This is a genomic window from Micromonospora sp. NPDC002411 (assembly GCF_053592955.1).
Genome location: NZ_JBSFBM010000004.1, coordinates 1 through 55,995 on the forward strand (window position 1 = coordinate 1; position 55,995 = coordinate 55,995).

Here is a 55,995-nt window from a genome sequence, read left to right on the forward strand (position 1 = left end):
GATGTCCGGGGTGGCCGTTGGGCGGGGACTCGTCCTCTGCGTGAGAGGGATGGCCTCGTTACTGGCGGCCGTTTGTGGCGTCGTCGGTGGCGTCGTCATCCGGGTCGTTGAGGACAGACCGTGCGTTGACGGGTGCCGTCACCGTGCCGGCGATCCCGGGCGTCGGCGTGCCGGAGGCCCGGTTGCTCGACGTTGCGGTGCCGGACGTCGGCGCGCCGGCCGGCGTTCCGCCTGGCGCCTCGTCGACTGATGCCGGCTCATCGGATCCACTCGTCGGATCGCTGAGAGGTGCGGCGGAGCCGGCTTCGGCGTCCCCGTCGAGCGCTACCGCGTCAGGTGCGGATGCGGTATCGCCCTGGGCCGCATCGACGTCGGCGGCGGCATCCGGTGCTGGCTCGGGAATCTCCTCTGCTGCCTCGATGACAGAGACAGCGGCTGCCTCGGCGGCGGCGGCATCCGCCGCGGCCGACTGAGCCAGAAGGCTGGACGGCGCCTGCCACTGGATGCGGGGTGGCTCGGCGAGCGGGCGGCCACCGAACTCGGCGAGCCAGGCGGCGACGAGCGCCAGGTTCTCCCGCCACTGGGCCTCGGAGATCGGCGGCAGGATCGAGTCCCAGAGGGACAGGAAGGTGCCCCGCAGTTGAAGGCGGCCGTAGGGCCGGGCGAGGAACCACATGTGCAGGTGGGCCGAGCCGTCACCCCACCGGTTGACGTGCACCCGGGCCACGCCGTCGAGGGACCGGATGGCCCGCTCCAGACGTACGGTCATGACGCCCAGCTCGGCAGCCAACAGGTTCGGCAGGTCACCGAGGTCGAGGTGCGTCCGCGATTCGAGGATGAGCACCATGGGCAGCCCGGTCGGCCGGTCCATGGCGCGTACCCGCCACCGCTCCCCGACCCAGATGTAGGCGTCGTCGGGCGCGTTACAGGCGGTGCATTCCCGGAGACCCTCGCCCTTCCGGGGCGGTTCGACCGGGACCGGATCATCGAGTTGCTTCACGTGGAGGTCACCCTCGAAGGGGAACGACGGCCACTGGGTGAAGTCCGGCACTGAGGGAGGGGTGTCGTGCACGACGCTGACCCTAACCGAGTCTGGCACCGGTGTCCCTATCTGAACGATCGATCTCGACAGAGCAAATCGGCACCCGTTGCCGACCCGGCACGTCGGGTCACGGGCCTCTGGTCGACCGGTATCCACAGCCTGCCGAGATCCTGAACACGGGCCGTCATCCACAGGCATGCACCCGCTCCCACGCGCTGTTTCACGTGAAACAGAGGGTGCCTGTGGAAAACCGGTGTGGATAACTTTTCCGCCTGTCGGTCGTTGTCCGCAGACCGCCGAAGAGGGCTGCTGCGACTGTTCGCCGACACCCCCTTTTTGGTGCTGTGCTGCGCGTCTCTCGTTCTCGCGGCGATCCCTGGACGCGTACGGCCACCCTTGAATCGATCATCAGCCGAACGTCCGCCTCAGGTCCGTGGAGGTCTCGCGGGCGCAGTCCGGGGGCACGTTATCCACAGGGTTGGGATAGCTGTGCGCACGCCCGACTCGCCGACGCGCTCAGTGCCGGCGGCCACAGGTCTATATACCGTCGCGCGGGGGGGACGGCTCGTGCACGGCAGCACGCGTCCCATCGGCGTTCCGGCCAGGCCCCCTTCGGTGGCCCGGATCGTCAATTCGGCCGTGATCGACTCGGGTTCGGCGAAGTCGGGTATCCCGCTGCCTCCGATACCCCGACTTCGGTGATCTCGAGTCGATCACGGCCGCTCCGAGATCGATAGCTCCGGGCCACCGCACGATCCGCGGCAGGCACCGACGGCGCCCCCGACGATCGCGGACCGAGCGGGCGAGCGGGCGCGGGGACCGAGCGGACCGAGCGGGCGCGGGGACCGCGGCCGAGGCGAGCGCGCAAAGTCTCAGACGACCGACATGGCACGCGGCCGGATCGCTCAGCGGGGCTGAGAGGCGCACCGAACAGCTCGGTCGACCGCAACCACCCCCACGGCCCTCCGGGACCGCAGCGGGCCGCTCAGCGGTGCGCAGGACGCCCCAAGAGCATCCGCTGGGATCGCCCCGCCTGGCAGCCCTCGCCGGTCGCCGTTTCACGTGAAACAGCGCATCCGACGAACCTGGCCGCGTCGAGGCTCGGACTGCTCACGATCGACTCGTCCGTCGAGCGCCCCCATCAGTGCGGAGCAAGCACACAGCCGGCGAACCAGCGAGCCACAACGACCGCCCAGCGCTCTCCGCAGGAACAGTGAAGGCCTAACCTCGCTCGACTGCTGGCTGCTGCTCCTGCCGGCAACTGATGACCTGCCGGGCGAACGCGAACGCGCCTCGTCGGGGACCCGGACGAGACCGAGCAGGCGGGCACCGTCCGCCAGCCGCCTAGTCGCCAGCCGGGGTCCACTCGCCGTTTCACGTGAAACGGCGAGTGGATACAGAACGGCCGCGCACCCCGGTGGGTAGCGCGGCCGTCAGCGAGAGGAGAGGTCAGCCCTCACCCTCCTCCTGTTGCACTCCGATGATCCCGACGATCCGCTCCAGGTCGTCCACCGTCGCGAACTCAATCGTGATCTTGCCCTTGCTCCGACCGATGTCCACCTTCACCCGGGTGTCGAAGCGGTCCGAGAGCCGGTCGGCGAGATCGTTCAAGGCTGGCGCGTGTGCCTTCGGGCGGCGCTTCGCGGCTTGGCTCTTGGCAGACCCGTCGTTGAGCGTCAGCGCCACGATTTCCTCGGTCGCCCGAACCGACAGGCCTTCGGCCACGATGCGCAACGCCAACTGTTCCTGCGCCTCTGCCTCGTCCAGGCTCAGCAGTGCACGGGCATGCCCAGCCGACAGAATCCCCGCTGCCACCCGGCGCTGCACCTGAGCCGGCAGGTTCAGCAGCCGGATCGTGTTCGAGATCTGTGGGCGACTCCGGCCGATCCGGCGGGCCAGCTCCTCGTGGGTGGCCCCGAATTCCTCCAGCAGTTGCTGGTAGGCAGCGGCCTCTTCGAGAGGGTTGAGGTTGGCCCGGTGGATGTTCTCGAGCAGCGCGTCGCGGAGCATGGCGTCGTCACGGGTGTCCCGGACGATCGCCGGGATGTTCTCCCGCCCCACCGCCTGGGCGGCACGCCAACGCCGCTCACCCATGACGAGTTCGTACTTCTCGTCGTCGAGCTGGCGGACGACGATGGGCTGGAGGAAGCCGACCTCCTGGATCGAGGTCTTGAGTTCTTCCAGTGCCTCCTCGTCGAAGACCTGACGGGGCTGCTTCGGGTTGGGCAGGATCGCGTCGACCGGGATCTCGGCGAAGCGTGCTCCCGGTACCGGGCTGAGAGTGGGCTCCGGTTCGTGGATCGGCACCCCGACGGACACCGCAGGAGCGGCGGCGGTGGCGGCTGCCCCCTCCTGCTCGTTGTCCGGTTCAGCAGCCGTCGCGGTGCCGGCGGCATCCGGCGCCGGTCCGGTCGGGATCAGCGCCCCAAGGCCCCTACCCAGACCGCCCCGAGGACGGTTCTTCATGCCACGCCTCCCAGCGACTCATCCGCACTACGCATTCCGGCCCACCGGCTCCTTGACGCCTCGCTCGGCGATCTCCTGGGCGGCCTCGAAGTAGCTCGTTGCTCCCCGCGAACCGGGATCGTAGGTCATCACCGACTGGCCGTAGCTCGGTGCCTCGGAGACCCGGACGTTGCGGGGGATGACCGCCTGGAGGACCTTGTCACCAAAGTGGTTCCGGACATCCTGCTCGACGGCGTCGGCCAGCCTCGTACGGCGGTCGTACATGGTCAGCAGGATCGTGGAGACGTCGAGCTTCGGATTGAGGTGCTGGCGTACCAGGTTGATGTTGTTGATCAGCTGGTTGAGTCCTTCCAGTGCGTAGTACTCGCACTGGATCGGAATCAGCACCTCCTGCGCGGCCACCAGGGCGTTGACCGTGAGCAGGCCGAGCGAGGGTGGGCAGTCGATGAAGACGTAGTCGAACTGGCCGGGGTAGGCGGCGATGGCGCGGTCCAGCCGCGACTCACGCGCCACCACCGAGACCAGCTCGATCTCCGCACCGGCCAGGTCGATGGTCGCGGGTACGCACCAGAGGTTGGGGATTCCCTCGACCGCCTGCGCCACCTCCACCAGCGGGACGCTGTTGATCAGGCAGTCGTAGACGTCCGGGATGCCGGTGTGGTGCGGGACGTTGAGCCCGGTCGAGGCGTTGCCCTGCGGATCAAGGTCGACCACGAGCACCCGGTTGCCGTGCAGGGCGAGCGCCACCGCAAGGTTGACGGTGGTGGTGGTCTTACCCACGCCGCCCTTCTGGTTGGCGACGCACATGACCCGGGTCCGGTCCGGTCGAGGCATGGTCACCTCGCCACTGGGATTCAGGATCTGCACGGCGCGCATCGCCTCCATAGCCAACGGTGGGTCATCCTCTTCGCGCGTCGACGTTTCACGTGAAACGTACGTGGGGTCAGCGGCCACGGCGGCCAACGACTCGGTCGAAGCGACCGGCGCTTCGGTGACCATCGACGCCGTGTCCGGAACAGCCGCCGCGGTGGGCTGGTGCGGAACCGCCGACTCGAACCGAACCGCCGCGGCGGTGTTGCGACGCCCCGAGCTCGACCGCACCTCGGCGGCGTTGACCGGTCGGCTCAGCCCCTCCGAGGTCCGACGAACGCTCGCAGGCTCCGGGGACGAGCTCTCCGGCCCCGGGCGGTGGTCACGTGAAGCCGGCGGATCGCCTTCTCCTGGCCCGGTCGCGCCGGGAGACCAGCTCGGGTAGTCGGTTTCACGTGAAACGGGATCGTTGGTCGCCCCGGTCACGTGTGGATCGTCGTACCTGCCGTCGTCATGCACCTGTCATCCCTGCCCGCTTCGGATGGTCGGTCCGCGCCCCGGTCAACTTGGCCACACCACGCTCGCAACCCGGAGCGTGTGACCCTCGGGAGCGGTCGGAACCCACGACGTCCACCGACCGCTCCACACTATCGACGCGCGGTCAGCCTACGGCGGACGGGCGCGGCCGGTCCACGTCGGGTTCTCATCTCCTCGTCCATCCGTACCGGTACAACGAGGCAACCCACCGGCCGGAAGCCCGATGGCGCAAAGTGTCAGCGTCGGCGGGAGCGACTGCCCCGGTCGCGTTTGCTCGCCACTGGACGCGGGCCGACCATCCGCTCGCGCACGATCTCCACGACGGTGGTGGGTGGATCGATCACGTCGACGCCACACAGGTGCACGGTCGGCTCACCACCACCCAGCCGCGTCACCACCTCGGCGTGCTGCTCGATCTCCGCAACGGCGGATGACCCTTTCAGTGCCAGCAGACGGCCGCCCCGCACAGCGAGGGGAAGACTCCACGCCGCCAGCCGATCGAGTGGGGCCACGGCGCGGGCGGTCACCACGTCCCCGCTGATCGGATTCCGGCCGCTCGACCCGGTGGCCGCCTCGTCGGCCCGACCCCGGAACACGCGCACCGTCTTCGCCAGGCCGAGTTGCTCGACGACCTCGATCAGGAAGGACGTGCGCCGAGCGAGCGGCTCGATCAGGGTGACAGTGAGGTCGGGCCGTGCGATGGCGAGCACCAGCCCCGGCAGACCGGCGCCGGACCCGACGTCGAGCACCGCCGCGCCGGACGGAATGCGCTCGGCCACCGCGGCGCAGTTGAGCAGGTGACGATCCCAGATGCGGGGCGCCTCTCGAGGGCCGATCAGGCCACGGACGACCCCGTCGGTGGCCAACAGTTCGGCGTAGGCGGCAGCCAGGTCGAGACGGTCACCGAAGAGGGTCAGCGCGGCCGGTGCCAACTCGGGCGGCAGGGCCGCGTCGTCCGGTGAAGGCACAGTGCCGGATCCAGCAGGGTCGGTGTCCGGAGTGGACGGTCGGACAGGCGACGGCCCGGGCGGCGTACCGCCCGGGCCGGACACGGCGTCGGCCGTGTTGTCGTCGTGGGTCACCCGGTCAGTCCGCCGGCCGTACGACGATGCGCCGGTTCGGCTCCACACCCTCGGACTCGCTGGCCACACCGGACATGGCGTTGACCACGTCGTGCACGCACTTGCGCTCGAACGCGGACATCGCGTCCAGGCGCACCGGCTCGCCGTACTCCTTGACCTTCTCGACGGCGTTCTTGGCGACGGCGGCGAGTTCCTTGCGGCGGTTCGCCCGGTAGCCGCCGACGTCGAGCAGCAGGCGGCTCGGCGTGCCGGTCTGCCGGAAGACGGCGAGGCGGGTCAGCTCCTGGAGGGCCTCAAGGGTGGCCCCGCGCTGACCGACCAGGTTCTGCAGACGCTCGCCGACCACCTCGACCATGGGGCGTCCCGCGGCGACCAGCTCGTCGATGTCGCCGTCGTAGTCGAGGATGTCGAGCAGCCCCTCGACGTAGTCGGCCGCGATCTCGCTCTGCCGGAACAGATCGCCCTCGCCGACGGCCTTCTTCGACCGGGTGCCGGACGCGGCGGTGTCGGTGTCGTCGTCCGCCTCAGTGTCGTCGTCGTCCTCGGTGTCGTCGCCGTCCACCGCGAGCGTCGCGGTCTCCTCCTCGTCCAGGGGCTGCTCGGTGCGGGGGATGCTGGTCTCGGTCACGGTCTCATCTCCGTACTCGCTCGGCCGGACCGTCGGGTCCGACTGGTTTCCCGGGGCCGGCGGGAGGTCGCCGGTGCCCACGGGCACGTCTGTACGGGCAGTGTCGCCCGTGGCCGCGCGGCGCGCGGTCGGTTCCGTCCGGCGCCGGCCATGCGGCGGCTGCGCGGTGCGGAACGGGCCGCCGTCGGTTCACCGGCGGCGGCCCTTGCCGGTCAGCCCTGCCGCTTGGCGGGGCGACCCTTCTTCGGGTTGTTCATCGGCTTGGCACCCGGCTTCGGCCCGGCCACCTTGGGAGCGGCGGCCTTGACCGGCGCCGCCGGAGCCGTCTTGCCCCGACCGAACAGGCCACCGGACTTGGCGGGCTGCACCGGGTTGCGGCTGGCGGCGGGGGCGGTGGCCTTCTTGGCGGTCACCGGCGGCGGGAACTTCCGCAGCACCCACTGCTGCTGGCCGAGGGTGAAGAGGTTGTTGGTGACCCAGTAGATGATCACACCGATCGGGAAGATCGCGCCGGAGATCAGCAGCGAGGCAGGGATGCCGTAGAGCATCAGTCGCTGGATCATCCGCTGCTGCGGGTCCTCGGCCCAGCCGGTCTTGAGGATCATCTGACGGCTGGTCAGGTAGGTGGTCGCGATCATGACCAGGACCAGGACACCGGCGATGACCTTGACGGTGGTGCCGTTGGCGCCGAGGCTGGCCAGCTCGTCGGCGGTGGAGCCGAACTTGCCGGCGATGGGGGCGGTGAAGAGCTTCGCCTGCGAGGCGCTCTGGAACTGGTCGGCGGTCCAGCCGTACAGCGTCTTGTTCTGCTTGTCCGGGTCGAGGCGGCGCAGCACGTGGAAGAGGCCGAGGAAGACCGGGATCTGAAGGAACATCGGAAGGCAACCCATCAGCGGGTTGGCCTTCTCCTTCTTGTACAGCTCCATCATTTCTTTCTGGAGCGTCTCCCGGTCACCCTTGTGCTTCTCCTGCAGCTCCTTGACCTTGGGCTGGAGTGCCTGCATGGCCCGCTGGGACTTGATCTGCTTGACAAAGACGGGGAACAGGATCACCCGGACGGTGACCACCAGGAAGATGATCGCCAGGATCCAGGCGAAGTTGGTGCCGATCACCGCGCCGACGGGCACCCCGATGGCGTCCCAGGCAGAGTGCCAGGTCAGCAGGATCCACGAAATCGCGTAGTAGATCCAGTCGAGACTCAATTCGGGGCTCCAGTCACATCAGCGCGGCGGCGGCCGCCCGGCTCCGGTACCGGGTCATGTCCACCAGGGTGAAAGGGGTGGCAGCGCAACAGCCGCCGGACCGCCAGCACGGCTCCCCGGAGCGCGCCGTGCCGCACGACCGCCTCCTGGGCGTAAGCACTGCACGACGGGTAGAACCGACAGCGGGCCGGCAGTGCCGGACTTATCCACCGACGGTACGCGATGATGGGCGCGATCAGCACCTTGGCACCGGTTGTCGACGGGCGTGCGCCGGTCTGCCCGGTGTCGCTCATCGAGGCCGCCGCTCGCGGGGTGACCGGGCGACCGCGAGGGCGGCGTCCAGGTCGGTGGCGAGCCGAGAGTACGACGCCTGCGCCGCCGCGGGGAGCGCCCGGACGACCAGGGTGCTGCCGGACGGCAGGTCGACCAACCGTTCCCGGACCAGCGCGCGCAGTCGACGCCGGACCCGGTTACGGGTCACCGCGTTACCGACGGCCTTGGACACGACGAAGCCGGCACGGGACGGTACGGAGAGCTGCTCCGCACTGTTGTCCCGCACCGGCTCCGGCGAGGCAGGTGTGCTGGGGTCGGCGATCACCGGCACGGTCAGATGGACCACGACGGCACCACGCCCGGCGCGCCGGCCACCACGAACCGCTGCGGCGAAGTCAGTGCTGCGCCGCAGTCGCTGTGCGGCGGCCAGCACGACTGCCCACGTCCCCTGGACCGGCCCGGTCGGCTCAGGCCGACAGGGTGGTGCGACCCTTGGCGCGACGGCTCGAGAGGATGGCACGGCCGGCACGGGTGCGCATGCGCAGCCGGAAGCCGTGGGTCTTCGCGCGCCGGCGGTTGTTCGGCTGGTAGGTGCGCTTGCTCACGTCAGGCTCTCCGTTTTCGTACGCGCCCCGAACGACGGAATCGCCGGGGTCGTGTGGTGGTCCAGGCCACCTCGACGGTGGCCCACGATCGGTGCTGTCCGGCGGAGCGGGACCTCGGCGATGCGGGGATGCGACCGTGGACAGCAAGCACCCATCACCCTAGCAGAGGGCGAGAAAGCAGCCGTTCCAGCCTACGCAGGGGGGCAATGACCGTCAAACACCTCGGGCGGGGGTCAACGGGACGCGCCCGAGGCCGAAGGTTGGTTTTCGCTGATGCCGAGAAGGCCCCCGCCGCGTCGCCGGTTGATGGCGCAGGGACAACGCTGTTACCGTGCCCGATTGCGGTGAGCGTCGGAAGCTCCGGTCGTCGCACAGGCAAGACCGGACCAGGTAGTGAATCGTTCGGCACGGTGAACCCGCTTCAGCGCCCGTTCAGGCAGGGGCAGGTCCCACCCGCGTCCGGCGGAGGCCACAATCGGTCGGTACACAGGCTGTGGATAACTTGTGGATGACCACCGGTCGACCGTCAGGTGGGTGTTGTTCCACCCGCGAACGCGGCGGGCCCGGGACGGCCGGCTGGCAGACAGCGGCGGCCGGGAGCAGAGGCGAGGGGGTGGCACGACGGTGGCCGGTACGACCGACCTTGCCGCAGTGTGGTTAGCGGCGACCGACGAGCTCGCCGACGAGATCATCTCCGCACAGCAGCGTGCCTACCTCCGACTGACCCGGCTGCGGGCGATAGTCGAGGACACCGCACTGCTCTCCGTCCCGGACGCCTTCACCCGTGACGTGATCGAGTCCCGGCTCCGCCCGGCGATCACCGAGGCCCTCACCCGCCGGCTGGGTCGGCCGATCCAGGTGGCGGTCACCGTCCGGGTCGCCGAGGACGCCGCCGGCCGACCGGCCGGCACCGTCTACCGCAGTGCTCCGGAGACCGGGCCGTTCGACGTCGAGGGTCCGGCTGCCGACCCCTTCGACGACCAGGGCGCTCGGCCGTCCGCCGACCCGATGATCCCCGAGCAGACCCACGCCGGGCACGCGCCCGAGCCGACCGCGCCACCCGCACCTGCGGGTCCGCCCGCCGCGCCGGCCGTCGACGCGCACCGCCCAGGGCTGATTCCCGCCAGCAGGGACGGGCAGGAGGCGTTGTTCAGCACCGCCTTCGCTGAGCCCATGCGTACCCCCCGGCCCGGGCCCGACCGGCGTGGCTACGACGAGCAGGCCGCCCGGCTGGACCCGCCGGGCCCGGACACCCGGCCCTACGAGCCCCGCTACCGGGAAGAGTCGGCGTCTCCGCGCGACCAGCACGTGATCCGCGCGCTCCCTCGGGACACCGGCACGGACAGCGGCCCGGGCCGTAGCGGCGTGGAGCACCGGACCGGTGGTCGGGACGACCGCCGGCTGCCCGGTGCCGACACCGGCGGTAACCGGCTCAACCCGAAGTACATGTTCGAGACGTTCGTCATCGGATCGTCCAACCGCTTCGCGCACGCGGCGAGCGTGGCGGTGGCGGAGTCACCGGCGAAGGCGTACAACCCGCTCTTCATCTACGGGCACTCCGGTCTTGGCAAGACGCACCTGCTGCACGCCATCGGGCACTACGCCACGACCCTCGGCAACGCCCGCTCGGTCCGGTACGTCTCGACCGAGGAATTCACCAACGACTTCATCAACTCGCTCCGGGACGACAAGACCAGCGCGTTCCAGCGGCGCTACCGCGACGTCGACATCCTCCTGATCGACGACATCCAGTTCCTGGAGAACCGCGAGCGCACCCAGGAGGAGTTCTTCCACACCTTCAACACCCTGCACAACGCCAACAAGCAGATCGTGATCACCTCCGACCGGTCGCCGCGCCAGCTGGCCACCCTGGAGGACCGGATGCGAACCCGGTTCGAGTGGGGGTTGCTGGCCGACATCCAGCCGCCGGACCTGGAGACCCGGATCGCGATCCTGCAGAAGAAGGCGGCGCAGGAGCGGATGTACGCCCCGCCGGACGTGTTGGAGTTCATCGCCTCCCGGGTGTCGAACTCGATCCGGGAACTGGAGGGGGCGCTGATCCGGGTGACGGCGTTCGCCAGCCTGACCCGGTCGACCGTCGAGCTGTCCCTGGCCGAGGAGGTGCTCCGGGACTTCATGCCCGACGGCGCCGGGCCGGAGATCAACGCCGACCAGATCATGGCGTCGACGGCTGACTACTTCGGTGTGAGCCTGGAGGACCTCCGGGGCCAGTCCAGGTCCCGCGTGCTCGTCAACGCGCGGCAGGTGGCCATGTACCTGTGTCGGGAGTTGACCGAGCTGTCGCTGCCCCGGATCGGGCAGGCCTTCGGCGGTCGGGACCACACCACTGTGATGCACGCCGACCGGAAGATCCGGCAGCAGATGGCGGAGCGCCGCTCTCTCTACAACCAGATCGCCGAGCTGACCAACCGGATCAAGCAGAACAGCTGAGGCGAACGCCGGCCGTCGTGACGGCGCACAGCCCGGGACACGCCCGGCCGGATCTCCGGTCGGGCGTACTTTTTTCGGTTCCCGAGTGGACTCTCGACATGGTGTAGGCCACAGGATCGAGCCCGTGACCGCCTCGCCTCCCACTCGTTGTCCACAGCTCGTTGTCCACCGCCGGTGGATAACTACGGTACGTCCGGCGACGGTTACCCACAGGCTGTGGAGAAACCCTGTGTACGAGGCTGTGGACGCCTGGGGACAACCGGCACGTTATCCACCGATGACCGTCGACCTGTGTACGAGCTGTTGAAGGTTCTGGGGATGACGGCAATGGTGATCTTCATCGTCGTCCACAGGCTTGGGGAGAAAGTCGGTGGATTACCGGTGGACAACCGGTGGACGACGGTGGACAACCAGTGGACGAGAGCGGGCTGTGGACACGCAAGCAAGTTGTACCCCCGGTTCTCCACAGCTAAATCACCGGTGGATAACCTGTCTGAGCTGCGCAGACCTGGCTTTTCCACAGTTTGCACAGGTGCGATGAAGACGATGAGTTATCTCTTCTAAGAGAACAAAAACCAATCATCACCGTTGGGCTTTCTGTGGATCGGGCCGAACGCTGCCGGATCAGCCGGTCAGCATCGACACGATCCGTGGGGTCGGGCGCACAGCCGATACCCCCGCGCCCTAAGGTGCGATGGGTACCCGCACGGTCGGGCGGGACGGTAGGCAGCGGTCGGCATGAGAGAGTTGTCGCTGACGTCGACGCGGAGGCATTGATGAAGTTCCGAGTGGAGCGCGACGCGCTCGCCGAGGCCGTGGCGTGGACCGCGAAGAGCCTGCCCAACCGGCCGTCCGTACCGGTGCTCGCCGGGGTGATGCTCCGGGTCACCGACGGCAACCTGCGGGTTTCCGGCTTCGACTACGAGGTCTCCAGCCAGGTGACCGTCGAGGTGCAGGGGGACGCCGACGGCGCCGCCCTCGTCTCCGGTCGCCTGCTCGCCGAGATCACCAAGGCGTTGCCGGCCAAGCCGGTGGACATCGCCGCGGTCGGCGCGCACCTCGAGTTGGTCTGCGGCAGCGCCCGGTTCACCCTTCCCACCATGCCGGTGGAGGACTACCCGGCACTGCCCGAGATGCCGCAGAGCGCCGGCACTGTCGATGCCGCCGCGTTCGCCACGGCGGTCTCCCAGGTGGCCATCGCGGCCGGCCGGGACGAGACCCTTCCGATGATGACCGGCGTACGCGTCGAGCTCTCCGGCAGCACGCTCTCGATGCTCGCCACCGACCGCTACCGGTTGGCCCTGCGTGAGATCCAGTGGCGGCCGGACGACCCCGACGTGAGCATCAACGCCCTGGTGCCGGCCCGCACCCTGAACGACACCGCCAAGGCCCTCGGCCCGCTGGGTGGCGAGGTCACCCTCGCTCTGGCCCAGGGTGCTGCGGGCGAGGGCATGGTCGGCCTGGCCGGTGGCACCCGACGCACCACCAGCCGCCTGCTCGACGGCGCCAACTACCCGCCGGTCCGGTCGCTCTTCCCGGCCACCCACAACGCCGAGGCCCGGGTGCCGGTCAGCACCCTGATCGAGGTCGTCAAGCGGGTCGCCCTGGTTGCCGAGCGGACCACCCCGGTGCTGCTGAGCTTCAGCGCCGACGGCCTGGTGGTGGAGGCCGGTGGTTCCGAGGAGGCCCGCGCCAGCGAGGCGATGGAGGCCACCTTCACCGGTGACGCGCTGACCATCGGGTTCAACCCGCAGTACCTCATCGACGGCCTGGCAAACCTGGGCTCCCAGACGGCAGTCCTGTCGTTCGTCGACGCCTTCAAGCCCGCCGTGATCTCCCCCGCCGGCGAGGATGGCGACGTCATTCCCGGGTACCGGTACCTCATCATGCCGATCCGCGTCTCTCGCTGATCGCGCCCAGCAACAAAGATCCACGGAGGTACACACAGATGCAGCTCGGCCTTGTAGGACTCGGCCGTATGGGCGGCAACATGCGGGAGAGGTTGCGCGCCGCTGGTCACGAAATCGTCGGCTTCGACCACAACGCGCAGATCAGTGACGTCGCATCCCTCGCGGGCCTGGCAGAGAAGCTCGAGTCGCCGCGCGCGGTCTGGGTCATGGTGCCCGCCGGCGTCACCGACGCGACCATCGACGAGCTGGCCGCTGTGCTCGGCGAGGGCGACATCATCATCGACGGCGGCAACTCGCGGTTCAGCGACGACGCGCCCCGAGCCGAACGGCTCAACGAGCGGGGCATCGGCTACCTCGACGTCGGCGTCTCCGGCGGCGTCTGGGGCCGGCAGAACGGCTACGGGCTGATGGTCGGCGGTGCCCAGGAGCACGTGGACCGGCTGATGCCGATCTTCGACGCTCTCAAGCCGGAGGGCGAGTTCGGTTTCGTGCACGCCGGGCCGGTCGGCGCCGGGCACTACTCGAAGATGGTGCACAACGGCATCGAGTACGGCCTGATGCACGCCTACGCCGAGGGCTACGAGCTGATGGCGGCCTCCGAGTTGGTGACCAACGTGCCGGGCGTCATCAAGTCCTGGCGGGAGGGCACCGTCGTCCGCTCCTGGCTGCTCGACCTGCTGGACCGGGCGCTCGACGAGGACCCGGAGCTGGCCGACCTGAGCGGCTACACCGAGGACACCGGCGAGGGTCGGTGGACCGTCGACGAGGCGGTCCGGCTGGCCGTACCGCTGAATGTGATCACCGCTTCGCTGTTCGCCCGGTTCGCCTCGCGACAGGACGACTCGCCCGCCATGAAGGCCGTCTCCGCGCTGCGTCAGCAGTTCGGCGGCCACGCCGTCCACAAGCGCTGAGCGGTATCGACACCCGGTGTACGTCCAACGGTTGGAACTGGTCGACTTCCGCTCGTACGAGCGGGTGGCCGTCGATCTCCAACCGGGGGCGAACGTCCTGATCGGCGCCAACGGTGTCGGCAAGACGAATCTCGTCGAGGCGTTGGGCTACGTGGCGACCCTGGACTCGCATCGGGTCGCCACCGACGCACCACTCGTGCGGATGGGTGCCACGTCGGCGGTGATCCGCTGCGCGGTGGCGCACGACGGGCGGGAACTCCTGGTCGAGTTGGAGATCGTGCCCGGCAAGGCCAACCGCGCCAGGCTGGGCCGGTCACCGGCGCGGCGGGCCCGGGACGTGCTGGGCGCCCTGCGACTCGTGCTCTTCGCTCCGGAGGACCTTGAGCTGGTCCGGGGCGACCCGGCCGAGCGTCGCCGCTACCTGGACGATCTGCTGGTCAGCCGCCAACCGCGGTACGCCGGTGTCCGGGCCGACTACGAGCGGGTCGTCAAACAGCGCAACGCCCTGCTGCGCACCGCGTACCTGGCCCGCAAGACCGGTGGGTCCCGGGGCGGCGACCTCGGCACCCTCGCGGTCTGGGACACCCACCTCGCCCAGCACGGGGCCGAGCTGCTCGCCGGCCGCCTGGAGCTGGTGGCCGCGCTCACCCCGCATGTCGCGAAGGCGTACGACGCGGTGGCCGCCGGCCGGGGTGCGGCCAGCATCACCTACCGACCCTCGGTCGACCTGGCCGAGCCGACCACCGATCGGGCGGTGTTGGCGGAGGCCCTCGCCGCGGCCCTGGTCGCGTCCCGCTCCGCCGAGATCGAACGGGGCACCACCCTGGTCGGCCCGCACCGCGACGAGCTGGCGCTGGCCCTTGGGCCACTGCCCGCCAAGGGGTACGCCAGCCACGGGGAGTCGTGGTCGTTCGCGCTCGCGCTGCGGCTGGCCGGTTACGACCTCCTGCGGGCCGACGGCATCGAGCCGGTGCTGGTGCTCGACGACGTCTTCGCCGAGTTGGACACCGGCCGCCGGGAGCGGCTGGCGGAGCTGGTCGGCGGGGCGAGTCAGCTGTTGGTCACCTGCGCGGTGGACGACGACGTGCCGGCAGCCCTGCGTGGCAGCCGCTACCGGGTCGGCGAAGGGACGGTACGTCGTGTCGAATGAGTCAGGCGTCAGCCGTCCCCAGAAGGGCGGAGGCGACACAGCGGGTGCGCGTACCCCCGGGGCGGAATCGACCGGCGGTGAGCCGGCGGCTGCCGCCAGTGGGCCGGAGTTGGCTCGGGCGGTGCTCGACGCGGCGTTGTCCAAGCGGCAGGCGGCGGCTCGCGCGCGGCGTACCCCTGGGGGTGCGGGCGGCGATGCTGCCGGCGGCTCGGGGCGGCGGTTGCGGGGCTACTCCGGCCCGGGCCCCGACCCCCGCGATCCGCAGCCGCTCGGTGCGGTGCTGAACCGGTTGGTGAAGGCGCGTGGCTGGCAGCAGCCGGCGGCCGAGGCCACCGTGTTCGGTGCCTGGGAGCGGGTCGTCGGCGCGGAGGTCGCCCAGAACAGCCGTCCGGTCAAGCTGGAGAACGGTGAGTTGACCGTGGAGGCGCGGTCGACGGCCTGGGCCACCCAACTGCGGCTGCTGGCCGGTTCGCTGCTCAAGCAGATCGCCAGCGAGGTCGGCCACAACGTGGTGCGAAAGCTGCACATCCACGGGCCGGCGGCGCCGTCGTGGTCGAAGGGGCCGCGCCGGGTACGCGGGCGGGGCCCACGCGACACGTACGGCTGACCGAGCCTCAGCCCCGTCGGTTGGCCTCGCGGGTGGCCCGCTTGAGTTCGCGTTGTTCCCGGGTGTAGCGCTTGCGTTCGGCCAGGTCCTGTTTCCACGCCTCGCGGGCCTCGGCGGAGCCGCCCTGCACCGCGCCCTTCACACCGTCGGCCGGGCCGGCGAGGTGCCGGAAGGCCCAGCGTAGGAGTCGGCCGCCCTCGCCCGGAGCCCTGGTGACCGCGTCGTCGTCGCTCATCTGCCGCCCTCTCCCACGTTGTCCCGCTGATCATTGGGACACCAACAGTTGGTGTACCAATGATTGGTACGATAGCCATCGTGGACGGGGAGGGCAACCGATGAGCGAGAGACCGCAGGGCGTCGACCCGTTGGCGCTGGAACAGCAGGTCTGCTTCGCCCTGTCGGTCGCTGCGCGCAGTGTGGTGGCGGTCTACCGGCCACTGCTGGAACCGATGGGGCTGACCCATCCGCAGTACCTGGTCATGTTGGCGCTCTGGCAGCACGCACCGTTGTCCGGTCGCGACCTCAGCCGCCTGTTGCAGCTCGATCCGGGCACCCTGTCACCCCTGCTCAAGCGGCTCGAAGCGGCCGGCTACCTGCGCCGGGAACGCGACCCCAGCGACGAGCGCAGCCTCGCCGTCACCCTGACCGCCAGCGGTGCCGCGCTCCGCAGCCAGGCCGAGCTGATCCCGGCCGCGATCGTGCAGCGCCTCGGGCTGCCCGTCGAGGACCTGCAACACCTGCACGGGGTGCTCACCCAGCTGATCGCGGCCGCCAATCGACCGACGGGCGGCGCAGCGGCTGAAGGGACCCGCGCGGGTCAGGCGTCGGCGTAGACGGCGAAGCCGCGTTCCGCGCAGCGCCGGTAGAACGCCGCGAGCACGCCCAGCTCGGCACAGGTGAAGTTCCACTGCGGCGGGTCGCCGCGCTCGTCGCGCAGCGCGTCGAGCCGGCTCTCCAGCCATCGCAACTGTTGTTCGGCCAGCCTGCCGTCGCCGAGTAGGGAACGCAGCACGGTGCTCACCGACTCGAAGGTGACCGCCTCGCCGTACGCCCGGTGCCCCGCGACGAACCTCTCGATCCCGCTGGCGATCCAGGAGCAGCCGTCCGGGTCGATCACCGGGTCCTCGTCCTCGGCGGCGGCGTCTGTGGCGTACAACACACCTTCGAGGCCGAGGAGCAGATCCACCAATTCGGTGTACGCGGTCGCCCGGATGGTGCCGGTCTTCGCGATCAGCTCGGCCAGGGCGGCCGTCGGCGCGGAGATTCGCGGCAGGTCGACGATCTCGCCGAAGTCGACGAACTCGGCCGGCGCCACCGGATCGTAGAAGCGGCCGGTCCGCGGCCAGTGCACCGCGACGTTGTCCAGCCCCATCTGTCACCTCTTCAAGAGCACGTGTCGGGTCGATCGAGTCGATCGTCCCGGTTCCAGGCCGTAAAGATCAAGGCTGGTTCCGGGGCGCCGCAAACGTACGGCACGGACGCCCCGGCCGCGACCCCCGACCCGCCCGGGCGCGGGTCAACCCGTTCGGCGGCGGCGCGTGCGATCCGAGCCTGGCGTGTGGGGGGAGTCGTGGGCGACGGGGTTCTGCCGGCTATGGACTTCTCAGCCGCCTCTCTGAGGGTGCCGAGTGGTGGTTCTGTCCCCTGGGCACAGTAGGATTGACAGCGAGACGAAGACTCGGTGCGGGGGGCGGGGCCGGTGGCCCAGGTTCATTCTCCACGTCGGGTCGAGCCGATCGCGATCCGCGGGCAACCGCGGCGACCGGCGCGTTCGACCCGCTGTCCGGAGGTCTCCGGCACCGGTCCGCGCGCCGACGTCGCGTCCTGTCCGCCGAACCCGCGCCAGCTGCGCCCTACCGGCGCAGCTGACGCGAGAAAGTGGCCGAGGGTGGCAGCGCAGGAAAAGCAGGAGTACGGCGCAGAGTCGATCACCGTTCTCGAAGGGCTGGAGGCGGTCCGCAAGCGGCCCGGTATGTACATCGGGTCCACCGGCGAGCGCGGTCTGCACCACCTCGTCTGGGAGGTTGTGGACAACGCTGTCGACGAGGCGCTCGCCGGATACTGCGACACCATCGACGTGGTGCTGTTGGCCGACGGTGGCGTCCGGGTCACCGACAACGGCCGTGGTTTCCCGGTCGACCTCCACCCAAAGCTCAAGAAGCCGGGTGTCGAGGTCGCGCTGACCGTGCTGCACGCGGGTGGCAAGTTCGACGGCAAGGCGTACGCGGTCTCCGGTGGTCTGCACGGCGTCGGCGTCTCCGTGGTGAACGCGCTCTCCACCCGGATGGCCGTGGAGATCCACAAGTCCGGGTTCGTCTGGCGGCAGCAGTACACCAACTCCAAGCCGGGCACGCTGGAGAAGGGCGAGACCACCGACCGCAGCGGCTCGGCGGTGTCCTTCTGGCCCGACCCCGACGTGTTCGAGACCGTCGACTTCGACTTCCAGACCATCTACCGGCGACTCCAGGAGATGGCCTTCCTCAACCGCGCCCTGCGCATCCACCTGCTCGACGAGCGGGTCGCCGAGGAGGAGGACGGCCGGCAGCGCGAGGTCACCTTCTACTACGAGGGTGGCATCTCCGACTTCGTCCGGCACCTCAACGCCTCGAAGAACCCGATCCACAAGACAGTGGTCGAGTTCGGCGCCGAGGAAGAGGGCATGTCCGTCGAGATCGCCATGCAGTGGAACGAGTCGTACGGCGAGTCGGTCTACACGTTCGCCAACACGATCAACACGCATGAGGGCGGCACCCACGAGGAGGGCTTCCGGTCCGCGCTGACCAGCGTGGTCAACCGGTACGGCACCGACAAGAAGCTGCTCAAGGGCGACGAGAAGCTCTCCGGCGAGGACATCCGTGAAGGGCTCGCGGCGATCATCTCGGTCAAGTTGGCCAACCCGCAGTTCGAGGGCCAGACGAAGACCAAGCTCGGCAACACCCCGGTGAAGAGCTTCGTGCAGCGGGTCTGCAACGAGTGGTTGGTCGACTGGTTCGACCGCAACCCGGCCGAGGCCAAGATGATCATCACGAAGGCCTCCCAGGCGGCCCGGGCCCGGATCGCCGCGCAGCAGGCGCGCAAGCTGGCCCGGCGTAAGTCGCTGCTGGAGTCCGGCTCCATGCCGGGCAAGCTGGCCGACTGCCAGTCCACCGACCCGCGCGAGTCCGAGGTGTTCATCGTCGAGGGCGACTCGGCCGGTGGCTCGGCGAAGCAGGGTCGGGACCCGCGCACGCAGGCGATCCTGCCGATCCGCGGCAAGATCCTCAACGTGGAGAAGGCCCGGATCGACCGGGTTCTGAAGAACAACGAGGTCCAGGCGCTGATCACCGCGCTGGGCACCGGCATCCACGACGACTTCGACATGGAGAAGCTGCGGTACCACAAGGTGGTGCTGATGGCCGACGCGGACGTCGACGGCCAGCACATCCAGACGCTGCTGCTCACCCTGCTGTTCCGCTTCATGCGTCCACTTGTCGAGCTGGGGCACGTCTACCTGGCTGCTCCGCCGCTCTACAAGATCAAGTGGAACAAGAAGGGCGACGACGCGCAGTACGCGTACTCCGACCGTGAGCGGGACGGGCTGATCGCGCTGCGCCAGCAGAAGAAGGCCAACGCCAAGCCGGACGACATCCAGCGCTTCAAGGGCCTCGGCGAGATGAACTATCCCGAGCTGTGGGAAACCACGATGAACCCGGCGACGCGTACATTGCGTCAGGTCACTCTCGACGACGCGGCCACGGCCGACGAGTTGTTCAGTGTGCTGATGGGTGAGGACGTCGAGGCGCGCCGGTCGTTCATCCAGCGCAACGCCAAGGACGTGCGATTCCTGGACATCTGACGGACTGCTGTGGATCGGCCGGGTGCTGCCCGGTCGATCCACCGGTCCACAGAGTTATCCACAGCATGGCCGGTATCCACAGCGGTTATCCACAGCACGAAAACGACACTGAGTCTGATAAGGGTATACAGTGACCGATTCTCCCGAGTCCACACCGAACGAGCCCGAGGTCCCCGCCGAGGCCATCGCCGCGGTGGTTGCGCACGACCGGATCGAACCGGTCGGGCTCGAGGTGGAGATGCAGCGCTCCTACCTCGACTACGCGATGAGCGTCATCGTCGGGCGTGCGCTGCCGGACGTCCGGGACGGCCTCAAGCCGGTCCACCGCAAGATCCTCTACGCCATGTTCGACTCCGGCTACCGTCCGGACCGCGGCTACGTTAAGTGCTCCCGCGTCGTCGGCGACGTGATGGGCCAGTTCCACCCACACGGCGACTCGGCGATCTACGACGCGCTGGTCCGGATGGCGCAGACCTGGTCGCTGCGCTACCCGCTGGTCGACGGCAACGGCAACTTCGGCTCGCCGGGTAACGACCCGGCCGCCGCCATGCGATACACCGAGTGCAAGCTCGACCCGCTCGCCATGGAGATGCTGCGGGACATCGACGAGGACACCGTCGACCTGCAGGACAACTACGACGGCCGGGCCAAGGAGCCCACGATCCTGCCGTCGCGGATCCCCAACCTGCTGGTGAACGGCTCCGAGGGCATCGCGGTCGGCATGGCCACCAAGATCCCGCCGCACAACCTCCGTGAGATCGGCGCGGCCGTGCAGTGGTGCCTGGAGCACCCGGAGGAGGACGAGGAGACCACCCTCGAGGCGCTGCTCGGCATCGTCAAGGGCCCGGACTTCCCCACCCACGGTCTGATCGTCGGCACGACCGCCATCCAGGACGCCTACCGCACCGGTCGTGGCTCGATCCGGATGCGCGCCGTGGTGGAGGTCGAGGAGGACAAGCGGGGTCGGCCCTGCCTGGTCGTCAGCGAGCTGCCCTACCAGGTCAACCCGGACAACCTCGCCGAGCGGATCGCCGAGCTGATCAAGGAGGGCAAGCTCGCCGGCATCGCCGACATCCGCGACGAGTCCTCCGGTCGTACCGGTATGCGGATCGTGCTGGTGCTCAAGCGCGACGCGGTCGCGAAGGTCGTGCTGAACAACCTCTACAAGCACACCCAGCTCCAGGAGACGTTCGGCGCCAACATGCTGGCGCTGGTCGACGGGGTGCCGCGCACGCTCAACCTGGCCCAGTTCATCCGCTACTACGTCGAGCACCAGATCGACGTGATCCGCCGGCGGACGGCGTTCCGGCTCCGCAAGGCCGAGGAGCGGGCACACATCCTGCGGGGTCTGTCCAAGGCGCTGGACGCCCTGGACGAGGTGATCGCGCTCATCCGGCGTTCGCCGACGGTGGAGGACGCGCGGCAGGGCCTGATCCGACTGCTGGACATCGACGAGATCCAGGCGACCGCGATCCTGGACATGCAGCTGCGTCGTCTCGCCGCGTTGGAGCGGCAGCGGATCCTCGACGACCTGGCCAAGCTCGAGATCGAGATCGCCGACCTGAAGGACATCCTCGCCAAGCCGGAGCGGCAGCGGAAGATCGTCTCGGAGGAGCTGGGCGAGATCGTCGCCAAGTGGGGCGACGATCGGCGTACGCAGATCATCCCGTTCGACGGCGAGGTCTCGATGGAGGACCTCATCGCCCGCGAGGACGTGGTCGTGACGATCACCCGGACGGGGTACGCCAAGCGGACCAAGGTCGATCTCTACCGCTCCCAGCGGCGCGGCGGCAAGGGCGTCAGTGGCGCCACGCTGCGGCAGGACGACATCGTCAGCCACTTCTTCGTATGCTCGACCCACGACTGGATCCTGTTCTTCACGAACAAGGGGCGTGTGTACCGGGCCAAGGCGTACGAGTTGCCGGAGGCCAGTAGGGTAGCCAAGGGCCAACACGTGGCCAACCTGCTCGCCTTCCAACCGGACGAGCAGATAGCGCAGATCATTGAGATCCCGAACTACCAGGTAGCCCCCTATCTGGTACTGGCCACGAAGAACGGCCTGGTGAAGAAGACGCGGCTCGAGGAGTTCGACTCCAACCGTTCCGGCGGCATCATCGCGATCAACCTGCGCGATGAGGACGAGCTGGTCGGTGCTGCGTTGGTTGCGCCGGAGAACGACCTGCTGCTGGTCTCCAAGAAGGCGCAGGCGATCCGGTTCAACGCCTCGGACGAGGCGTTGCGGCCGATGGGCCGGGCCACCTCGGGCGTGATCGGCATGCGCTTCACGGACGACGACGTCCTGCTCGCCATGGAGGTCGTCCGGGAGGGTCTGGACGTTCTGGTGGCCACGAACGGGGGATACGCGAAGCGCACCCCGATCGAGGAATACCCGGTGCAGGGCCGGGGAGGTAAGGGCGTGTTGACCGCGAAGATCACCGAACGGCGCGGTGGTCTGGTCGGCGCGGTGGTGATCGATCCGGACGACGAGCTGTTCGCGATCACCAGCAATGGTGGTGTCATTCGGACTCCGGTGAAGCCTGTACGCCGTACGCGTGACCGGAACACAATGGGGGTCAAGCTGATGGACCTCCCGGACGGCGTGACTATCGTGGCGATTGCTCGCAATGCCGACGAGCCTGACGAACAGGACTAGTTGAATGACGGAGACACAGGCGAAGTCGGGGAACACGGGGACCTCGGCCAACCCGGTCGACGAGGAGGCCGCCAAGGGCGGCACACCAGCGACCGGCCGCGCGGCCGTGGGCCGGGCGACGGTCCCTGCCGACGCGCCTGCCCCGAAATTCACCAGGGCTCCGGGCATGACACCCCCGCCGGAGCCGCCCGCTGAGGACGCCGGGTCGGCCGACAAGACCGAGGCCTCCGGCACCGACGCGCCGAAGTCGTCCACCGCCGCCACCCCCTCGGGTTCGGCGACGGCGTCTTCGGCCCGTCCGGCGACCACCCAGCCGATCAACGTGCGGCCCGGTCCGGCGGCGTCGACCGGGTCCACCGGCACCCAGCCGCGGATCACACCGGGCATGACGCAGCCGCAGCCCGAGACCGCTCGTACCGCCGCCGCCGGCCGCCCGGCCAGCGGCGGTGGTCTGCCGCCGGGCATCGGCAACGCGTCCGCCGTCGGGGCAGCCCGTGTCGGTGACGCGGTACGCGCTGCGCGTACCTCGGTCAGCTCGGCCGCCTCCCGCGGACCGCGCCGGGCCCGACTGAACCTGAAGCGGATCGACCCCTGGTCCGTGATGAAGTTCGCGTTCGCCGTCTCGGTGGTGCTCTTCATCGTCGTGGTGGTCGCCACGTCGGTGCTCTACCTGGCGTTGGACGCGATGGGCGTGTTCCAGAGCGTCAACGAGAGCCTGAGTGACCTGGTGAACGCCGGCGGTGGGCAGAGCACCAGCGGCTTCCAGATCACCGCCAAGGGCGTGATCCTCAGCTCGGCGCTGATCGGCCTGGTCAACGTGGTGTTGTTCACCGCGCTGGCCACGCTGGGAGCGTTCGTCTACAACGTCTGCGCCGACCTGGTCGGCGGGATCGAGCTGACCCTCGCCGAGCGGGACTGAGCGACCGGGACGCCGGGGCACCGCGTAATGCGGTCGCTCCGGCGTCCCGTACTCAGGTAGGTTTTGGCAGGCGACGACGGCCCGGCTCGCAGGTTCGGACCCCGATTTGGGGCCGGCAGAGCGGATGGGTTAATCTTGCTCGTCGCAACACGGGGCTATAGCTCAGTCGGTTAGAGCGCAGAGCTGATAACTCTGAGGTCGATGGTTCGATTCCATCTAGCCCCACCGCATTGTCGTCCGACGGTAGTCGAGCACGAGGGGTCGCCCCAATGTTCAAGAAGCTGCTGATTGTGGCTGGCGTCGTCGGCGTGGCCGCCGTCGTGTTCAACAAGATCAAGGCCTCGAACGACGAGCGTGCCCTGTGGCACGAGGCGACCACCGCGCCCGACCTGCGCTGACGTCCGGCCGGGCGACGAGCATTCGACGCCCACGCACGGGGCCCTAGCTCAACTGGCAGAGCACTGCCTTTGCAAGGCAGGGGTTAGGGGTTCGAGTCCCCTGGGCTCCACCAGCACTTCCCTCGGTTGATCTCGGTCCGAGTACAGCCATTCGTACAGCCAAGCGGTCACGCCGTCTCCTCCTAGCCGAGAATCCGGTCAAGGGCTGAGGCAGCCTGACGAGCCCGCGTCGGCAGGCAGGTGCAGCGAATCAGCCCGGCCGCCGCATCGGTGGAGGATGCTGCCCCGACTGAGGAGATCCCGCCTTTCACGAGCCGCATGGCATCCAGGATCCTTGCCCTCAAGCCTATGCTTCCCGCGTGATCGTTCGGTGCGTCAAGATCGTGAGTCCCTTCGGTGACGACGTGGAGGAGTACCCCGGCGTTCGAATCGGAGCTCACTATCCGGTGCTTGAGGTCCTGTCAGCTCCCGACGCCTACATGATCCGAATTCTGGATGACAGTGGGGAAGCTCCAGGCACGTTATGGACGCCTGGGATGTTCGAAACGGTTGATCCGCGAATCCCCTCATGTTGGATCGCATCGCTGTCGGACCAAGGAACCTTGCGACTTGCCCCGCGTACCTGGCAACGGCCGGACTTCTGGGGCGACTACTTCAACCGCGAACCGCAGACGTTGGCGGATTTCGAGGCGGGAATGGCGAGCGTCCTTGCCGAGTCTGTGGTCGAGTAGGACGACCATTCACCCGGCCAGCAGCGGCATCGGCGTACAGCCAATCCGGTCACGCCGTCCCCTCCCGGCCGAGAATCCGGTCAATGGCCGAGGCAGCCTGACGAGCCCGCGCCGGCAGAACGTGGCCGTAGGTGTCGGCCGTCATCCGGATCGTGGAGTGCCCGAGCAACTCCATCACCGTCCGCAGCTCCTCGCCCTGGTCGAGCAGGAACGTGGCGAAGGCGTGCCGCAGGTCGTGGAGGTGCAGCCAGTCCAGCCCGGCCGCTGCGCGGAGCTGCTCGAAGCGCCGGTTGACGTTCCGTGGCTCCATCGCGGTGCCAATGGTGCTGGCGAAGACCAGGCCCAGATCCGACCACACCTCCCCGGCCGCGAGCCGTTCCTTGGCCTGGCGCACGCGCTGTGCCTCCAACGCCCGGACGGCCAGAGCCGACAGCGGCAGCGGACGGGCCGATCGGTGCGTCTTCGGTGGCACGAACACCAACCCGTGATCCGTTCGCTGGAGCGTCTGCCGAACGAACAACGCCTTCCCCGGCAGGTCGACATCCGACCACCGCAGGCCCAGCAGCTCAGCCGCCGCAGCCCGGTCGCCAGCGCCAGTACGATCAGCGATTCCAGCCGGTCCCCGGTCAGCACCGCCAACAGCGTCTTGGCTTCCTCGGGCGTCAGCGCTCGCCGCTCGGTCCGACCGAGAGCCGGCGGCTTGGCTGCCTTGGCGACGTTGCGCGCGATCAGGTCCATTCGCTCAGCGTCGGCCAGCGCGACGCGCAGCACGGCGTGCACCTTGATGATGCTGGCCGGCGCGAGTTCGCCCCGCAGCCCGGTAAGGAACCGCTGCACATCGCGAGGCGTCAGTCGATCAAGGCGGCCCGCAAGCGGGCCGCGCCGGCCGCGCTCGGCCTGCTGGCGGCGCAAGCGCCGGCATCGGCCGGCGCGCCGGCCGATGAAGGGCATGCCTCCGGCGGGGGCCAGACGACTCCAGGATGAAGTTGCCGAACGGTTCCGGTTCGTGGGTGGTGGGATGCCATCCCGTCTACCACCGACCCAGGCAGAGCCGAGCAGACCAGGGCCAGGGCGCCAAGGTGGAGCGCCCTACCGTTCTCGGCTGTACCGCCATCCTGGCCTGGAGCACTTCCGCTGCAGATCAGGCACGAGCAGCCCTCAATCGCCACCGGGCGACCCTACCGGGACCGCTACGGGATCCGCTTCCCGCAGCTCGACGGTCCTGGGACCCACGCGACTACCGCCGACCGGATGATCATGTAGAGCATCTGATGAGACGCCACTGTCAAGCATGTCCCGTGACAGGACAGCCGGACTGGCACCGGACTGCCGGCAGTGCTTTGCAAGTTTCTGTACGTCTTAAGGCGGCCCTTGACGGACAGCACGCGCCGCCGCCAGGGGGCGCGCTGGCCGCTGCCGCTGTCGCTCTGCGGCCGTCACGCCTGATGCCCGGCGGCTGGCGCGGAGAGCGGGAAGCCCGGAGGGCCGCCGCAGAACGACAGGTCGTTGACGGGTGCTGGCAGCGTCGTCAGCGGTGCTCGCCGAAGACCGCTGCGGCCACCTGGTAGCTGTCGAACGCCCGGGCCGCCCCGGCGTACGCCTCCAGGTGGATGAAGAGCTCGACGATCTCCTCCTTGGTCACGCCGGACGTCAGCGCGATGCGCAACTGCCCCCGCAGCGGCTCGTGGGTGCCCAGCGCCGCCGCGACGGCCACCGAGATCAGGCAGCGGCTCCGCAGGTCCAGGCCCGGTCGCGGCCACGAGTCGCCGAAGGTGTGCTCGGTCGCCAGCCGCCGGAAGTCCTGACCGACCGCGGGTTCCCCGTCGGCCAGCGGCAGGGTCAACGGTTGGCCGAGGAGGCGCTCCGCGGTGTCGAGGGCCTGCTGGTATCGGGGATCGTTGGGCATGCGTTGCCACCTCCGCACGTGTCAGCCGATGGACTGCCGTTCGGTTCCAGCATCGCGCCCACCCCGGCGTTCGGTCGGCCGTTCCGGGAAACCGCTGGTCGCGATAGGCGTTGGGCTTGCCCCTACTGTCCCAGCATGGGATACGACATCAGCTTCTTCATGCCAGGCCACGACGACGACGGCTTGAGCGACGAGCTGTTGCTCCACCTCACGAACGATCAGGAGGCTGCCCGGCGGCGGATTGTCGCGCGGGCAGAGCATGAGATTGGCCCGGCCGATGAAGGTCGTTACCCGACGCACCTTGAGTTGTGGCTCCACGAGCCCGCCATGCAGCTCTGCTACGCGGGCAATTCCGCGTCCATCGAGATTCCCTACCGATACACAGCGACTGTGGCCAGCGCGCATGCGGCCGTCGCTACCGCGTACGCCCTCGCCCGCATCGTGGAGGTCGAGACAGGGATGCTCGGCCTCGATGACGAGGTGAGCCAAGCGATCCAGGAGTACGACCTGCCGAAGGCGGTGGCCCGGTATCGGGGCGTCGGGCAACACGTTCGCGATCTGGTAGCAGGGCAGGGTCCAGACAGCAGGTCAGCGGGTCGTCATGGGCCGGCCACGGGCCGATAGTTGGGGTGCGCAGCTGGTCCGAGGCTCACGACCATCTGATCGCGCTCTCCCAAGGTGAAGATCCGTTTCGCCATCAGGGCGCGTACCAACGGTGCGGCTGCAGCTCGCGCAGCTCCGCCCAACTGGCGAGGCGGGAGCAGGCAGTGTGCAGTTCTTCAACCGAGAGACTCTCCCCCTCGCGTCCTTCGAGGAAGACATGGACCCGCCAGCCGTCGAAGGCTTCCACACCATCGACCAGGTCGACGTCGACTACGGTGCCCTGCTCGTCTGTCATTCGACAACCGGCACCGTGGACCGAGTAGTCGATGCCGGTGCTCGACCGGCCCTCCCGAGGTAGTACTCGAGTTGACCTCACCGCAGTCAGTAGATCGGGCAAGCCGGTCAGCTCCGGAAAGGCCGCGAAGAGGCGTTCGTGGATCCGCTTGAAGGCTGCGACGAACGATCTCACGGCGTCCACCGCCAGCTGTTCACGCTCGTCCACGTGATCACAATATGCGCCGTGTTCATGTCGCTGTCGGATGGGCACGCAAAGACGCGCCCGGCTCGATGAAGCATCGAGCCGGGCGCGTCGAGTGGAACTATGCGACGAAGCGTGAACGGCGTCGGCGTCCGATCAGGAAACCGGTGCCGCCGAGGAGCAGAAGCGCACCGCCAACGCTGACCACGGTCGCGGTGTTGGCACCGGTCAGGGGCAGTCCACCGCCCTCGCCGCCGGCGGCGGCCAGGCTCGTGGAGGGAGTAGCCGTCGGTGCATCGGTCGTCGTGGCGCTCGTCGTAACGCTGGGCGTGACGCTCGGCGTCGGGGTGGGCTGAGACGCGCAGTCGAGCTCACGCGCGGTGTACACGCCGTCGTTGAGGTAAGCCAGGAGGGCATCGAGGGAACCGTTGTCGAGCGTCACCTGTGCGGCCTTTTTCACGTTGACGCCAGCGCCCGTCATGGACTGGCCCACCTTGATCCGCAGATCCACCATCCAGACGTTCGGCACGTCCTTCTTGAGGAATGCCCGGAGCTCCTCCGGGGTGCCCTTCAGCTGCTTATCGATGGCACCCTGCAGAACGGTCAACTTGTCGACGTTGGCCGTATGCAGGAGCTGGGCGGTCAACACCCGGATCTCCTGATCGGTCGGGGTATCCAGGTCAACGGCGACGAGCTTACGGACGTCCTGGTACACCTTGCGCTCGACCGTTTGGCAGGCCGCGTCCAGCCCGGGCGATTCGAACTGGGCGGCCGCCGGTGCCGCCGGAACCAGAAAGGCCAGCGCTATCAGGGCGCCAGCCGGGATCTTCCATCGCATGTAGATATTCCTCCCCGTTAAAGATCAAAGCATGGGGATGTTACCCGGAGGCGGGATCAAGAGTGGGCCCCGTCGTCCCAGCGCCCACGTGGCCAGCGCCGTGTTGAGCCGACTGCGAACCATCTGGGAAGGGGCGACCAGCCGCGCTCGGTTGAAAAGGGCCTGCGTCTGAAGAGCGACGTCGACCATGACGATCGCGACGACGACGAGTACGACGGATCGGCTGGCGAACGCCGTGAGAAAGGGGTGCGGACGAGCGCTCAGGTCAGGCTGGGGTGAGGAGGCAGAATTCGTTGCCCTCCGGGTCGGCGAGGACCGTCCACGGAACGTCCAGGTCGATGACGGTAGCGCCGAGAGCGGTCAGCCTGGCCGCCTCGGCCCCCAGGTCGTCCCCGGGGTACGGCCGAACGTCGAGGTGGACGCGGTTCCACCCGGTCTTCACATCGGGTGTCCGGATGAACTCCAGGTACGGCCCGACGCCCTTGGCGGAGCGCAGCACCGCCTGGCGGTCGGTCACCTCGTGCAGGACCCAGTCCGTGGCCTGTCCCCAGAATTCGGCCATGGCACGCGGATCCGTGCAGTCGACCACGACAGCGGCGATCGGCCCGGTGTCTCGGTAGATCGGTCGGGGTTCCAACACGCAGAACTCGTTGCCCTCCGGGTCGGCCAGGACCGTCCACGGGACGTCGCCCTGGCCCACGTCGGCAGGTGTGGCTCCGAGATCCGTCAGGCGCGCCACCACCTGCGCCTGGTGGGCTGCCGAGGTGGTGGCGAGGTCGACGTGCACCCGGTTCTTCACCGTCTTGGGTTCCGTGGAGACGACGAGGTCGATGCAGACGGCGACGGGGTCGGGATAGACGAAGCCCTCAGGTTCGAGGTTGGTCACGCCGGGTTCCTCGCTGGAGACTCCCCAACCGAGTGCCTTCGCCCAGAAGTCGCCCAGCGCGGAGTCGTCCCGCGCCTTCATGTTGATCTGCACCAGCCTCGTTGCCATGCCGACGATGCTAGAGCCTGTTTCGCATCGACAGTACCGACTGATGCGCCAGTCAGGTGCTGACGTTTACGTGGATCGGAGGCGGGGATCCGCGACCGTGCGGATTGACGTGAGCGAGCCGAATTCGGTCGAACAATTCTGGGACGGGATGCGGGAGGCGGCTGCCGCAGCTACACGGCACCAGGACGACGAGCTGTACGACGCGATCGTCAAGATTGGCAGATCCGCTCTGGCCCAGGGTGTCGAGCTGGTGCCGTCGAGCGGGTTCTTTCTCCTGTGTCCAGTGTGTAGTGCGCTGTCGGGTCAACGCTGCATCAACGTGCCTGGCCATCCGCTGGAAGACAGCAGGCTTCATGCTGAGCGCATCGACTTGGCCGAGAAGGCGATGAGAGGGGAAGTGCCTCTCCCCAGGCCGCTGCGGTAAAGACCTGTCGGATCGTGCGTCGCGCTTGTCATGATCCGCGGATGGATGAGCAGCGAACCCCCCTCACTGTGCACGTCTACTGCCGGGTCGAGGTGCTCGTCACCGACCCCGCAGCGGTCACCGGTCACGCGATCGCCGATCTGCGGGCGGCCGACATCGACTGGTCCCAGGAGGAGGACGATCTCGAGACGGCCGTCGCGGACCTACGGTCGGACGTCGTCACCGCGTTGGCGGGTGTCGTGGACATCAGCCGACTCAGCGATGGTGTTCCGGGGATGGAGTTTCGTGGTGGTCTGTGCTGGGCCGAGCAGGGACCGGCCCGGGACCCGTTCCGTGCCGAACAGCGGTGACGGTGCGGGAAGTGACGCCGGTCAGGCGAAGCACCGTTGGTCAATCCGCGTGCTCCACCTCGGGCGAGGGTCGAGCGGCGTCGGGTCGTGCCTCCGGCAGGTGTTCCACCAGCCTGGTGAGCACGCCGTTGGCGAAGGTGGCGCCGAGCGCCGACCCGGCCCCGATGGTCCAGCCGACCGGCCCGAGCGGGGTACAGCCGAAGAACTGGCTCACTCCCGGCGTCTGCACCACCACGGCCAGCACCCCCAACGATGCCGCCGTTGACGCCAGCACGGTCGGGCTGGTGCCCCCGGCCAGGACGGTCTGGCCGAGTTGGGTGCCGACCAGGGACACCAGGGCGACGGTTCCGGCCCGCTGACGACGTCCGGTGTACCGGGCCAACGTCCAACCCGTTGTGGCGCCCAGGGTGGTGGCTGCCGCCCGCAGCCCGATCTCCCTGGTGAGGCTCTCCCCGAGCGCCATGTCCGGGCCCTCCCGGAGCAGCCTGTCGGTGCGGTCCGACGCGGGTGGCCGGACCGCGATGGCCAACGCAGGTGCCAGGTCGGTGAGCAGGTTGACCAGCAGCAGTTGTCGGCCGGTGAGCGCGGAACGACCGGTCGCCGCGGCGGTGAGCACGCTGAACGCGATCTCGCCCAGGTTGCCGCCGACCAGGATGCTGAGCGCGTGGCGCACCGACGACCACATCGCCCGACCCTCCACCAGGGTCGCGATGATGGTCTCCAACCGGTCGTCGGTGACCACCAGGTCGGCGGCGGCACGCGCCGCCGGGGTGCCCCGTTGACCGAGGGCGATGCCGACGTCGGCCAGCCGGATCGCCGGAGCGTCGTTGGCCCCGTCGCCGGTCATCGCGACGGTTCGCCCGCACTTCTGCAACGCCTGGATGATCCGCACCTTGTGCGCCGGGGTGCAGCGGGCCACCACGTCGGTGTTGGCCAGTCGGTCGGCGAGCGCGTCGTCGTCCAGTTGGTCGAGTTCACCGGCGGTGACCACGCGCTGCTCGTCGTGTTCGCTGATGGTGGCGGCGATCGCCTCGGCGGTAGCCGGATGGTCACCAGTGATCATGATGGTGTGCACGCCGGCCTGCCGGATCCGGCGCACCGCCGGGGCAGCGCTCTCCCGGACCCCGTCCGCGAGGGCCAGGAAACCCACGAAGGTCAGCCCTCGCACGTCGGAGTCGGTCACCTTCGGGTCGTCCACGGGGCATTCCGCGACGGCCAGGATCCGGTTGCCCGCCCCGGCCCGGTCGGCGAGCATCCGCTCCAACTCCGCGCGCCCGGCGTCGTCCAACGGCTGCTGAGTGCCGTCCATGCGGCGGGCCGAACACCGCGGCAGCACCGTCTCCGGAGCGCCCTTGACGCTCAGCAGCAGGCGACCGTCGGTCTCGCCGACGCTCGCGTGGTAGCCGCGGGACGGCTCGAAGGGCAGCCCTCCGTTCGCCCGCCAACCGGGGGCGCCGGTCTGCTCCACCACCCCGGCTTCCCCGGCACCCCGCCGGACCGCCCGGTCCGTCTGCAACGCCAACTCCTCCGGGTTTGCCGCGGCGGGGGTGGCCCGTAACGCTGCAGCCAGCGTCAACTGGAGTCGGTCGTCCAACCGGTCCACCGGGGCGTACCGGTCGCCGGCGCTGTCGCCGACCCCGGCCAGCAGCAACTGCCCCTCGGTGAGCGTGCCGGTCTTGTCGAAGCAGAGCACGTCCACCCGGCCCAACGCCTCGATGGTGCGCGGGTTGCGCACCAACGCGCCGTGCTCGGCGAGACGTCGGGCGGCCGCCAGCTGCGCCGCACTCACCAGGAACGGCAGCCCTTCCGGCACCGACGCCACGGCGAGGTTCGCGGCGGTCGCCGCCGTTTCGGCAAGGGGTACGCCCCGAAGTAGACCCGCGCCCGCCACCGCCACCGCCGAGCCGGCGGCCAACGGGATGGCGGCGCTGGTCAACGAGCCGAGGCGGGCTTCGACACCGCTCGTCGGTGGGGCCTGCCGGACCAGCGCGAGACTGCGACCGGATTCGGTGTCCGACCCGGTCGCCACGACCACGGCGGTGCCATGTCCGGCGGCGACTGTGGTCCCCTCGTACAGCATCGAGTGGCGGTCGGCAATCGCGGCGGCCACCACCGGTCGGTTGGACTTGGCGACGGGCAACGATTCACCGGTCAGCGAAGATTCGTCCGCCTCCAGGCCCACTGATTCGAGCACCCGGCAGTCGGCGGGCACCGAGTCGCCCGGTTCGAGGGTGATGACGTCCCCGAGTACCAGGTCTCCGGCGGCGACCACCTGCTCGGCGCCGTCCCGACGGACCCGTGCCGTCACCGCCGAACGGGACAGCAACTCCGCCAGCGACCGTTCCGTGTTCCGTTCGTGTACCGCGCCGATCAGGGCGGAACCACCGACGACGCTGCCCACCAGCGCGGCGTCGACAAGCGATCCGAACGACGCGGAGAGCACCGCACCGGCGGCCAGCACCGGAGTCAACGGGTTGGACAACTCCTCCACGAAGGCGCGCAGCAGACCACCGGTTCCGGGAGCGGCGTCGCCGTTCCCCGCCGACCCATGGTGGCGGCGCTGGGCCTCCACGCCGGTCAGACCGTCAGGGGTGCTGCCCAGGTGATCGAGCACGGTACTGACGGGCATCAGATGCCAGGCGGTCGTGACCGGCGCCGGGGTGTCCGACTGGTCGTGCAGCCGGCGGGCCTGCCAGACGCCGTTCGCGAAGGCCAACCCGGCAGCACCGTTGACGGCGACCAGCGCCTTGTGCGGCAACTGCGTCGGTGGGGCGGTGAACGCGCCGAGCGCCCCGAGACCGCTGCCGGCCATGGACAGCCGGATGTTCTGCTTCGCCGTGCGTCGGGCCACCCCGGTCGCCTCGATCACCAGGGCCACCACCCGCAGGTCGCCGCCGACCAGCAGGTGCGCACCCCACGGCGGCAAATCCTCCGGGGCGGTGGTGAATCCGAGACCACAGTCGGACGCGCCGAGCGCCTTCCGGTCCGCGGAAACCACCATCACCACCGCGCCGTCGCGCTGAAGCGCGCGTACCGACTCGGTCAACCGTTCGCCGCCGGGCAGCAGCGCGTCGGCGAAGGCGTAGCGCTGCTCGTCCCCACCCGCGACGACCAGCCGCAGACCGGCCCTGCGGGCGGCGGCCGGTAGACCGTCGACGCCGGGCGCGGGCTCCGGTTCCACCCGCAACAGCGCGGCCAGCCGGTCCCCGTGCGCCAGACCGAGGAGTTGACCCCCGGCGGATCGCAGACGGTCCCCGTCCGGGATGTCGCCATCGTCGGTCGCGGGCATCTGGTCCAGCGGCCCGAGCCGCCAGTCGTCGGCCGTGCGGGAAGCAGCCGGGTGGTCCGGGTCGAACAGCGCGAAGGCCCGCTCCGCCACCTGGTCGACGTCCGCTCCGGTCGCCGGCGCCAGATCAGCCAGTACGCCCCGGTCCGAGCCGAGCACTGCCGCGTCCAACACGAGCGTGTCGATCCGGTCCAGTTCCCGCAGCACGCTGCGGTCCATCGCGATCACGCCACGCCGGGCCAGCATCCAGCCGAGCTGGGCGGCGTACCCCTCGCGTCCACTGCCGGGGGCCTTGGGCAGGGCGGCGAGGCCCAACGCGGTTGCCCGCTTGGGCCCGGCGAACGGCATCGCCGCCGCTCCGGCCGCCGCGCCCGCGGCCAGCATCTTGTTGATGTACCGCTCGACGGGGCCGTCCGGCTTCGGCCGGGGACGGTCGATCACCGGCCATCGGGCCGTCGCACGGTCCGGGTCGCCGGTCAGCCGTGGCTCGGCGCGCTCCCAGGCAGAGAGTTGGGCCCGCGCCTCGCCCCACTGCACCACCCGCTGGGCGCCGTCCAGGACGATCCCGGTCCAGCGACCGGTCAAACCCTGCACCACCGCCTCGGCCAGGGGGAACAGGATGTCGGCGCGTGGGTCGGAGCGCAGCCGTTTGCCCACGAACTCGTGCAGCTTCGGCTGTAGATCTACGGCGGCCAGCAGGCCGGAGACCTCCCCGGGTAGCGGCGCGAACGGCAGGATCCGGGTGGCCGCCGAGATGGTGAGGCCCAGCGCGTCCGAGGCGAGCCCGCCGAGGGTGCGCGGAGTTCGGGGCCCCTCCTCCGGTGGGTGCGGCGGCGGGATCTCCGGGTCGGGCTCGTGGTCGCAGGTCTGCTCGATCCTGCTGATCGTCTCGATCAGGTCGCGCATCGTCGGCTCGGGGGTCTGGACGGCGACCACCACCCGGCCCGACGGAGCGTTGACCCGGGCCCAGGCGACTCCCGGCATCCGCTCCAGCGCGCCCTCCACCTGGCGTGCCAGCCGGTTGCCGCCGTCCTGGCACACGCCGTGGACCTCGATGTGGTGCCGACCGGGCCGCGACCACACCCGACGACGCGTCAGGCCGGTGTTCCGGGCCAGCCGGGTCGCGGCCGAGCTGACGGTCCGGGCCGCCTCGCCGAACAGGTGCGGCACGCCGGCCATCTCGTCCTCCCACCGCCTCGCGTCCGGCGGCCTGGCTTCCCGACCTGCCGTCCGTTATGCCCCTTGAGCAGCGGAACTTTCCGTCGAGGTCGGCGCATGGACGGGGTGTGGTGTGGAATCCGACGACCATCACCGGACACGGGGAGGCCGGAATGAGCACGCTGACACGACACCTCAACGGCTCGCGCGAGAACGTCCAGATGTATCAGCGACGAGTTGACCTGCCGATGCTGGGTGAGGTGGCGGTGCCGCCACCGGACAAGGTCGTCTACTACGCCGGGCTCGGGGTGCTTGCCGCGCTCCAGGTCATCGAGTGGCCGATCGCCCTGGTGATCACCGCCGGTCACCTGCTGGCCGACCAGCATTTTTCCGGTCTGGTGCGCGGGGTCGGGGAGGCGTTGCAGGACGCCTGACGAGAGCCGGGTCACCAGGGTTTGACATGAATCAGGGTTGAGGTCGCATCCTCGGTGGATGTCGAGCACAACAACCGCCACGCCCGTACCCGCAGCGCCGGGGCTGTTCGCGCCCCGGCTGCGGGCGATGACAGTGGGCAGCGTCGCGTTGATCTCGTTGCTCGCGTTCGAGGCGTTGGCGGTCGGCACGGCGATGCCCACCGTCGCCCGCAGCCTGGACGGGCTGGCGCTGTACGGGATCGCGTTCGGAGGATCGTTCGCCACGGGTGTGCTGGCCATGGTCGTGTCCGGCATCTGGTGCGACGCCCGTGGCCCTCGCGGGCCGATGTGGCACGGTGTCGCCTGGTTCGTGGTCGGGTTGCTGATCGCCGGGACCGCCCCTGTGATGAGCGCGCTCGTCGTCGGGCGGGCGGTGCAGGGTTTCGGCTCCGGTCTGCTCTCGGTGGCGCTCTACGTGATCGTCGGGCAGGCGTACCCGCAGGAACTGCACCGGAAGATCTTCGCGGCGTTCGCGGCGGCGTGGGTCGTACCGTCGCTGGTGGGGCCTGCGGTCGCCGGCCTGATCGTGCAGTACCTGGGCTGGCGGTGGGTCTTCCTGGCGGTCCCGGCGGTGGCCGTACCGGCGGTCCTGTTGATCCACCCGGGCCTTCGGTCGCTGGGCCGGAGTACGACGACCGGTCCGCCGGCCGGCGCGGCGGCGCGGATCGGGTGGGCGTGCGGTGCCGCGCTGAGTGCCGCACTGCTGCACATCGGGGGTCAGCAGCGCGGCGCCTCTGCCGTGGTGTTGATCGTGGCCGCAGTGGTCGGCCTGCTGGTCTGCGCCCCGCGCCTGCTGCCGGCCGGGTTCCTCCGAGCGGCTCGTGGTCTGCCGACGGTCGTCGGTCTGCGCGGTCTGGCGTCGGCGGCGTTCGTGGGCGCCGAGGTCGTCATCCCGTTGATGCTCTCCCGGGAGCGGGGCCTGTCGCCGACCTCGGCCGGGCTGGTCCTCACCGTTGGCGCGCTGGCCTGGTCGGTGGGCTCGTGGTTGCAGGGTCGGATTCCGGTGCCGGCCTCCCGGGCCAGCCTGCCGCGCGCCGGACTGACCTGCATCACCGTCGGCACCGCCACTGTGGCGCTGGCCGTTCGGCCGGAGCTGCCGGTGAGCGTGGCAGTGCTGGGCTGGGCGGTCGCCGGTCTCGGGATGGGCCTGCTCTACCCGTCGTTGTCGGTGCTCACCCTGGAGCTGTCCGCCCCGGGTGAGCAGGGGCGCAACAGTTCGTCGCTGCAACTGGGCGACTCACTCTTCGCGGCGACCGTGCTGGCGCTGACCGGGGCCGTGCTGGCGGCGGGTAGCGCGCCCGGCCCGGCGAGTTACATGCTGACTCTGGTGGTGGCGGCGGGTCTCGCGCTGCTCGGGGCGCTGCTGGCCGGCCGGGTCGTGGTGGGCGGGAGCACCCGACCGCTCGGGTGATCCGGGGAAACGGCCGCCTCCGACCCGGTCGGGCCGGGAGGATGACGGGCGATGAACCTCCTGACCATCCTGCCGCTCGCCGTGGTGATGGTCGCCGGATCCCAACTGGTCGTGGCGGTCTTCCTCGCCTCGTCGAACCGGCCCCGGGCGGCGTCGCTGGGCTTCCTCGGCGGCGCCGGGCTGGTGGTCACGGCCGGAGTGACGGTGAGCTGGCTGGTGACCCGTTGGGTGGGCGGCCTGGCCGCCGATGCCAGTGCCGTCGCCGGCAAGGTCGACCGCGGACCCGCCATCGACCTGGTGGTTCTCGCGCTGCTGGTCTGTCTAGCCGTGGTGGTGTGGGTACGGCGTAACCGGTCCGGGCCGCCGAGATGGCTGGGCAGCATCGAGCGCGCCGAACCCCGTCAGGCGATGCGGCTGGGCGCGTTGCTCTTCGTGGTGACACCTACCGACGACCTGACCATGGCCGCCGTCGGCGCGAGCGCGGCCCGGCACAACCTGCCGTGGTGGCACCTGGTGCCGTTCGTGCTGCTCACAGTGCTCCTGCTCGCCCTGCCCCTGCTGGCGTTGCTGCTGCTCGGGGACAGGGCGGCGCGGACGCTGACCCGGATGCGGGAGTGGGCCGAGGGGCACGCCTGGATCGTCAACGAGATCGTGATCGCGTTCTTCGCGTTGCTGACCGTGCTGGACCTGATCCGGTCCGGGTGAGCCGCCGCACTCCCGGTCACGGGAGCGCCGCCTGTGCCGTCGACACCGAGTGGGCCGACGGCTCATCGATCGAATCGGGTGTGCCGCGGTTCGCGGCCGGAACAGGAGGACGAGATGAGGGTTCTGGTCACCGGGGCGGGCGGCCGCCTGGGGCGCGCGGTGCTCGCACGGCTGCACGAGGACGGTGTGACGGTCCGGGCCACCAGCCGGCAGTGGCGTAGCGGCTCCGAGGTCGAGTGGGTGGTGGCGGACCTCGTGACGGGCGACGGGCTGGACGAGGCGGTGTCCGGGGTGGACGCCGTGCTGCACCTGGCGTCCGCCCCGCAGGGCGGGCAGACCTACCAGGTGGACGTGCTGGGTACCCGCCGGCTCGTGGTGGCCGCCGGTGCCGCCGGTGTGGGGCACCTCGTCTACATCTCAATCGTCGGAGTGGACCGGGTGCCGATCCCGTACTACCGGCACAAGCTCTCCGCCGAACAGGTGGTCGCGGCCGGACCGGTGCCGTGGTCGGTGCTGCGGGCCACCCAGTTCCCGCAGTTCCTCGACGACCTGCTCACCTCCAGCTCGCGGTTGGGACCGGTGATCGGTGACAGGGCGGTGCTGGCCCAACCGGTCGATCCGGGCGAGGTGGCGGCGCGGTTGGCGGCTCGGCTGGTAGCCGGGCCGCTGGGCGGAATCGAGGAGTACGGCGGGCCGCAGGTGCTCCGCTTCGACGAGGCGGTTCGGGCGTGGCGGGAGGCCCGAGGCTCACGCCGACCGCTGCTGCCGGTGCGGATCCCCGGCCGGCTCGGTCGGGAGTTGCGCGGCGGTGGTCTCGTCACCGAGGCGCTGCCCCGGGGCGTCCGTACCTGGGCCGATCACCTTGCTGACACGTACGGGGGAACCGGCCGGAGATGAGAGCAACAACGGTTCACGTTCGTCTTACGGTGACGCCATGTTCGTTGTCGTCACCACGGTGATCCTTTACGTCTTCGGCTTCGTCTTCCTCTACGGCGTGATCCGGCTGGGTGTCCGCCACGGGTTGGAGGACCTGGAGTTGCAACGGGCCAGGGCCCGGCGCGAGGAGGAGTTGGCGGCCGCCCGCGACCGCTCCTTCATGCGCGACAACGCGTTCCTCGCCGGCAGTTGAGCACCGGTGCGGTTCGGCCGGGCCCGGTGGTGTCGCGGAACGGCCCGGGAGCCGCCGGGCGGTTCGGCAGTGCGGATGCGAGGATCGCACCCGTGATGGGAACGCTGAAGACCGAACCGGCCCGCGCTCGCCTCGACCTGCTCGCCCCGCCGGTGGCGGAGGCCATCGCACAGTGGCCCGCCGACGCGCCGGTGGACGTCAACGACGTGCTGGTGGCGCCGATCGACGCCGACCTCGCCGACACGGCCGCGTTCTGCGAGGCGTACGAGGTGGGGTTGGACGTGTCGGCCAACTGCGTCGTGGTGGCGGGCAAGCGCGACGGAGTGGTGCGGTACGCGGCGTGCATCGTCCTGGCCACCACCCGGGCCGACGTGAACGGGGTGGCCCGCCGCACGCTTGACGTGCGTAAGGCGAGCTTCGCGCCGATGGCCGACGCTGTCGAGTTGACCGGCATGGAGTACGGCGGCATCACCCCGATCGGACTGCCGGCGCAGTGGCCGATCCTTGTCGACTCGCGGGTCATCGCCACCCCGCACGTGATCATCGGCTCGGGTGTACGGCACAGCAAGATCGCGCTGCCGGGGCCGGCGCTGGGCGCGCTGCCCGGTGCTCAGGTGGTGGAAGGCCTGGCCAGGCCGGCCTGACAAGCGATCGGCGTCGATGTTGTTGCACGTGAAACATTGTGATCATCGATGCCGGGTGCCGTGCGGGGTCAGTTGGCTGCGGCCTCACGCTGCTCGACCTCGGCGATTGCGGCGAGCAGCGTCTGCACCTCCTGCGCACCGGAGACCGCGTACTTCCCGGCCAGGACGAACATCGGCACACCGGTGATGCCGAGGTCCCGGGCGGTGGCCAACTGGGCCTCGACGTCGGCGACGCGTTCGTCGGAGTCGAGGAATCGTCGTGCGTCGGCCGCGTCCAGCCCGATGTCACCGGCCAGCGCGGCCAGTGCCTCCCGGGAGCCGACGTCGACACCGTTGTTGAAGTGCGCCTGGTAGAGCGCCTCCACCATCTCGGCCGCCCGACCGTGGTCGGTGGCGTAGGAGACCAGCCGGTGCGCGTCGAAGGTGTTCGCGATCACCGCGCGGTCGTAGTCCAGTCGGAGGCCGTCGCCCGCCGCCACCTGGGTCACGTGGTCGACCATCTGCCGGGCGCGCTCCGGGCCACCGAACTTGCCAGCCAGCGCCTGCACCAGCGGAAGAGGCTCGGGCACCGGCGACGGGTCGAGCTGGAACGGCCGGTAACGGACCGTCACCTCACCCTCGTAGTTGGCGAGGGCTTGGTCCAGGCGGCGCTTGCCGATGTAGCACCACGGGCAGATCACGTCCGCGTAGATCTCGATCTCCATGATCGGTGGCAACCTCGCGGTCAGCCGAGTTGTTCCCGGATCTGCCGCTTGAGGCGACCCAGGATTGCCGTGCCACCACGAACCCGCAGAGGGCTGATTGCCTGCGCCAGGCCCATCCGCTGATAGAGGTCGTCCGGCACGGCCAGCACCTGCTCGGCGCTCGCCCCAGCCAACCCTTCGGCGAGGATCCCGGCGAACGCCCGCGTGGTGGGCGCCTCCGGTGGGCAGTCGAAGAGCGTCTCCACGGTGCCGTCCGCGGTCACCTTCGCACGCAGGAAGAACGCCGTCTGACACTCGGGCACCTGTTCCATGCCCTCACGCTCGGCAGTGCCCTCCGGCAACACCGGGATGACGTCCGCGTACTCCAGGAGCATCTCCAGAACCAGGTCGCGCGGCGCCGCGGCGAACTCGTCGACGATCTCGGCCAGTCGGGCCGGCATGTCAGCCATACGTCGAGGCTACCGCCGTCGTGCGGAGCCCTCGCGAACAAGCCGACCGGACCGGCCCGCACGTCGTCAGACGGTGGGCGACTGCTCGCTGATCTCGCTCAGCGCGCTGGTGGGGTCGAGCTGCATGGCCAGGTCGCCGAGCGACACGATCCCGACCAGCTTGCGATCGCTGTCACAGACCAGCACCCGCCGGATGCCCCGGTCCCGCATGAGCGCCGCCGCCTCACCCGCAGTGCAATGCTGCTCGATCATGACCACCTCGCGGGTGACGATCGAGCCGATGGTGGTGGCCGCAGGGGAGCTGTTCTCCGCCACGGCCCGCACCACGATGTCCCGGTCGGTGAGCATGCCCGCCAGGCTGGCGCCGTCGGTGACCACCACGTCACCGATGTCGGCCTCCTTCATCACCCTGGCCGCCTCGTCCAGGGTGGTTTCGGCCGACAGGTACACGACCTGCTTGGTCATCACGTCACTGACCCGGTATTCGGTCACGAGAGCCTCCGAAGACGTTTCCACCGATCAGACAGCACTACCCCGTGACGCGGCAGCTACACCAGGTTTCCACGTTCCTGGCGTACCTCGTGGACGAGTCGGTCCACCAACCCTTCCAGCGGTAGCTCGGAGCGCCCGTCGCCGGCCCGCTCGCGCAGCTCGACGTACCCGTCGGCGAGTCGGCGGCCGACCACGACGGCCCGGGGGATGCCGATCAGCTCGGCGTCGGTGAACTTGACCCCGGCCGAGACGTGCGTGCGGTCGTCGACAAGCACCCGCAGGCCGGCCGCGGCGAGACGCCCGCCGAGCTCCAGCGCCGCGTCGAGCTGCGGGCCCTTGCCCGCGACCACCAGGTGTACGTCGCACGGCGCGATCGCCGCCGGCCAGACCAGCCCACGGTCGTCGTGGTGCTGCTCGGCGATCGCCGCCACCGCCCGGGAGACCCCGATGCCGTAGCAACCCATCGTCGGCCGGACCGGCTTGCCGGCCGGTCCGAGCACGTCGACAGCGAAGGCGTCGGTGAATCGGCGGCCGAGCTGGAAGATGTGCCCGATCTCGATGCCCCGCCGGATGGTCAGCTCACCGTCGTCGCAGGTCGGGCAGGGGTCGCCGGCACGCACCTCGGCAGCCTCGATCGTGCCGTCGGGCGTGAAGTCCCGCCCGCAGACCACGTCGGTCGCGTGTCGGCCCGGTTCGTTGGCCCCGGTCAACCAGGCCGAGCCAGCCACCACCCGAGGATCGACCAGGTAACGGACGCCCAGCTTGTCGAGCAGTTGCGGCCCGATGTAGCCGCGGACCAACTCGGGATGCTCGGCCCACTCCTCGAAGACGGCCACCTGGGCCGGGTGCAGGGCGGCTTCGACCCGCTTGAGGTCGACCTCCCGGTCGCCGGGCAGCCCGATCACCAGGGGCTCGGTCCGGTCCGCGCCCGGCTGACGGACGGCCAGGACGACGTTCTTCAGGGTGTCGGCGGCGGTCCAACCGTCCCGGTCGCCCAACCGGCGGGCGTTCGCCAGCTCCACCAGGCTGGCGATGGTCGGCGTCTCCGGTGTGTCGTGCACCTCGACGGGAGGCTGCGCGGTGGGATCGCCGGTGGCGGGTGCCCGGGTGACCACCGCCTCGGTGTTGGCCGCGTAGTCGCAGGCGGTGCAACCGACGTACGTGTCCTCGCCGACAGGTGTCGTCGCCAGGAACTCCTCCGACGCGGAGCCGCCCATCGCGCCGGACATCGCGTGCACCACCGTGTAGTCCAGACCCAGCCGGTCGAAGATCCGCCGGTACGCCGCGCGATGCCGGGCGTACGCGTCGCGCAGCCCCGCCTCGTCCAGGTCGAACGAGTACGCGTCCTTCATCAGGAACTCCCGGCCGCGCAGCACACCGGCCCGGGGCCGGGCCTCGTCCCGGAACTTCGTCTGCACCTGGAACAGCGTCACCGGGAAGTCCCGGTACGACGTGAACAGGTCCTTGACCAGCAGCGCCGCCATCTCCTCGTGGGTGGGTGCCAGCAGGTGCTCGGCGCCGCGCCGGTCGGCGAGGGTGAAGAGAAGGTCGCCGTACTCCGTCCACCGGCCGCTGGTCCGGTAGGGCTCGGCGGGCAGCAGTGCCGGGAAGTGCACCTCTTGGTCGCCGATGGCGACCAGTTCGTCGCGGACCACCTCGGTGATCCGGTCCAGCACCAACTTGCCCAGCGGCAGCCAGGTGTAGCCGCCCGGTGCGGCACGACGGACGTAGCCGGCGCGCAGCAGCAGCCGATGGCTCGGCACCTCCGCGTCGGCCGGATCCTCGCGCAGGGTCCGCAGCAATAGGGTCGACATGCGTAGCAGCATGGGCGCAGCCTAGGGCCGTGTCGGCCGACCGGGCGACCCAATTCGGACCTGCCGGGGCGATTCCGGTGGTGTGGCCGGCCGACTCTCGCGGGCATCGCGGGCGGCAACCATTGCCGTGTCGACTCGCGTCTGGGAAGGCAGCACCCCACCCCCAGCCTCACTACCCGAAGGATCGGCCCGTGTGGACCCTCTAGTGAGTGAGTTCGACTCGTTCGTCCGTACTCGCACGCCGGCGTTACTGCGCTCGGCGTACCTGCTCACCGGTGACCAGCACCTCGCGGAGGACCTCGTCCAGTCTGCTCTGGCCCGCACACACCGGTCCTGGAACCGGCTGCACCACAGCGGCAACGCCGAGGCGTACACCCGAAAGACCATGTACCACCTACAGGTTTCCTGGTGGCGGCGTCGCCGGGTATCCGAGTCGATGCCGGGCGACCTGCCCGAGCCACGCGGAGGCGACTCGGCCCCGGACCACGCCCAACAGACCAGCCTGCGGCTCACTCTCCGGGCCGCGCTGGCGAAGCTCTCCCCGAAACAGCGGGCCGTGCTGGTGCTGCGGTTCTTCGAGGACCGCAGCGAGGTGGAGACCGCCGACCTGCTCGGCGTCACCGTCGGCACCGTGAAGAGCCAGACAGCGAAGTCACTGGCCAAGCTGCGCGTCGTCGCGCCCGAACTCGCCGAGCTGTACGTCCTGGAAGGAAGCGCCCAATGAACGACCAGCGCCTCCGGCTCGATCTGACCGAGCTGGCCGAGGAGGTCGCCGTGGTCGACCTGCGGGACCGGACGCTGCGTACGTCGCGACGGCTCGGTGTCCAGCGGGCGGTGGCCATGTCGGCCGCCGCTCTGGTGTTGATCGCGGCGGCGGCCGGCACCGCCTTCGCCGTTCGACCCGATCAGTCCTCGCCCCCACTGCCCGCCGACACCCCGTCGGTCACGGCGAGCCCGACGCCGACCCAGTCGCCCAGCTCGACGCCGTCCACCAGCACCAGCGGAGCACCCGGCTCCCCCGACGGCGGATCCAGCCCGAACACGCCGACGGCGAAGATCGGCAAACTCTTCTACGGCCCCGTCGAGGTGACCAGCGAGCAGACGTGGAACCTTGGGTCCTGGCGCCCCGGCGAAAGCCCGGTTTGGCTGCTGGCGATGCCCGACATCGCGATGAGGGGAAACTCGGGCGTCTCGTCGGACGGTTACCGGGTGGCCTGGGTGAGCCCCGAGAATGAACTCTTCGTCTCCGACGTCGACGGCTCCGACAGGCAGAGGGTGCGCGCGAACGTCGACCCTTACTGCGTCGGCGCGGCCTGGTCGCCGGGTGGTCGGCAGCTGCTGTTCCGGGAGTTGAAGACATCGGGTGGCCCCGGGCGGTACGGCGTGGTGGACATGCGCTCGGCGGGAAAAACCGTGAGCTGGTGGGCCACTGAACCCGAGGGCTGCGACGCCTTCTGGGCGGCGGACGGTCGGACCATCGCCATGACCACCGACTACGGGGTCACCCTCTACGGGGCCGACGGCAGGAAGAAACGAGTCGTCCCCGGCTTCTCCCCGGGCGGATGGCACACCAGAGATATCGTCAGCCTCTCCCCGAACGGCTCCCGGATCGCCCTGCTGCGGGACCGGTCTTCTGGGGATTCTGGCGACGGTGCTCGCGACCTACGGGTCAATGTCGTCTTGGACACCCGTACCGGCAAGGAGTTCGCGTTGCCGTTGGGTGGACGCGAGCTGCGGCAGGTGTACTTCCAGTCCGACGGGTCGATGGTCGTGCGGGTCAACGCCGGCAGCGGGTACGCCGTGCTGCTGGTCGGCGAGGACGGCAGGAAGATCTCCGAGACCGCCGAACCGGCGGCCCTGAAGGACATGCAGATCCTGGCCGTCGTGTCCTGACGACCAGCGCTTCGAAGGGCGGGTCACCTCCGGGTGGCCCGCCCTTCCGCGGTCTCCGCACCGGCCCTGCAAAGTCGTTGATCACGGTCCGTCACCTGCGGAAATGGTTGCCGGGGCGGGCGGATCCGACTGTCGGATAGCGGCGTCCGGCGGCGGCAACTCACCACGACCGAGGGCTCGTCCTGGGTGTTGTCCCGCTCGGTAGCGAACTCCATGAAGGAGTAACACCATGAACCTCGGCCCGTTCACCCAGCCCGCCCGTCGTTCCCGCGTCCTCGTCGGTACGGCCGCCCTGCTGTTCCTGACGCTTGGTACCACGGCCTGCGGTTCCGCCGGGCCGGACCGCGCGTCCGCTCCCGCCGGAAACGGCGGTGCTGTTCCCGCGACCAGTGACACCTCGGTCGGCGGGGCGGGTGGTTCCGGATCCGACGCGGCCCCCGTCACTGCGGCCCCGGCCGCACCGGCCGTCGGCTCGTCCCAGTGGCCGCAGCTGACCTGGTACACCGCCCAGGAGTACGGCCAGAAGCAGAACGATCCGGCTCGGATCTGGCGGCGTACCTCGGATGGAAGCTGGCAGGTGGTGCGTGAGGGCCGTCCGGGCAACGGTACGGCCGCCGGGCAGATCGCCGTCGCGCCGGACGGCCGGCGGGCCGCGTGGGTCGAGGCGTCCGCCCAGCGCCTGGTGATCAGCGACTTCGACGGCACGAACCAGCGCGCCATCCCGACACAGGGACAGCAGACCTGCGCCCCGAGCTGGCTCGACTCCGACCGGGTGCTGTTCGGCCTGGGCCGGGACAAGGTCTGGACCATCGTCGCCATCAATGCCGACGGCACCGGCCGGACGGTGGTCGCCACCCGGCAGGCGAGCTGCCCGACGGTGTCCGCTGGGTGGATCGCCCAGTTCACCGACCGAGTGGTGCGGGTCCGCGACGAGCGCGGCGCCGAACGCTCGATCACGCCGAGCGTGCCGAGGGGCCTCGTCATCGACGGGGTTGCCGGGATCTCCCGCGACGGTAGGTCCCTCGTCATCAGCACCCACGTGCCCAACGCCGGTGAATGTGGATGCGGCTGGCGGTTCCGCGCCTACCGGGTGGACGCCGCCAGTGGGAAGGCCACCGAACTGACGCCGCTCGAGCGGGCCTGGAGCGAGCCGACCGGCCACGGCCAGGCGGTCGAAGCGGTCGCCCTGGCTGACGGCGGTCTGGTGGTCCAGGTCAACACCGCGACCCCGGCGGACGACGCCCCGGCGTACCGGTTGGTCCGGTACGGCGCTGACGGCCGGGTGCAGACAAGCGCGGCGGTTCCGGTCGGCCAGCCGTGGGGCGGACTGCTGGGTTGACCCAACCGGTGGACTTCCACCGGTTACGACGAGGGACCGGCCGCTCACGGGGGCGGCCGGTCCCTCCTGTCGATCCGACCGCCGGACCGGGGGTGTCGCGCGGCTGGCCCATGACCTCCGCCACGTCGGCCGTTCGGGGCGGTGCCGGCGGTGCCTCCGGTGACAGACTTCTTGCCGCAGGCAACGAATGGCGTAAGGGGGCGCGGGTGCGCTGGCGCAGTTTTGTCGCGGTCGGGGACAGCTTCACCGAGGGTATGGACGACGCGTACCCGGACGGCACCTTCCGGGGTTGGGCGGACCTGGTGGCGACCCGGCTCGCCGCCGAGGCGGGCCCCGACTTCCGGTACGCGAACCTGGCCATCCGGGGCCGGCTCTTCCCCGGCGTGGTCGCCGAGCAGGTGCCGGCGGCGGTGGCGATGAAGCCCGACCTGATCAGCTTCGCGGCCGGCGGCAACGACGTTCTGCGCCGCACCTTCGACCCGGACACGCTGGTGGCCCGCTTCGACGAGGTGGTCCGGCAACTGCGTTCGGGTGGTGCGGACGTGCTGTTGTTCCGGTTCGCCGACGTGATGGCCCGGCTGCCCGGCCAGCGGCTCGTTGCTCCCCGGGTGCAGTTGCTCAACCAGGCGGTCGGCGAGACCGCCGAGCGGCACGGCGCGATCATGGTCGATCTGTACGCCGACGACACCTTCCTCAACCCGATGCTCTGGAGCACCGACCGGTTGCATCTCTCCGCGGCCGGGCACCGGCGGGTCGCGGGGCAGGTGTTGAACGCGCTCGGGGTGGGTTGCGACGAGGAGTGGCTGATGGTCCCGCCGCACCCGGCCCCGTCGCCGTGGCTTGCCGCCCGCGCCGCCGACCTGCGGTGGGCCGGTCAGCACCTCGCGCCGTGGGTGCGGCGGCGGCTCACCGGCCGGTCGTCCGGCGACACGGTGACGGCCAAGCGCCCGCTGCTCGGGCCCATCGTCGACTGAGCGTGCTCACCCTGCACACCGCGCCGCTGCTGCGGCGCGACCGGGTCGGCGAGGCGGTGCCGGAGCACGCCGTACTCGTGGGCGGCGACCGGATCGAGGCCGTCGGGCCGCTGGCCGAGTTGACTGCGGCGCACCCGGGCGTTCGGGTCCGCCGTTGGCCCGGCACCCTGGGTCCGGGTCTGTTGCACGACGGCCCGCTGCCGCCGGCGCCCACCCCACGCGAGCGGGTGCACGCGCTGCTGCGCAACGGGGTGACGGCGGTGGTGGCCGAGCACCTGACCGACCCGCTGCTGCGGGCCGCCGTCGACAGGAGCGACCTGCTGGTGCTGCCAGTCGCGGTGTCGGCGGCGCTGCTTCCGGGCGGGCGCGCCGACCTCGCGGTCCACCGTGTCGACGGTGTCTGTCTGGTGACCGTGGTCGCCGGTCGGATCGTCCACCGCCGCGCCTGAACGGCACCGCGAACGTTCCCCGCGCCACATGTGTCGTCCCCGATGCTCGATGGCGGGCCGTGCGGCCGTGTCGCGGCGTAGTTTGGGGATCATGTCTGTGCCGAGCGATCCCGATCCCCGCCTCCAGTCGTACGCGGACCCACAGCGGCTGGTCACCACCGAGTGGCTGGCCGAGCACCTGGGCGACGAGGGCCTCGTCGTCGTCGAGTCCGACGAGGACGTGCTGCTCTACGAATCCGGTCACATTCCCGGTGCCGTGAAGGTCGACTGGCACCTGGAGCTGAACGACCAGGTGACCCGGGACTACCTGGACGCCGAGAGCTTCGCCGAGCTGTGTGCCGCGAAGGGCATCGGCCGGGGCGACACCGTCGTGTTCTACGGCGACAACTTCAACTGGTGGGCCGCGTACGCCCTCTGGGTGTTCTCGCTCTTCGGCCACGCCGACGTGCGACTGCTCGACGGCGGTCGGCAGAAGTGGATCGCCGAGGGCCGCGAGGTGACCCGCGACAAGACGAATCGACCGCGCGCCGACTACCCGGTGCCCCTGCGCGACGACGCGCCGCTGCGGGCGTACCGCGAGCAGGTCATGGCGCACATCGCCGCCGGCCGGCCGCTGGTCGACGTCCGTTCGCCGGGTGAGTACACGGGCGAGACGCTGCACATGCCGGACTACCCGCAGGAGGGCGCGCTGCGTGGCGGGCACATTCCCGGTGCGGTGAGCAAGCCGTGGAAGTCCGCCGCCAACGACGACGGCACCTTCAAGTCCGCCGACGAGCTGCGCGCGATCTACGCCGACCAGCTCGGGCTCAGCCCGGCCGACGACGTGATCGCGTACTGCCGGATCGGTGAGCGGTCCAGCCACACCTGGTTCGTGCTGCGGCACCTGCTGGGTTACCCGCAGGTGCGCAACTACGACGGGTCGTGGACCGAGTGGGGCAACCTGGTCCGGGCACCTGTGGTCAAGGGCGACCAGCCCGGCGGCCTCGCCTCCTGAGCGGGTTCGGCGGCTTCGCCGCATGAGCCGTACGGCCGTCCCCACGCGATTGCCCCGGTCGCGTGGGGACGGCCGTCAGCTGGCGAGTGCTATCGCCCCGCGCAGGTCGCGGACGATGCCGGTGATCTCGCCGGTCTCCGGGTTCCAACGGGCCAGGGCAGCCGGCTCCAGCCGAAGGAGCACTGAGCCCTTGTTGTCCCAGCCCAGCACCTCGCAGCAGCCCTTGGCCCGATCCCGGCCCAGGTCGAGCAGATGGGACACGGCGCCGGTCCGTGCGTCCAGCACGGCCGCCCCCTCGGCGCCGTCGATCTCACTGCTGGTGATCCACGCCGAGCTGGCCAGCCGCTCGCCGTGCAGCCAGCCCCGGCCGTAGAACTCGTTGATCGCGTACGGCGAGGGCAGCGCACCGCGGGTGACGGGTTGCTCGGAACGGATTTCCGCCTCGCGGGCTGTCCTGCTGCGCAGCTTCAGGGCGTCCCGTTCGCCGATCATCTCGATCAGCGGGGCGTCGCGGCCGGCCTCCGGGTCGGGTGCGGCCACGACCCAGGTCGACACGTCGATCGTGGTGGCGACCCCGGTGACCCGGTCCACCGCGTACGTCCGGTCCTCGCCTCCGACCAGCACCCGATCGTGCGCCCACACGACCAACTCCAGGTATCCCTCGAGCGGTATTCGGCGGACGGCTGCCGTGGTGAGGTCGACCATGATCAGCTCGTCGTTCTGGGCGAACGCGGCCGACCGGCCGTCCGGCGACAGCACTCCCGGCTTCACGGCGACCGCCTCGTTGCCGCTCGCGTCCCGGGTGGGCGCCAGCGTCACCACGTCCAGACTGCGCACCACGCCGTCGTCGCCGAGAACCCGGACCGGACCGTCCGCGCGGTTCTCCTCGTCGACCGGTTGGAACAGCGCCCGCGCCCGTTGGACCGGTCGCTCGGAGAGCGGCACGGTCGCCGGGGCGCCGAGCCGGTTCAACGGGTCCGGCAGATAGGTCAGATTGTCGGGAGGTCGCTGGACCGGGCCGGAGTGGGTGGGTTCGACGGTCGGGGCCACCGGAATGTCCGGCGGAGGATCGGCGGACGAGCGCAGTGCGGCCACCGTTCCACCGCCGACGAGTGCCACGGCCAACGCCGCCGCCGCGACGGCCCTTCGGGTACGCCGGGTGCGGCGGGCCCGCTCCCATCCGGCGGTGGCCGGTTGGCTGGGCAGCACGTCCTCGACGCTGACGGTCATCAGTCGGCGTAGGTCCTGCTCGTTCACGGGTTCACCTCCAGACCGCTGGCCAGGCCGGCCGAGCCCTGGCTCGGTCGGGTGTCCCGGGCGAGGTCCGGTGCGACCTCGCGGAGTCGACGTAGCGCCGCGTGACACTGGCTCTTGACGGTGCCGACGGTCACCCCGAGCGCCTCGGCAGTGGCGACCTCGGTCAGATCCTCGTAGTAGCGCAGCACCAGCACGGCCCGTTGCCGTGGTGGCAGCAGGCCCAGCGCGTCGTGCAGCGTCAGCCGTAAGGCGCCGTCCCGGTCGTGGGCAACCTGATCCGGCGGCGCGGCGCTGAGCCACTCCCGCCGTCGGCGACGCCACCACGACACCGAGTCGCGGTAGAGGATGGCCCGCACGTACGCGGAGGGGTCGGCGTTGCGGACCGAGCCCCATCGCAGCGCGAGCTTCAGGAGCGCGTCCTGGAGCAGGTCCTCGGCCTGGTGTGGGTTGCCGCAGATCAGGTACGCCGCGCGGAGCAGTCGGTGTTGGTGGCTCTCCACGAAGGCGAGGTAGCCGTCGCGCCCGTCGTCACCCTTCGGTGCCATCCGCCCTCCTCCCGGCCGTCCCGATGCGCGTCACCTGCCAGACGCACGGGAGGAGGTAAAAGGTTGGGTCAGCTTCCCGGTGTTCCGGTCAGGTAGCGCTGGAGGGTCGGCGCGATCCAGGAGACCAGGTCCTCCGGTGTCGTGTCCACCATGGGCGGCAGGCGGACGACGTACCTGGTGAAGGCGAGGCCGAGGACCTGACTGGCCACCAGACCCGCACGGCGTGCGGTTGTCGTCGGGTCGGTGCCGAAGGCGGCCACCGCCGTGGTGAGTTGGTTGGCGAAGATGTCGCGCATCCGTTCGGCGGCGCCGGGGTTGGTGCTGGCGGCCCGCAGCAGCGCCACGAGGGTCTCGTCGCCGTCCCACCGGCTGAGGAAGTGCCGGACGAGCGTCTCGCCGAGTTGCTCGGGCGGGATGGGGGTCAGGTCGGGCAGGCGTAGGTCGAACTCGGCCGCCGCCGCGAAGAGACCCTCCTTGCTGCCGTAGTAGCGCATGACCATCGACGGGTCGATCTGGGCGTCGGCGGCGATGGCCCTGATCGTGGCGCGCTCGTACCCGTCTGCGGCGAATCGTTCGCGGGCTGCTCGCAGGATCGCCGCCCGGGTGGCGTCCGAGCGGCGGGGTTGGGTCTGCGGAGCGGGCACTGTCATGTCAACGACCGTATGCCAACAACTGTTGACACGCAATCAGCAGGGTTCTAATGTCGCCAACAAGTGTTTGCCAACATGTGTTGGCAATGATCATCTGGAGGTGGCCATGAGCACCGACGTTCTGGTGGTGGGCGCGGGCCCTACCGGTCTCGCCACCGCCCTGACGCTGGCTCGACGCGGAGTCGGCGTGACACTGCTGGACAAGCTGGCCGAGCCGCCCACGACGTCCCGCGCGGCGGTCGTGCACGCGTACACCCTGGAGGTGCTGGACCGGATCGGCGCGGCGGCGCCGTTGATCGCCCAGGCGGTGCGGACGCCGCGTTTCACAGTGCGTGACCGGGACCGGGTGCTGCTGACGGTGCCGTTCCACGAGCTGCCGTCCCGCTACCCCTACGCGCTGCTGGTCTCCCAGGCGGTGACCGAGGCGGTGCTCGCCGGGCAGCTCGCCGACCTCGGCGTCCAGGTGCGACGACAGTGCCGACTGACCGGGCTCACCGACACCGGCGACGGGGTGCTCGCGCAGGTCGACGGGGAGCCGTTGCGCGCCCGGTTCGTCGTCGGCGCGGACGGCCTGCACAGCACCGTGCGGCAGTTGGCCGGCATCGGCTTCACCGGCCCGAACGACGAGGAGTCCTTCGTACTCGCCGACGTACGGGTGCGAAGCGTTCTGCCGCGCGACGAGGCGGCACTCTTCCTCGCCCGACCCGGCCCGTTGATCTGGGCGCCGCTGCCGGACGGGGTGGTCCGACTGGTCGCCGCCGTGGCGGACGCCCCACCCGCACCGGACCGGGCGTACCTCCAGGCGCTGCTCGACGAACGCGGCCCGGCACGGAGACCCGACCGGGTGACCGAGGTGCTCTGGGGCTCCCGGTTCCGGGTCCACCACCGGATCGCCGACACCTTCCGAGCCGGGTCGGTGCTGCTGGCCGGAGACGCCGGGCACGTGCACAGCCCGGCCGGTGGGCAGGGCATGAACCTCGGGATCTGCGACGCGGTCGCCCTCGGCACCGCGCTGGCGGACGTGTTCGACGGTGGCCCGGACACGCTGCTCGACGACTACAACACCCGGCAGCGGCCGATGGCCGAGGACGTGATGAGCTTCGCCGCCGGGCTGACCCGGCTGGCCACCGTCTCCCCGGCCCGCCGGCCGGCCCGGGACGTGCTGCTCCGGTTGATCGGTGCGGTGCCGCCGGTCCGTCGACGGATCGCGCTGCGTCTGTCCGGGCTGTCCCACCGGGAGACAGAGGCCGAGCTGAGCCGGTGAGACCGGCCGTCGAGCTAAGCCGGCGACACCGGCCGCAGTGCCCGCCACGCTGCGACGGTGACCAGCGCGAACACGCCCGCTGCCGCGCCCATCACCGGCACCGTCCCGAATGCGGCGGCGGCCAGCCCGGCAAGCGCCGCGCCGACCGGGGCGGTGAGCAGACCGACCATCCGCTGGGCCGCCCCGACCCGGCCGAGCAGCCCGGCCGGCACGTTCCGCTGCCCGTACGACGCCCACAGGCTGTTCCACACCACGGTGCCGGCGGCGAACACGGCCAACGCGAAGCCGCCCGGCACCGGATGCCGGGCCAGCGCGAACCCGCTCAACGCCACGGTCTCCGCGGCGAGCACCACGCCCAGCGCCGGGACCGTGCCGAGTCGGGCGGCCAGCCGACCAGACCCGAGCGCCCCGACCACGCCACCGACGATGGCGGCGGCGGCGAACAGCCCGTACCCGGCCGGCGGCACCCGCAACACGTCCAGCGCGTAGAGCACCAGCACCGCCATGATCCCGCTGATCGCCAGATTGCTCGCGGAGGTGAGCACCGTGACCCGCCACAGTGTCCGGTGCGCGTACAGCCAGCGCAGCCCTTCGACGATCTCACCCCACACCGATCCGCGCCGTACCCCGGACCGTGGCTGCGTGCCCGCGACGGGCGCTGGGGTCAGGGCCAGCACGAGCAGCGCGGCCACGGCGAAGGTGACGGCGTCGAGGGCGAACGGAAGGGCCGGTGCGACGGCGAAGAGGACACCGGCGGCCGGCGCCCCCAGGAAACCGCCGGCAACCGCGGTACCCGCCTGAAGTCGTCCGTTCGCCCTGGGCAACGCATCCGGTGGCACCAGCGCGGGAAGCAGGGCGAACGAGGCGGAGTCGAACAGAGTGCCCAGCGCGGCGAGGAGGAACGCCGCCACCAGCAGCACCAGGACGCTGGCCCGATGGAGGGCGACCGCCACCGCTAGTGCCGCCACCACGGCGGCGCGTACCCCGTCGACCACTGCCATCGTCCGACGACGGTCCCAGCGGTCCGCGTACACGCCACCGAGCAGGCCGAAGAGCAACGGTGGCAACTGACCCGCCACGGTGACCGCCGCGATGATCCGCGGATCGCGGGTCACGGTCGCGGCCAGCAGGGCCAGTGCGGGGGTACGCAGCGCGTCCCCGAACCGCGACGAGACGGCGGCGGACCAGAGCAACCGGAAGTCCCGGCCCAGAGCTGTGGAGGTCATCCGGCGACCGTGCTGGTTCGACCTGGTCGAGGGTCAAGCCGCCGGGCGAAAGGGGGACGCGCGTGTCGGTGATCATCGGTACGGTGGGCGCCGGCATTTCGGGACCGGGGGAGAAACGCACGTGGACCACACCTTCCAGGTCGACCTCCGTGGCGTGGTCGATCTGCTCAGCCACCATCTCTACGGCAGTCCGCGGGTCTACGTGCGCGAGCTGCTGCAGAACGCGGTGGACGCGATCACCGCGCGGCGCTCGACCGAGCCGGACGCGCCGGCGCTGGTCCGCATCGAGACACCGGAGATGACCGGCGACGGCACGCTGCGGGTGCACGACACCGGCATCGGACTGACGGAGGCGCAGGTGCACGAGTTGCTGGCCACCATCGGCCGCAGCTCCAAGAGGGACGAACTCGGCTTCTCCCGGCACGAGTTCCTCGGCCAGTTCGGCATCGGCCTGCTCTCCTGCTTTCTTGTCGCCGACGAGATCCAGGTGTTCACCCGCAACGGCGACCACCCCACGGTGCGCTGGACCGGGTACGCCGACGGCCGGTACGCGGTGAGCCTGGCGCCACCGGAAGCCTCCCGCGCCGAACCGGGTACCACCGTCACGCTGGTGCCCCGCCGCGATGCCGACCAGTGGTTCGCCACCCCTACCGTCACCGACCTGGCCCGGCTCTTCGGGTCACTGCTGCCGGTCACCGTCCGGGTCGGCGACGTGGTCACCACCACCGGCGTACCGCCCTGGCCGACCGTCCCCGGCGCGCCGGTCGACCGGGCGGCGCTTGTCGCGTACGCCCGGGAGACGCTCGGCATCGACCCGTTCGACGTGCTGCCCCTGAGCGTGCCGGAGGCCGGGCTCACCGGTGTCGCCTTCATCCTGCCCACCCCGGTGAACCCGGCGGCCCGTGCTGGGCACCGGGTCTACCTCAAGCGGATGCTGCTCACCGAGCACGCCGACGGGTTGCTGCCGGACTGGGCCTTCTTCGCGCACTGCGTGGTGGACGCCACCGAGCTGCGCCCCACCGCCAGCCGGGAGGCCCTCTACGAGGACACCCTGCTGACCACGACCCGGGAGGCGCTCGGCGACCAGGTACGCGGCTGGCTGGTCCGGCTGGCCCGGCACGACCCGCACCGGCTGGCCGAGTTCCTCCAGGTGCACCACCTGGGCGTGAAGGCACTGGCGCTGCACGACGACGAAATGCTCCAGCTGGTCGACAGGTGGTGGCCGATGGACACCAACGTCGGCACGCTCACCCTCGCCGAGTTCCGGGAGCGCTACGGCGTGCTCCGCTACGCGGCGAGCCTGGACGAGTTCCGGCAGCTCGCCGCGGTGGCCGCCGCGCAGGACCTGGCGGTGGTCAACGGCGGCTACACGTACGACACCGAGCTGATCGAGCGGCTGCCGGCGGTGGACCGCTCGGTGCTGATCGAACGGCTGGAACCGAGCGACCTGACCACCCGGTTCAACGCGCTCGACCCGCAGGCGGAGCTGGCGCTGCGGCCGTTCCTCGCCTCCGCGCAGCGGGCCGTCGAACGGTCCGGCTGCGAGGTGGTGATCCGGGCGTACGAGCCGGTGTCGCTGCCCGCGCTGTACCTGGTCAGCAGGTCGGCGGCGTTCAACGACCAGCTGGCGGCTAGCCGCGACCGGGCCGACGAACTGTGGGGCGGGGTCCTCGACGCCCTCGCCGCCACCGCGCCGCCGGACCGCCCGCAGTTGGTGCTCAACCACCGCAACCCGTTGGTCCGCCGGGTCACCGCGCTGGCCGACCCGGAGTTGGTGGGGCTCGCCGTCGAGGCGCTGTACGGCCAAGCGCTGCTACTCGGCCACCATCCGATCCGCGCTGCCGACGCGGCGCTGCTGAACGATTCCTTCCTCGGCCTGCTCGGCCGGGCCGTACCGGGACAGGAGCGAGCATGAGCGACGAGGATCTGTGGCGGGTGCTGCGCGGCATCTCCGACATGCCGTACGGGGCGGGGCAGATCGCCGCGCTCGAGCAGTTGCTGCGCCGGGTGGACGCCGCCGACGACCGGCACCTGGCCTTCGTCACCCGGATGCAGGCCACCACCGGTTACATCTACGGCGGCGAACCGGCGAAGTCCTTCGTGACGTTCTCCTGGTGTCTGTCCGAGTTCGACAGTGACCCGCAGCCCTATCACCAGCGTCACGCGCACAACCTGCTGTGGCACTTCAAGTACATGGTCACCGGGTTGCTGAACTTCCCGGAGGTGCCCCTCGACCGCACGTACGCGGTGCTGGACGACATGGAACGCCGCTACCGGACCGGCGGGCACAGCTTGCAGACCGTCCACAAGCACCGGTTCCGGGTCGCCAACCACGTGGGCGACGCCGAGGCTGCCGCGCACTGGTACCGGCTCTGGCAGACCACTCCGCGCGACGACCTCTCCGACTGCGCCGGCTGTGACCCGACGAGCCAGGTGAACTACCTCGCCGACACCGGGCGGGACGCGGAGGCGGTGGCGCTGTCCGAGCCGGTGCTCGCTGGCCGGCTCACCTGCAACGAGCAACCGCAGGCGATCCTCACCGCGCTGCTCCTGCCGTACCTGCGGACCGGGCGGGCCGAGTCGGCGCGGGACGCGCACCGGGAGGCGTACCGCCGGTTGCGCGGCAACCTCGCCGACCTGTGGGACATCGGCGACCACGTCGAGTTCTGCACGTTGACCGGGAACGAGGCGCGGGCGGTCGAGTTGGTCGAACGGCACGTGGACTGGCTGGACCGGGCACCGTCGCCGGCCGCCGCGATGCATTTCGCTGCGACGGCCGCCGCAGCGCTGCGCCAGGCCGGTGAGCGTGGTGAGGCGACCCTGTACCGCCGCGCTGCCGAGGGCCGACCGGCCGGCGAGGTGTCCGCGTCGGTGCTCGCCGACGAGCTGACGCGAACCGCTACCGAGTTGGCGGAGCGTTTCGACGCCCGCAACGGCAGCACCCATCAGTCGGAGTGGATCGCCCGCCGGCTCGCTGTGCGACCGAGCGGTGAGCACCTGCCGCTGTCCGCGAGCGTCCGCCGTCGCCGGCCACTCACGGGCGGGGACGAGCCGACCACGTCCCTCCGCGAGGGGCGCCCGGTGGCGGCCGGCGACGCGACGCGCGCCGGCAAGCCCGAGGCACCCGCACCGACAGTGCCCGCCGACGCCGGGCCGGACGAGCTCCTGGACCTCGCCGAGCAGAGCTGGGGTCGGCACGACCCGGTCACGTTCCGGGCGGCGTTGGCCGCCTACGACGAGCGGTTCGGCGCAGCCGACCTGCCGCCGCGTACTGTCGCGCAGCGGATGGCGTTGCGGGCGGCCGAGCGCGGCGACGAGGACGACCTGCCGGGCGCC

Annotated in this window: 55 protein-coding genes and 2 tRNA genes (1 of these 57 only partly in view); 32 read left to right on the top strand and 25 right to left on the bottom strand. The window is 70.3% G+C overall.

Features of this window, described 5'->3' with window-relative positions:
• Positions 1-58 precede the first annotated feature (58 nt).
• From ACWCO3_RS01065 to rpmH, 9 genes are all read right to left on the bottom strand, one after another.
• Positions 59-1,051, bottom strand: coding sequence for a hypothetical protein (locus ACWCO3_RS01065; RefSeq protein ID WP_450007876.1), 993 nt, complete (start codon positions 1,049-1,051; stop codon positions 59-61).
• A 1,440-nt stretch (positions 1,052-2,491) separates the two neighbouring features.
• Positions 2,492-3,508: a ParB/RepB/Spo0J family partition protein gene (locus tag ACWCO3_RS01070; RefSeq protein ID WP_145778334.1), complete on the bottom strand. Its 1,017-nt coding sequence runs from the start codon at positions 3,506-3,508 to the stop codon at positions 2,492-2,494.
• A gap of 27 nt (positions 3,509-3,535) precedes the next feature.
• Complete coding sequence (locus ACWCO3_RS01075; protein WP_244311878.1) at positions 3,536-4,507, bottom strand: ParA family protein; 972 nt, start codon at positions 4,505-4,507, stop codon at positions 3,536-3,538.
• A gap of 584 nt (positions 4,508-5,091) precedes the next feature.
• Entirely contained in the window at positions 5,092-5,823 is a 732-nt protein-coding gene (gene rsmG, locus ACWCO3_RS01080) for a 16S rRNA (guanine(527)-N(7))-methyltransferase RsmG (protein ID WP_450007825.1), read from the bottom strand.
• Positions 5,824-5,941: 118 nt separating this feature from the next.
• Positions 5,942-6,565, bottom strand: a complete 624-nt coding sequence (locus ACWCO3_RS01085) for a Jag family protein (protein WP_145778331.1) — start codon at positions 6,563-6,565, stop codon at positions 5,942-5,944.
• A 212-nt stretch (positions 6,566-6,777) separates the two neighbouring features.
• The gene (gene yidC / locus ACWCO3_RS01090) at positions 6,778-7,767 is read right to left on the bottom strand and encodes a membrane protein insertase YidC (protein ID WP_145778330.1); all 990 of its coding nucleotides are present in this window, start codon (positions 7,765-7,767) and stop codon (positions 6,778-6,780) included.
• On the bottom strand, positions 7,764-8,060 hold the full coding sequence (yidD, locus tag ACWCO3_RS01095; RefSeq protein ID WP_145778329.1) for a membrane protein insertion efficiency factor YidD: 297 nt from the start codon (positions 8,058-8,060) through the stop codon (positions 7,764-7,766). Before yidD ends, yidC begins: the two co-directional genes overlap by 4 nt.
• On the bottom strand, positions 8,057-8,473 hold the full coding sequence (gene rnpA, locus ACWCO3_RS01100; RefSeq protein ID WP_145778328.1) for a ribonuclease P protein component: 417 nt from the start codon (positions 8,471-8,473) through the stop codon (positions 8,057-8,059). The genes yidD and rnpA overlap by 4 nt, the downstream gene beginning before the upstream one ends.
• A gap of 34 nt (positions 8,474-8,507) precedes the next feature.
• Positions 8,508-8,645 carry a 50S ribosomal protein L34 gene (gene rpmH, locus ACWCO3_RS01105; RefSeq protein WP_007453904.1) on the bottom strand — a complete coding sequence of 46 codons (138 nt, stop codon included), beginning with the start codon at positions 8,643-8,645 and terminating at the stop codon, positions 8,508-8,510.
• Positions 8,646-9,269: 624 nt separating this feature from the next.
• Here rpmH and dnaA point away from each other — a divergent pair.
• The 5 genes from dnaA (at position 9,270) to ACWCO3_RS01130 (ending at position 15,674) form a co-directional block, all read left to right on the top strand.
• Positions 9,270-11,096, top strand: a complete 1,827-nt coding sequence (gene dnaA / locus ACWCO3_RS01110; protein WP_450007829.1) for a chromosomal replication initiator protein DnaA — start codon at positions 9,270-9,272, stop codon at positions 11,094-11,096.
• Positions 11,097-11,872: 776 nt separating this feature from the next.
• Entirely contained in the window at positions 11,873-13,006 is a 1,134-nt protein-coding gene (dnaN, locus tag ACWCO3_RS01115; RefSeq protein WP_088987037.1) for a DNA polymerase III subunit beta, read from the top strand.
• Between the two features lie 38 nt (positions 13,007-13,044).
• Positions 13,045-13,917 (top strand): phosphogluconate dehydrogenase (NAD(+)-dependent, decarboxylating), encoded by an 873-nt coding sequence (gnd, locus tag ACWCO3_RS01120; RefSeq protein ID WP_145778326.1) that lies wholly within the window; start codon positions 13,045-13,047, stop codon positions 13,915-13,917.
• A gap of 16 nt (positions 13,918-13,933) precedes the next feature.
• Entirely contained in the window at positions 13,934-15,067 is a 1,134-nt protein-coding gene (gene recF, locus ACWCO3_RS01125; RefSeq protein WP_354883527.1) for a DNA replication/repair protein RecF, read from the top strand.
• Positions 15,057-15,674 carry a DUF721 domain-containing protein gene (locus ACWCO3_RS01130; protein ID WP_450007832.1) on the top strand — a complete coding sequence of 206 codons (618 nt, stop codon included), beginning with the start codon at positions 15,057-15,059 and terminating at the stop codon, positions 15,672-15,674. The genes recF and ACWCO3_RS01130 overlap by 11 nt, the downstream gene beginning before the upstream one ends.
• Before the next feature lie 7 nt (positions 15,675-15,681).
• Here the strand turns inward: ACWCO3_RS01130 and ACWCO3_RS01135 are convergent, their stop codons facing one another.
• Positions 15,682-15,909 (bottom strand): hypothetical protein, encoded by a 228-nt coding sequence (locus ACWCO3_RS01135; protein ID WP_450007834.1) that lies wholly within the window; start codon positions 15,907-15,909, stop codon positions 15,682-15,684.
• 100 nt (positions 15,910-16,009) lie between these two features.
• Between ACWCO3_RS01135 and ACWCO3_RS01140 the strand changes: the two genes are divergently transcribed.
• Complete coding sequence (locus tag ACWCO3_RS01140; RefSeq protein WP_145778322.1) at positions 16,010-16,507, top strand: MarR family winged helix-turn-helix transcriptional regulator; 498 nt, start codon at positions 16,010-16,012, stop codon at positions 16,505-16,507.
• Here ACWCO3_RS01140 and ACWCO3_RS01145 read toward each other — a convergent pair.
• Positions 16,492-17,046 carry a hypothetical protein gene (locus tag ACWCO3_RS01145; RefSeq protein ID WP_269681771.1) on the bottom strand — a complete coding sequence of 185 codons (555 nt, stop codon included), beginning with the start codon at positions 17,044-17,046 and terminating at the stop codon, positions 16,492-16,494. The two genes, ACWCO3_RS01140 and ACWCO3_RS01145, sit on opposite strands and share 16 nt — an antisense overlap.
• A gap of 516 nt (positions 17,047-17,562) precedes the next feature.
• On the opposite strand from ACWCO3_RS01145, the gene gyrB reads away from it, so the two are divergent.
• The 7 genes from gyrB (at position 17,563) to ACWCO3_RS01180 (ending at position 24,210) form a co-directional block, all read left to right on the top strand.
• Positions 17,563-19,509, top strand: a complete 1,947-nt coding sequence (gene gyrB / locus ACWCO3_RS01150) for a DNA topoisomerase (ATP-hydrolyzing) subunit B (protein WP_145778320.1) — start codon at positions 17,563-17,565, stop codon at positions 19,507-19,509.
• Positions 19,510-19,639: 130 nt separating this feature from the next.
• Positions 19,640-22,162 (top strand): DNA gyrase subunit A, encoded by a 2,523-nt coding sequence (gene gyrA / locus ACWCO3_RS01155; RefSeq protein ID WP_145778319.1) that lies wholly within the window; start codon positions 19,640-19,642, stop codon positions 22,160-22,162.
• Positions 22,163-22,166: 4 nt separating this feature from the next.
• Positions 22,167-23,081, top strand: coding sequence for a DUF3566 domain-containing protein (locus ACWCO3_RS01160; RefSeq protein ID WP_145778318.1), 915 nt, complete (start codon positions 22,167-22,169; stop codon positions 23,079-23,081).
• A gap of 151 nt (positions 23,082-23,232) precedes the next feature.
• Positions 23,233-23,306: transfer RNA gene (locus tag ACWCO3_RS01165), tRNA-Ile, on the top strand.
• Between the two features lie 44 nt (positions 23,307-23,350).
• Positions 23,351-23,479: a DLW-39 family protein gene (locus ACWCO3_RS01170; RefSeq protein WP_231924476.1), complete on the top strand. Its 129-nt coding sequence runs from the start codon at positions 23,351-23,353 to the stop codon at positions 23,477-23,479.
• Positions 23,480-23,516: 37 nt separating this feature from the next.
• A tRNA-Ala gene (locus ACWCO3_RS01175) sits at positions 23,517-23,592 on the top strand.
• Positions 23,593-24,081: 489 nt separating this feature from the next.
• Positions 24,082-24,210, top strand: a complete 129-nt coding sequence (locus ACWCO3_RS01180) for a hypothetical protein (RefSeq protein ID WP_450007839.1) — start codon at positions 24,082-24,084, stop codon at positions 24,208-24,210.
• Between the two features lie 49 nt (positions 24,211-24,259).
• On the opposite strand, the gene ACWCO3_RS01185 is transcribed toward ACWCO3_RS01180, so the two are convergent.
• Entirely contained in the window at positions 24,260-24,730 is a 471-nt protein-coding gene (locus ACWCO3_RS01185) for a tyrosine-type recombinase/integrase (protein WP_450007841.1), read from the bottom strand.
• Between ACWCO3_RS01185 and ACWCO3_RS01190 the strand changes: the two genes are divergently transcribed.
• Positions 24,676-25,194 carry a hypothetical protein gene (locus tag ACWCO3_RS01190; protein WP_450007879.1) on the top strand — a complete coding sequence of 173 codons (519 nt, stop codon included), beginning with the start codon at positions 24,676-24,678 and terminating at the stop codon, positions 25,192-25,194. The two genes, ACWCO3_RS01185 and ACWCO3_RS01190, sit on opposite strands and share 55 nt — an antisense overlap.
• A 544-nt stretch (positions 25,195-25,738) precedes the next feature.
• Here ACWCO3_RS01190 and ACWCO3_RS01195 read toward each other — a convergent pair.
• On the bottom strand, positions 25,739-26,116 hold the full coding sequence (locus tag ACWCO3_RS01195) for a carboxymuconolactone decarboxylase family protein (protein WP_357931837.1): 378 nt from the start codon (positions 26,114-26,116) through the stop codon (positions 25,739-25,741).
• A 135-nt stretch (positions 26,117-26,251) separates the two neighbouring features.
• Here ACWCO3_RS01195 and ACWCO3_RS01200 point away from each other — a divergent pair, with 135 nt between their 5' ends.
• Entirely contained in the window at positions 26,252-26,740 is a 489-nt protein-coding gene (locus ACWCO3_RS01200; RefSeq protein ID WP_450007844.1) for a hypothetical protein, read from the top strand.
• A 73-nt stretch (positions 26,741-26,813) separates the two neighbouring features.
• Here the strand turns inward: ACWCO3_RS01200 and ACWCO3_RS01205 are convergent, their stop codons facing one another.
• From ACWCO3_RS01205 to ACWCO3_RS01215, 3 genes are all read right to left on the bottom strand, one after another.
• Positions 26,814-27,221 (bottom strand): DUF6896 domain-containing protein, encoded by a 408-nt coding sequence (locus ACWCO3_RS01205; protein ID WP_145778316.1) that lies wholly within the window; start codon positions 27,219-27,221, stop codon positions 26,814-26,816.
• 97 nt (positions 27,222-27,318) lie between these two features.
• A complete protein-coding gene (locus ACWCO3_RS01210) occupies positions 27,319-28,035 on the bottom strand; it encodes an LPXTG cell wall anchor domain-containing protein (protein ID WP_450007847.1) in 717 nt (238 codons plus the stop codon).
• Positions 28,036-28,300: 265 nt separating this feature from the next.
• Positions 28,301-29,029: a VOC family protein gene (locus ACWCO3_RS01215; protein ID WP_145778314.1), complete on the bottom strand. Its 729-nt coding sequence runs from the start codon at positions 29,027-29,029 to the stop codon at positions 28,301-28,303.
• Positions 29,030-29,126: 97 nt separating this feature from the next.
• Here ACWCO3_RS01215 and ACWCO3_RS01220 point away from each other — a divergent pair, with 97 nt between their 5' ends.
• Positions 29,127-29,453: a zinc finger domain-containing protein gene (locus ACWCO3_RS01220; RefSeq protein WP_357931829.1), complete on the top strand. Its 327-nt coding sequence runs from the start codon at positions 29,127-29,129 to the stop codon at positions 29,451-29,453.
• Positions 29,454-29,494: 41 nt separating this feature from the next.
• Positions 29,495-29,803: a hypothetical protein gene (locus tag ACWCO3_RS01225; RefSeq protein ID WP_357931826.1), complete on the top strand. Its 309-nt coding sequence runs from the start codon at positions 29,495-29,497 to the stop codon at positions 29,801-29,803.
• 40 nt (positions 29,804-29,843) lie between these two features.
• Here ACWCO3_RS01225 and ACWCO3_RS01230 read toward each other — a convergent pair whose 3' ends face one another.
• Positions 29,844-34,268: an HAD-IC family P-type ATPase gene (locus ACWCO3_RS01230; RefSeq protein ID WP_450007850.1), complete on the bottom strand. Its 4,425-nt coding sequence runs from the start codon at positions 34,266-34,268 to the stop codon at positions 29,844-29,846.
• Positions 34,269-34,420: 152 nt separating this feature from the next.
• Here ACWCO3_RS01230 and ACWCO3_RS01235 point away from each other — a divergent pair, with 152 nt between their 5' ends.
• The 6 genes from ACWCO3_RS01235 to ACWCO3_RS01260 all read left to right on the top strand — a co-directional run bounded on the left by ACWCO3_RS01235 (position 34,421) and on the right by ACWCO3_RS01260 (position 38,609).
• On the top strand, positions 34,421-34,681 hold the full coding sequence (locus tag ACWCO3_RS01235) for a hypothetical protein (protein ID WP_145778311.1): 261 nt from the start codon (positions 34,421-34,423) through the stop codon (positions 34,679-34,681).
• A 58-nt stretch (positions 34,682-34,739) separates the two neighbouring features.
• Positions 34,740-36,131, top strand: a complete 1,392-nt coding sequence (locus ACWCO3_RS01240; protein ID WP_145778310.1) for an MFS transporter — start codon at positions 34,740-34,742, stop codon at positions 36,129-36,131.
• Between the two features lie 51 nt (positions 36,132-36,182).
• Positions 36,183-36,836 (top strand): GAP family protein, encoded by a 654-nt coding sequence (locus ACWCO3_RS01245; protein WP_450007852.1) that lies wholly within the window; start codon positions 36,183-36,185, stop codon positions 36,834-36,836.
• A 114-nt stretch (positions 36,837-36,950) separates the two neighbouring features.
• A complete protein-coding gene (locus tag ACWCO3_RS01250) occupies positions 36,951-37,733 on the top strand; it encodes an SDR family oxidoreductase (RefSeq protein WP_450007854.1) in 783 nt (260 codons plus the stop codon).
• A gap of 37 nt (positions 37,734-37,770) precedes the next feature.
• The gene (locus ACWCO3_RS01255; protein ID WP_088987020.1) at positions 37,771-37,965 is read left to right on the top strand and encodes a hypothetical protein; all 195 of its coding nucleotides are present in this window, start codon (positions 37,771-37,773) and stop codon (positions 37,963-37,965) included.
• A 95-nt stretch (positions 37,966-38,060) separates the two neighbouring features.
• Positions 38,061-38,609 carry a YbaK/EbsC family protein gene (locus ACWCO3_RS01260; protein ID WP_145778307.1) on the top strand — a complete coding sequence of 183 codons (549 nt, stop codon included), beginning with the start codon at positions 38,061-38,063 and terminating at the stop codon, positions 38,607-38,609.
• Between the two features lie 68 nt (positions 38,610-38,677).
• On the opposite strand, the gene ACWCO3_RS01265 is transcribed toward ACWCO3_RS01260, so the two are convergent.
• The 4 genes from ACWCO3_RS01265 to ACWCO3_RS01280 all read right to left on the bottom strand — a co-directional run bounded on the left by ACWCO3_RS01265 (position 38,678) and on the right by ACWCO3_RS01280 (position 42,080).
• On the bottom strand, positions 38,678-39,313 hold the full coding sequence (locus ACWCO3_RS01265; protein WP_358162478.1) for a DsbA family oxidoreductase: 636 nt from the start codon (positions 39,311-39,313) through the stop codon (positions 38,678-38,680).
• 20 nt (positions 39,314-39,333) lie between these two features.
• The gene (locus ACWCO3_RS01270; RefSeq protein WP_354883466.1) at positions 39,334-39,762 is read right to left on the bottom strand and encodes a SufE family protein; all 429 of its coding nucleotides are present in this window, start codon (positions 39,760-39,762) and stop codon (positions 39,334-39,336) included.
• Positions 39,763-39,828: 66 nt separating this feature from the next.
• A complete protein-coding gene (locus ACWCO3_RS01275) occupies positions 39,829-40,254 on the bottom strand; it encodes a CBS domain-containing protein (protein ID WP_167524739.1) in 426 nt (141 codons plus the stop codon).
• A 56-nt stretch (positions 40,255-40,310) separates the two neighbouring features.
• Positions 40,311-42,080 (bottom strand): proline--tRNA ligase, encoded by a 1,770-nt coding sequence (locus tag ACWCO3_RS01280; RefSeq protein WP_145778304.1) that lies wholly within the window; start codon positions 42,078-42,080, stop codon positions 40,311-40,313.
• Positions 42,081-42,261: 181 nt separating this feature from the next.
• On the opposite strand from ACWCO3_RS01280, the gene ACWCO3_RS01285 reads away from it, so the two are divergent.
• From ACWCO3_RS01285 to ACWCO3_RS01310, 6 genes are all read left to right on the top strand, one after another.
• Positions 42,262-42,792 carry a SigE family RNA polymerase sigma factor gene (locus tag ACWCO3_RS01285; RefSeq protein WP_145778303.1) on the top strand — a complete coding sequence of 177 codons (531 nt, stop codon included), beginning with the start codon at positions 42,262-42,264 and terminating at the stop codon, positions 42,790-42,792.
• Complete coding sequence (locus tag ACWCO3_RS01290) at positions 42,789-43,961, top strand: TolB family protein (protein ID WP_145778302.1); 1,173 nt, start codon at positions 42,789-42,791, stop codon at positions 43,959-43,961. The genes ACWCO3_RS01285 and ACWCO3_RS01290 overlap by 4 nt, the downstream gene beginning before the upstream one ends.
• Before the next feature lie 229 nt (positions 43,962-44,190).
• Entirely contained in the window at positions 44,191-45,300 is a 1,110-nt protein-coding gene (locus tag ACWCO3_RS01295; protein ID WP_358162429.1) for a TolB family protein, read from the top strand.
• A gap of 206 nt (positions 45,301-45,506) precedes the next feature.
• Complete coding sequence (locus tag ACWCO3_RS01300; RefSeq protein WP_145785388.1) at positions 45,507-46,274, top strand: SGNH/GDSL hydrolase family protein; 768 nt, start codon at positions 45,507-45,509, stop codon at positions 46,272-46,274.
• A 2-nt stretch (positions 46,275-46,276) separates the two neighbouring features.
• Positions 46,277-46,723 carry an imidazolonepropionase-like domain-containing protein gene (locus ACWCO3_RS01305; protein ID WP_145778300.1) on the top strand — a complete coding sequence of 149 codons (447 nt, stop codon included), beginning with the start codon at positions 46,277-46,279 and terminating at the stop codon, positions 46,721-46,723.
• 91 nt (positions 46,724-46,814) lie between these two features.
• Complete coding sequence (locus tag ACWCO3_RS01310; protein WP_145778299.1) at positions 46,815-47,717, top strand: sulfurtransferase; 903 nt, start codon at positions 46,815-46,817, stop codon at positions 47,715-47,717.
• Between the two features lie 75 nt (positions 47,718-47,792).
• Here the strand turns inward: ACWCO3_RS01310 and ACWCO3_RS01315 are convergent, their stop codons facing one another.
• The 3 genes from ACWCO3_RS01315 to ACWCO3_RS01325 form a co-directional block, all read right to left on the bottom strand.
• Positions 47,793-48,974, bottom strand: coding sequence for a hypothetical protein (locus tag ACWCO3_RS01315; RefSeq protein WP_450007863.1), 1,182 nt, complete (start codon positions 48,972-48,974; stop codon positions 47,793-47,795).
• Positions 48,971-49,519 (bottom strand): SigE family RNA polymerase sigma factor, encoded by a 549-nt coding sequence (locus ACWCO3_RS01320; protein ID WP_450007865.1) that lies wholly within the window; start codon positions 49,517-49,519, stop codon positions 48,971-48,973. The genes ACWCO3_RS01315 and ACWCO3_RS01320 overlap by 4 nt, the downstream gene beginning before the upstream one ends.
• Before the next feature lie 68 nt (positions 49,520-49,587).
• Positions 49,588-50,169 carry a TetR/AcrR family transcriptional regulator gene (locus tag ACWCO3_RS01325; RefSeq protein WP_357931798.1) on the bottom strand — a complete coding sequence of 194 codons (582 nt, stop codon included), beginning with the start codon at positions 50,167-50,169 and terminating at the stop codon, positions 49,588-49,590.
• A gap of 106 nt (positions 50,170-50,275) precedes the next feature.
• Between ACWCO3_RS01325 and ACWCO3_RS01330 the strand changes: the two genes are divergently transcribed.
• Complete coding sequence (locus ACWCO3_RS01330) at positions 50,276-51,433, top strand: FAD-dependent oxidoreductase (RefSeq protein WP_145778295.1); 1,158 nt, start codon at positions 50,276-50,278, stop codon at positions 51,431-51,433.
• A 14-nt stretch (positions 51,434-51,447) separates the two neighbouring features.
• Here the strand turns inward: ACWCO3_RS01330 and ACWCO3_RS01335 are convergent, their stop codons facing one another.
• Complete coding sequence (locus ACWCO3_RS01335) at positions 51,448-52,659, bottom strand: MFS transporter (protein ID WP_450007867.1); 1,212 nt, start codon at positions 52,657-52,659, stop codon at positions 51,448-51,450.
• A gap of 121 nt (positions 52,660-52,780) precedes the next feature.
• On the opposite strand from ACWCO3_RS01335, the gene ACWCO3_RS01340 reads away from it, so the two are divergent.
• Together ACWCO3_RS01340 and ACWCO3_RS01345 are read left to right on the top strand one after the other, a co-directional pair.
• A complete protein-coding gene (locus tag ACWCO3_RS01340; protein ID WP_145778293.1) occupies positions 52,781-54,574 on the top strand; it encodes an HSP90 family protein in 1,794 nt (597 codons plus the stop codon).
• Positions 54,571-55,995, top strand: partial view of a hypothetical protein gene (locus tag ACWCO3_RS01345; protein WP_357931791.1) — the beginning only. 1,467 nt of this gene lie beyond the right edge of the window; 1,425 of the gene's 2,892 nt are visible here — the first part of the coding sequence; it begins with the start codon at positions 54,571-54,573; the stop codon falls past the right edge of the window. Before ACWCO3_RS01340 ends, ACWCO3_RS01345 begins: the two co-directional genes overlap by 4 nt.

Excerpts from the sequence above, each read along its gene's own strand:
- ACWCO3_RS01075 (WP_244311878.1), bottom strand. The coding sequence starts at position 4,507 with ATGGTCACCGAAGCGCCGGTCGCTTCGACCGAGTCGTTGGCCGCCGTG.
- ACWCO3_RS01215 (WP_145778314.1), bottom strand. The coding sequence starts at position 29,029 with ATGGCAACGAGGCTGGTGCAGATCAACATGAAGGCGCGGGACGACTCC.
- ACWCO3_RS01250 (WP_450007854.1), top strand. The coding sequence starts at position 36,951 with ATGAGGGTTCTGGTCACCGGGGCGGGCGGCCGCCTGGGGCGCGCGGTG.
- ACWCO3_RS01170 (WP_231924476.1), top strand. The coding sequence starts at position 23,351 with ATGTTCAAGAAGCTGCTGATTGTGGCTGGCGTCGTCGGCGTGGCCGCC.
- ACWCO3_RS01135 (WP_450007834.1), bottom strand. The coding sequence starts at position 15,909 with ATGAGCGACGACGACGCGGTCACCAGGGCTCCGGGCGAGGGCGGCCGA.
- ACWCO3_RS01200 (WP_450007844.1), top strand. The coding sequence starts at position 26,252 with ATGGGATACGACATCAGCTTCTTCATGCCAGGCCACGACGACGACGGC.
- ACWCO3_RS01245 (WP_450007852.1), top strand. The coding sequence starts at position 36,183 with ATGAACCTCCTGACCATCCTGCCGCTCGCCGTGGTGATGGTCGCCGGA.
- ACWCO3_RS01330 (WP_145778295.1), top strand. The coding sequence starts at position 50,276 with ATGAGCACCGACGTTCTGGTGGTGGGCGCGGGCCCTACCGGTCTCGCC.
- yidD (WP_145778329.1), bottom strand. The coding sequence starts at position 8,060 with ATGAGCGACACCGGGCAGACCGGCGCACGCCCGTCGACAACCGGTGCC.
- ACWCO3_RS01225 (WP_357931826.1), top strand. The coding sequence starts at position 29,495 with ATGGATGAGCAGCGAACCCCCCTCACTGTGCACGTCTACTGCCGGGTC.
- ACWCO3_RS01240 (WP_145778310.1), top strand. The coding sequence starts at position 34,740 with ATGTCGAGCACAACAACCGCCACGCCCGTACCCGCAGCGCCGGGGCTG.
- ACWCO3_RS01295 (WP_358162429.1), top strand. The coding sequence starts at position 44,191 with ATGAACCTCGGCCCGTTCACCCAGCCCGCCCGTCGTTCCCGCGTCCTC.
- ACWCO3_RS01335 (WP_450007867.1), bottom strand. The coding sequence starts at position 52,659 with ATGACCTCCACAGCTCTGGGCCGGGACTTCCGGTTGCTCTGGTCCGCC.
- ACWCO3_RS01235 (WP_145778311.1), top strand. The coding sequence starts at position 34,421 with ATGAGCACGCTGACACGACACCTCAACGGCTCGCGCGAGAACGTCCAG.
- ACWCO3_RS01290 (WP_145778302.1), top strand. The coding sequence starts at position 42,789 with ATGAACGACCAGCGCCTCCGGCTCGATCTGACCGAGCTGGCCGAGGAG.
- ACWCO3_RS01210 (WP_450007847.1), bottom strand. The coding sequence starts at position 28,035 with ATGCGATGGAAGATCCCGGCTGGCGCCCTGATAGCGCTGGCCTTTCTG.
- ACWCO3_RS01145 (WP_269681771.1), bottom strand. The coding sequence starts at position 17,046 with ATGGGGCTGGACAACGTCGCGGTGCACTGGCCGCGGACCGGCCGCTTC.
- ACWCO3_RS01230 (WP_450007850.1), bottom strand. The coding sequence starts at position 34,268 with ATGGCCGGCGTGCCGCACCTGTTCGGCGAGGCGGCCCGGACCGTCAGC.
- ACWCO3_RS01160 (WP_145778318.1), top strand. The coding sequence starts at position 22,167 with ATGACGGAGACACAGGCGAAGTCGGGGAACACGGGGACCTCGGCCAAC.
- ACWCO3_RS01195 (WP_357931837.1), bottom strand. The coding sequence starts at position 26,116 with ATGCCCAACGATCCCCGATACCAGCAGGCCCTCGACACCGCGGAGCGC.
- ACWCO3_RS01140 (WP_145778322.1), top strand. The coding sequence starts at position 16,010 with ATGAGCGAGAGACCGCAGGGCGTCGACCCGTTGGCGCTGGAACAGCAG.
- ACWCO3_RS01320 (WP_450007865.1), bottom strand. The coding sequence starts at position 49,519 with ATGGCACCGAAGGGTGACGACGGGCGCGACGGCTACCTCGCCTTCGTG.
- ACWCO3_RS01325 (WP_357931798.1), bottom strand. The coding sequence starts at position 50,169 with ATGACAGTGCCCGCTCCGCAGACCCAACCCCGCCGCTCGGACGCCACC.
- ACWCO3_RS01255 (WP_088987020.1), top strand. The coding sequence starts at position 37,771 with ATGTTCGTTGTCGTCACCACGGTGATCCTTTACGTCTTCGGCTTCGTC.
- gnd (WP_145778326.1), top strand. The coding sequence starts at position 13,045 with ATGCAGCTCGGCCTTGTAGGACTCGGCCGTATGGGCGGCAACATGCGG.
- dnaN (WP_088987037.1), top strand. The coding sequence starts at position 11,873 with ATGAAGTTCCGAGTGGAGCGCGACGCGCTCGCCGAGGCCGTGGCGTGG.
- ACWCO3_RS01310 (WP_145778299.1), top strand. The coding sequence starts at position 46,815 with ATGTCTGTGCCGAGCGATCCCGATCCCCGCCTCCAGTCGTACGCGGAC.
- ACWCO3_RS01270 (WP_354883466.1), bottom strand. The coding sequence starts at position 39,762 with ATGGCTGACATGCCGGCCCGACTGGCCGAGATCGTCGACGAGTTCGCC.
- ACWCO3_RS01260 (WP_145778307.1), top strand. The coding sequence starts at position 38,061 with ATGGGAACGCTGAAGACCGAACCGGCCCGCGCTCGCCTCGACCTGCTC.
- ACWCO3_RS01265 (WP_358162478.1), bottom strand. The coding sequence starts at position 39,313 with ATGGAGATCGAGATCTACGCGGACGTGATCTGCCCGTGGTGCTACATC.
- ACWCO3_RS01280 (WP_145778304.1), bottom strand. The coding sequence starts at position 42,080 with ATGCTGCTACGCATGTCGACCCTATTGCTGCGGACCCTGCGCGAGGAT.
- ACWCO3_RS01070 (WP_145778334.1), bottom strand. The coding sequence starts at position 3,508 with ATGAAGAACCGTCCTCGGGGCGGTCTGGGTAGGGGCCTTGGGGCGCTG.